The following is a 56,266-nucleotide window of genomic DNA, read 5'->3' on the forward strand; positions in this document are numbered from 1 at the left end:
GGGCTTGATAAATCAAGCCCCGCCGGCGATCGGTGAGACGGGTATTTCAAGCCCCTGCGGCGATTGAGCAGCGGGGTCCGGGGCGGAGCCCCGAGGCCGCAACGCCGGCGCCGGTCAAAGGATCACGCGGCCGACCGGAACTCCTCGCCCAGCCCGGCGAACACCCCGGTGTTCAAGGCGAACGCCGCCTTGCACTCGGCCACCACCCGCTGCTTCTCCAACTCGTCCACCGCGATGCCGTCGAGAAGCTCCCGGTAGTGCCGCTTGAAGGCCGCGGGGTTGGCCACCCCCTCGAAGACGTAGAACCGCACCCCGTCCCCCTTGCGCGCGAACCCCCACGTCTTCTCCGCCTTGTCGCGGATGATCTGCCCACCCGAGAGATCGCCGAGATAGCGCGTGTAGTGGTGCGCCACATACCCGCCCGGCCAGGACGCCGCGCACTCGGCGACCCGCTCCGCGTACTCCCGCGTCTGCGGCAGCGCGGACACGGTCTCCCGCCAGTCCGCACCCCGCAGATGCGCGAGGTCGCGCTCCAGCTCGGGTACGCGCGCCAGCTCCGGCTGGATGAAGGGCCCGGCCACCGGATCGTCGACGAGGCGCCGGGCGCCGTCCTCGAGGGCCCGGTACACGAACCACAGCTGCTCCGTGTACCGCGCGTAGGCGTCCACGCCGAGCCGCCCGCCGAGCAGGTCGCCCATGAACGTCGACGTCTCCGCCTCCGTGTGCTGCTCGTGCGAGGCGGTGCGGATCAACGTGGAGAACGGGGTGTCCATCGGGCGGCCTCCGGGTTTCCGACAAGCTGTCGGTAAAAGCGTACCCAGCGACACGATCAAGGGAACGTAAAAACAGAAAACCGGAAGCCCAGGACCGCGGGAGACCGCTACGGCAGCGTGAGGATCTCCGCGCCGCTCTCCGTGACCACCAGCGTGTGCTCGAACTGCGCGGTCCGCTTGCGGTCCTTCGTGACGACGGTCCAGCCGTCCTCCCACATGTCGTACTCGTACGTGCCGAGCGTGAGCATCGGCTCGATCGTGAACGTCATGCCCGTCTTGATCTCGGTCGTGGCCTGCGGGGAGTCGTAGTGCGGGACGATCAGGCCGCTGTGGAACGACGAGTTGATGCCGTGGCCCGTGAAGTCGCGCACCACTCCGTAGCCGAAGCGCTTGGCGTACGACTCGATGACCCGGCCGATGATGTTGATCTGGCGGCCCGGCTTGACGGCCTTGATGGCGCGGTTGAGGGACTCGCGGGTCCGCTCGACGAGCAGCCGCGACTCCTCGTCGACGTCGCCCACCAGGTACGTGGCGTTGTTGTCGCCGTGCACGCCGCCGATGTACGCGGTCACGTCGAGGTTGACGATGTCGCCGTCCTTGAGGACGGTCGAGTCCGGGATGCCGTGGCAGATGACCTCGTTGACGCTCGTGCACAGCGACTTCTGGAAGCCGCGGTAGCCGAGCGTGGACGGGTACGCGCCGTGGTCGCACATGTACTCGTGCGCGATCCGGTCCAGCTCGTCCGTGGTGACCCCCGGGGCGATCGCCTTCGCCGCCTCCGCCATCGCCCGCGCCGCGATCCGCCCGGCGATCCGCATCGCCTCGATGGTCTCCGGGGTCTGCACCTCGGGCCCCGTGTACGGAGTCGGCGCGGGCTTGCCGACGTACTCGGGGCGCCGGATGTTCCCGGGCACGGAGCGGACGGGGGAGATCTCCCCCGGAACGAGCAGGGCGGGCGACGCTTGCGACTGGCCAGACATGCCAGCGAGTGTAACGAGCGCACGTGGGGGAGCATGGCGGGGACGAGAGGAGCCGCCGTGGCGCTGTTCAAGAAGCGAACCGTCGGAAAGCCGGGCGAGTGGTACTACTGCCTGGAGCACAAGAAGGTCGAAGAGGGGCCGGAGTGCCCCAACAAGGACCGTTTCGGCCCCTACGCCTCCCGCGAGGAGGCCCAGCACGCGATGGACACCGCGAGGGAACGAAACCTGGAGTGGGAATCCGACCCCCGCTGGCACGACAAGCCGGAGGAGCCGGACCAGTGAGCATGTGGAGCCCCTGCGGCGATTGAGCAGCGGGGTCCGGGGCAGAGCCCCGCGCGGGGAGCCGCAAACCTCACCACCGCGCGGGCGGCGGCGCGGTCAAATGATCCGCAAGCCGCGACAACCGATCACGAAACCCCCGCCGCCCCCGCGGAGCGCTCGCCGCGTTCTCCCCCGCCGCCGCACTGACCAGGTGCTGCACCGTATCCAGATCCAGATCGGTGTCACCGGGCACGCTCAGCCCGTCATGGGCCATCGCATGCAGGTCACCCCCGCCGGCAGCCTCCGCGTCGAGCGCCAGGATCGTCGCCCCCGCGCGGCGCGCGTCCCGCACCCGCTCCAGCAGCGGAGCGCCCGGCTCCGTCGGCGTGACCACGAGCAGCGTCTCGCCGCGCCGGGCCGCCTCGAGCCGGCCGAGGCCGACGGCCAGGTGCGCGGGGTCGTCGGGCCGCGCCGCGTGCCGTACGAGGGTGGGCGCGAGCTCCGGCGTGCCGGACCAGGCCGCCTCGTCGACCAGGTGGGCCGCCAGATGCCAGGGCTCGTACGTCGGGGAGCCCACGAGCAGGAGCCCGCCGCCGTGCGCGCCGACCGAGGAGCGCAGCGCCCCCGCGAAGCGACGGGTGGCGGAGGGCCACTCCGTCCCGGCCAGTACCTCGCGCAACAGTGCTACTCGTACCGCGTCCATGGGGTCGCATGGTGCCTCAAGTCACCGGCCCGTTCGCCGCGTTCGGGGGAAGACCGCCCGTACGGGCCACATACCCTTGAGTAGGGTCGCTGCATGACCTCTACCGAAAGCAGCCCGAGCGGCCAGAAGGCCCCGGCCAAGGACCCCTGGGACCTCCCCGACGTCTCCGGACTCGTCGTCGGAGTGCTCGGCGGCACGGGCCCGCAGGGCAAGGGCCTCGCCTACCGCTTCGCCCGAGCGGGCCAGAAGGTGATCCTCGGATCCCGCGCCGCCGAACGCGCCAAGGCCGCCGCCGACGAGCTCGGCCTCGGCATCGAGGGCGCCGACAACGCCGAGTGCGCCCGCCGCAGCGACATCGTGATCGTCGCCGTCCCGTGGGACGGCCACGGCGCCACCCTCGAAGCCCTCCGCGAGGACCTCGCGGGCAAGCTCGTCGTCGACTGCGTCAACCCGCTCGGCTTCGACAAGAAGGGCGCCTACGCCCTGAAGCCGGAGGAGGGCAGCGCGGCCGAACAGGCCGCGGCACTGCTCCCGGACTCCCGGGTCGCGGCCGCCTTCCACCACCTGTCGGCCGTCCTGCTCATCGACCCGGAGATCGAGGAGATCGACACCGACGTCATGGTCCTCGGCGAGGAACGCGCCGACGTGGAACTGGTCCAGGCGCTCGCCGGGCGCGTCCCGGGCATGCGCGGCATCTTCTCCGGCCGCCTGCGCAACGCCCACCAGGTCGAATCGCTCGTCGCCAACCTCATCTCCGTGAACCGCCGCTACAAGGCGCACGCGGGGCTGCGCGTAACCGACGTATAGGCACGTACGGGGTGCCTTCCGGCCCCGGTGGGGCATGGGGGACACTGGACGGCGTACTACCTGCCGCGCCGCCGTCTGGAGCCGACCCCCATGCCCCGCATCGCACTGTTCTCCCTGGTCGTCTGCGCCCTGGCCGTCGTGGCGGCCGTGGTCTCGTTCGTCGAGGGCAGCTTCCTCGGGATCGTGTGGGTGCTGATCGCGGGCGTCACGTCGAACATGTCGTGGTTCTACCTGCGCCGGGCGAAGGCCGAGAAGCAGGCGGCGCAGGCCGGGACCGCGCCTACTGCGTGACCGTCGGGATCTCCGGGGTGCCCTGCCAGAACTGGTAGAACTGCCGCCCCCAGTACGTGTCCCACTCGTGCACGCCGAGCGCGCCGAGCACCCAGTCGACCGCGTCGAAGAACCACTGGTTGATCTCCGGGATCCACAGCACGGCGAACACGGCGAGCAGACCGAACGGCGCGAACGGCTCCACCTGCCGCCGGATCTTGTGCGACAGCCAGGGCTCGATCACCCCGTACCCGTCCAGGCCCGGCACCGGCAGGAAGTTCAGGATCGCCGCGGTCACCTGGAGCAGGGCGAGGAACCCGAGCGCGTAACGGAAGGTGTCCGGCACCCCGTCCAGCGCGTCCAGCCAGAACGGCGCCGTGCACACGATCGCGAACAGCACGTTCGTCAGCGGCCCCGCCGCCGAGATCAGGCTGTGCCGCCAGCGCCCCCGGATCCGCCCCCGCTCGATGAAGACGGCACCGCCGGGCAGGCCGATCCCGCCCATGATCACGAAGATCACCGGCAGCACGATGCTGAGCAGGGCGTGTGAATAAACGAGGGGATTGAGCGTCAGGTACCCCTTGGCCCCGACCGAGAGGTCCCCGCTGTGCAGGGCCGTGCGCGCGTGCGCGTACTCGTGCAGACAGAGCGAGACGACCCACGCCGCCGTCACGAACAGGAACACGGCGAAGCCCGGCGCGGACGCGAAGTCCGTCCACACCGCCCAGCCGGCCACCGCCGTGATCGCGGCGATGCCGAGGAAGACGGGGCTGATCCTGTTGTCGCCGCGGCGTGCGGTGGCGGTGGTCATGGGGTGGGACTCCCGGTGCAGTCTGGTCGGCTGGCTCACCGAACGTACTCGCTGTATGCGGGAAACGTGTCGCGGTACTGCGGGAGTTCCGGACAAGGTGGGGGCATGACGAGGTGCGGGCAGGTGCCCGGCGCGGTGGTGGAACGGCAGCGGGGACAATAGGTCCGTGCGCTACCGAATCCTCGGCACCACCCAGGCACTCCGCGACGACGGCACGGCCGTTCCGGTCGGCGGGGCGCGGTTGCGTGCGCTGCTCACGGTGTTCGCGCTGCGGCCCGGGCGGGCGGTGCCCGTCGCGGTCCTCGTCGATGAGGTGTGGGGCGAGGAACCGCCCGCGGACGCGGCGGGGGCGTTGCAGGCGCTGGTCGGGCGGCTGCGCAGGGCGCTGGGGGCCGGGGCGGTCACCTCGTCCGAGGGTGGCTACCGGCTCGCCGCCGCGGCGGACGACGTCGACCTGTTCCGCTTCGAGCGGCTGACCGCGGACGGGGTGCGGGCCCTCGCGGACGGGGACCCGGCGAAGGCGGTCGACCTGCTCGACGACGCGCTCGCGCTGTGGCGTGGGCCCGTTCTCGCCGATCTTCCGGACCGGTCGGCCGAGGCCATGAGGTGGGAGGCCCGGCGGCTGGACGCGCGGCGGACCCGCCTCGCCGCGTGTCTGGGGCTCGGCCGCGCGGACGAGGTCCTGCCGGAGCTGACCTCGCTGTGTGACGCGCATCCGTTGGACGAGCCGTTGCAGGTGCTACGGCTGCGGGCGTTGCGCTCCGCGGGGCGGGGAGCGGAGGCGTTGGCGGCGTACGAAGGGGTTCGGCGGGAGTTGGCGGACACGTTGGGCGCCGATCCCGGGCCGGAACTTCGGGCGCTGTACGGGGAGTTGTTGGCCCCGCCCGCTCCCACGCCACGGGGCTCCGCCCCGGACCCCGCGCCTCAAACGCCGGCGGGGCTTGATTTGCCTGGCAATCTCCGTGCCCGGCTGACCTCGTTCGTCGGGAGGGCGGGGGATCTCGATGCGATCCGGGCCGACCTGGGGCGCGTACGGCTGGTGACGCTGCTCGGGCCCGGTGGGGCCGGGAAGACGAGGCTGTCGCAGGAGGCCGCCGAGGGGCTCGGGACCGTGCCGGACGGGGTGTGGGTCGCCGAGCTGGCCCCGGTCAGTGACCCCGCCGCCGTGCCGGAGGCGGTCGTCAGCGCGCTCGGCGCCCGGGAGACGGTGCTGCGCGGCGCCGGCGCCGAAGAGCTCCGCGTCGCGGGCGAACGCCAGGGCGACGATCCGCTCGTGCGCCTCGTGGAGCACTGCGAGGACCGCCGGCTGCTGCTCATCCTCGACAACTGCGAGCACGTCATCGACGCTGCCGCCGCCCTCGCCGAGGACCTCCTCGCGCACTGCCCCGGCGTCACGATCCTCGCCACCAGCCGCGAACCCCTCGGCGTACCGGGCGAGTCGCTGTACCCGGTGGAACCGCTCCCGGAGCCGTACGCACTGCGCCTGTTCGGCGAGCGCGGCGCCGCCGTGCGCCCCGGCTTCACGGTGGCCGAGGCCCCGGAGGCCGTCGGCGAGATCTGCCGCCGCCTCGACGGGCTCCCGCTCGCCATCGAACTCGCCGCCGCGCGCCTGCGCATGCTGACGCCCCGCCAGATCGCCGACCGCCTCGACGACCGCTTCCGCCTCCTGACCTCCGGCGCCCGCACCGCCCTGCCCCGCCAGCAGACGCTCCGCGCGGTCGTCGACTGGTCGTGGGACCTGCTCGACGAGCCCGAACGCGCCACCCTCGCCCGCCTCTCCGTCTTCAGCGGCGGCTGCGACCTGCCCGCCGCCGAGGCCGTCTGCGGCCCGGACGCGCTCGACGCCCTGGCCTCCCTCGTCGACAAGTCGCTCGTGGTCGCCGCGCCGGAGGACGACGAGCACGGCGGCGGCATGCGCTACCGGCTCCTCGAAACCGTCTCCGAGTACGCCGGCGACCGCCTCGACGAGTCCGGGGAGCGCGCCACCGCCGAGCACGCCCACCTCACGTACTACCGCGAACTCGCCCGCACCACCGACCCGTTGCTCCGCGGCGGCGGCCAGCGCGCGGCCATCGCCTGCATCGAGCGGGACTACGAGAACCTGCGCACGGCCCTGCGGCACGCGGTCGCGGCCCGCGACGAGCAGGAGGCGTTCTGCCTCGTCCTGTCCCTGTCCTGGTTCTGGCAGATGCGCGACCTGCGCACCGACGCCCGTACGTGGACGGGGGAGGCCGCGGCGCTCGGCCCCGACCCGTTCGCCGGCCCCGTGCGCCCCGCCCCGCCGCTGCTCCAGCGCTGCACCGACACCCCGCCCCCGCTGACCGGCGAGCTGTTCGAAGAGGCGCGCCGCCAGGTCCACCTGTGCCGGCTCGGCTACATGGACATGGAGATGGACCACTGGCAGACGGAGGAGGGCCAGGCCCGGCTGCGCGCCGTCATCGAGACCTACCGCCCCGACCTCCCGCAGGCCTGCCGCCCGCCCGGCAACATCTGGTACTTCGCCGTCCTGATGACCGGCGACATGGACAAGCTGCAGGAACTCGCGGCGGTGTCCGCGCGGACCTGCCGCGAGCTCGGCTACGACTGGGAACTGGCGCTCGTCCTGCAGATGCGGGCCAACGTGTTCGCCAACCGCAGCGACTGGGCCGAGGAAGGGCTCGCGTACGCCGACGAGTCGCTGGAACTGTTCAGCCGGCTCGGCGACGAATGGGGCACCGCCGAGGCGCTGTCCGCGCGCGGCGAGGCGCGCGAGAAGCTCGGCGACTTCGAGGGCGCCGCCGCCGACTACACGCGTGCCCGCGAGGTCGCGCACAGCATGGGCGCCCACTCCCAGGCCGCGATCCTCCAGGTCAGGCTCGGGCAGGCGCGGATCGAGCAGGGGGACGCCGAGGAGGGCGAGGCCCTGCTGTGGGAGTCCCTCCAGGACGGCCGCCGGCACACCAACGAGTCGCGGCCCGCCGCCCGGCTCTTCCTCGTCTCGCATCTCGCGCTCACCGGCCGCACCGCCGTGGCCCGTGAACAACTCGCCCTGCTGCGCGCCGAGTTCAGGGTGGCGCAGATCGGCTTCTTCCACGGCATGACCGTCGGCATGGAGGCGATGATCGACGCCGTCGACGGGCACACCGAGGACGCCCTCGTGAACGTGCGGCGCTGCCTCGACATCGCGCGGGACCCGCTGTCCGCGCTCGTCATGCCGCAACTGGTGGGGCTGCACCTGTGCACCGCGGCCCGGGCCGTGGCGCAGCGCGGCGGGGACGGAGACGCGGTGGCCGCCGCGCGGCTCATGGGCGCGGCCGACGCGGCGACGCCCAAGGGGCACAAGCCGGGCCTCCTCGAACGCAATTGGCGCGCGGACGCCGAGGCGGCGGTCCGCGGGCTGCTCGACGAGGCGGCGTACGGACGGGCATACGCCGAGGGCGGCGGCCTCTCCGTGGAGGAGGCCGCCGCCCTGCTGGACGACTGACGACCGACGCGAATCGACCCGGTCGCCCGGACCCGTTCCGCGCGGGGTCAGCTCTTGGTGGTGAACTTACGGATCGCGATCGGCGCCATGACGGCCGTGATCACTGCCGTCCACCCGAGGGTCACCCACAGGTCGTGGGCGACCGGGCCGCCGACCATCATCCCGCGGCAGGCGTCCGCGAGGGACGAGATCGGGTTCCAGTCGGTGAAGGCCTGGAGCCAGCCCGGCATCGACTCGGTCGGCGCGAAGATCGACGAACCGAACTGCAGCGGCATCATCACCAGGAAGCCCATGGCCTGCACGGCCTGCGCGCTCTTCATGGTCACGCCGAGCGTCAGGAAGATCCACATGAGGGCGGAGCCGAACAGCGCGGTCAGGCCGATGGCACCGAGCAGACCGGCCCAGCTGGTGATGTCGAAGCCGACGAGCAGCGCGACGATCATCAGGACCGTGGTGGCGACGAGGAGCCGCAGCATCTCGACGACCACCTTGGCCATGAGCACCGAGCCGCGGCCGATGGGCAGGGACCGGAAGCGGTCCATGATGCCCTTCTGGAAGTCCTCGTTGAAGCCGGTGCCGACGCCCTGCGCGATGTTCATGCTCATCATCGCGACCATGCCGGGGATCACGTACTGCACGTACGCGTCCTGGCCGCCGCCCATCGCGGAGCCGATCGAGCCGCCGAAGACGAACACGAACAGGAGCGTGAAGACGATCGGCATCAGGATCGCGTCGAACATCGACTCCGGGTCGTTGCGGATCCACAGCAGGTTGCGGCGGATCAGCGCGCCCGTGTGACGCAGATGGCCGCTCAGGCCGATCTTGGGGTCGGCCTCGACGGTGATCGTGGGGACCGCGGTGGGGCTCAGGGTGGTGGCACTCATACGGCGGCCTCCTCGAGTTCGGGCCTCGCGTCCTCCGGGGCGGAGGCCTTGTGGCCGGTGATGGACAGGAACACCTCGTCCAGGCTGGGCAGTTCGGTGGTGATGGAGCCGACCGTGATGCCTCGCGCGGTGACCGCGCCCACCACGGCGGTGAGCTGCTCGTCGCTGAGTACGGGGACCAGGACGCACCCGGACCGGGTGTCCACGGTGGTGGTGGCGAGGCCCGTGAGCCCCATGTCGTCTATCGCGTGCGCCAGCGGGCGCAGCTCCAGCTCGTCGGCCGGGCGGATGCGCAGGGTGCGGCCGCCGACCTTCGCCTTGAGCTCCTCGATGCCGCCACGCGCGATGACCTTGCCGTGGTCGACGACGGTCAGCTCGGAGGCCAGCTGCTCGGCCTCCTCCATGTACTGGGTGGTGAGCAGGACGGTGACGCCGTCGCGCACCATGCTCTGCACCTCGTCCCACACCTCGTTACGTGTACGGGGGTCGAGGCCGGTCGTCGGCTCGTCCAGGTAGAGGACGTGCGGGCGGCCGATCATCGACGCCGCGAGGTCGAGGCGGCGGCGCATACCGCCGGAGTACGTCTTCGCGGGGCGGGTGGCGGCGTCGGTGAGGCTGAACCGCTCGAGCAGGGCGTCGGCCCGGGCCTTGGCGTCCTTCCGGGACAGGTCGAGGAGCCGCCCGATCATGTAGAGGTTCTCGCGGCCGGAGATCTTCTCGTCGACCGAGGCGTACTGGCCGGTGAGGCCGATCACGCGGCGGAGCTGGCGCGGCTGGCGCACGGCGTCGTAGCCCGCCACGATCGCCGTGCCGGAGTCCGGGGTGATCAGGGTGGACAGGCACCGTACGAGGGTCGTCTTGCCCGCGCCGTTCGGCCCGAGCACGCCCATCACGGTGCCCTCGTGCACGTCCAGGTCCACGCCGTCCAGGGCCTTGGTCTCGCCGTAGTGCTTGACCAGTCCCCGCACGGACACGGCGACCGGGCGGTCGCTGCCGGGGCGGTCGCTGCGCGGGCGGTCGCCGCCCGGGCTGGTGTCGGGGTTCTTGTCGATTCGCGTCATGCCCACCACGCTGCCAGCCCCCACCGACAACCCACCGACACGCGACCGACAGGTCTCCGACGGGGGAGCGGTGGGGGTTACGGGGGCCGGGGGCCGCGGGGGCGGGTTTTTGGCTGTGTGTGGGTGGCCGATGGCCGATGGTCGATGGCTGTGGGGGTGGGGGAGTGGGGGCGACGGTGTGGGGTGCGGGGCGCGCGGTGCCGGGGCAGGGCAGGGGGCGCTTGACGTCAGTGTTGCGGCGCGGTGTGGTTCCGGGCCCTGCCGGGGCGGGCGCCCATGACTCCGATACGCGGCACCGCACTTCTCCGGCTGCGCCTGCCCACCTCCCACTACCCGCCCCCTCCGGGGGCTTCGGCCTGTCCGGGGTCGGGCGCCCGTGCCGGGGTGGGTGTGCATGGTGCCGGTGCGCGGCACCGCTCTTCTGCGGCTGCGCCTGCTCACCTCCCACCGCCCGCCCCCTCCGGGGGCTCCGGCTCGTCCGGAGTCCCGCGTCGGGGCGGTACCCGTCGTGATGGGTGCGCGGCACCGGGGGCCGCCTTGCCCACCCTGCCGCCCCAGGCGGCAGATTGCCCAAGTCGGTGACGGCCACCCGCTCGCTACCGCGGCAGGCGGGTCAACCCGGCTCGGCGGAGGCTGGGCCAAATCGAGCCCCTGCGGCGATTGAGCAGCGGGGTCCGGGGCGGAGCCCCGAGGGCGGCGGATGGTGGGCCGGTGGAGGCGGCCCGGCAGAGCGGGCGGCACCCCGCGGGGCCGAAGCCCCCGGAGGGGGCGGGTGGGTGGGAGATGAGCGGCGGCAGTGGCCCGGGCGGAGTGCGGGCGATTGCCTGCGGGTGGGCGGGCCACTCAAGCCTCTGCGGCGCTTGAGCAGCGGGGTCCGGGGCGGAGCCCCGAGAGCGGCGGACGGTCGACCGGCAAGGACGGCCCCGAGAGCGGCGGACGGTCGACCGGTGAGGCCCGGTGGACGGGCTACCCGTGAGGCCGGGCGCCGCCACCCACCCCACCGCCCCACCCGCGGAGCGTGCCGCGGCCCGCCGACGGGGGAAGATCGGCGGGCCGCGGTCGTACCGAATTGGCTCAGCGGACGGGTCACCCCCGCCCGGTGTGGCGCTCAGCGGAAGGGGCACCCCGCCCCGGGTGCGTGCTCAACGGACGGTTCGGCCCCGCCCCGGGTGCGCGCTCGACGGACGGGTCGCCCCCGCCCAGGGCCCCGCTCAGTGGACCGCGTGTTCCTCCTGAGGGAACGTTCCGCCGACGACGTCCTCCGCAAACGCCTTCGCCGCGTCGGACATCACGCCCCGCAGATCCGCGTACTGCTTCACGAACCGCGGCATCTTCCCGCCGGTGAGGCCGAGCGCGTCCGTCCAGACCAGGACCTGCGCATCCGTACCGGCCCCGGCGCCGATGCCGACCGTCGGGATGTGCAGCGTCCGCGTGACCTCGGCCGCCAGCTCCGCCGGGACCAGTTCGAGGACGACCGCGAACGCGCCCGCGTCCTGGACCGCCTTCGCGTCGCGCAGCAACTGCTGCGCCGCCTCCTCGCCGCGCCCCTGCACCCGGTAGCCCTGCGTGTTGACCGACTGCGGGGTCAGCCCGATGTGCGCCATGACCGGGATGCCGGCGTCGACGAGCAGCTTGATCTGGGCGTGCGAGCGCTCGCCGCCCTCCAGCTTCACCGCTCCGACCCCGGCCTCCTTCACCAGCCGCATGGCGGACCGGAGCGCCTGCGTGGGCCCCTCCTGGTAGGACCCGAAGGGCAGGTCGCCGACGATCAGCGCGCGGGACGTGCCCCGCACCACCGCCGCCGACAGCATCACCATCTGGTCCAGGGTCACCGGCACCGTCGTGTCGTACCCGAGGTGGCAGTTGCCCGCCGAGTCGCCGACCAGCATCACGGGAATCCCGGCCTCGTCGAAGACCGACGCCGTCATCGCGTCGTACGCGGTGAGCATCGGCCACTTCTCGCCCCGCTCCTTGGCGAGGCCGATGTCCCGGACGGATACGCGGCGCGAGCCCTTGCCCCCGTAGAGCACGGTGGACTTCTGGGCGTTCTGGGCGTTCTGGGCAGCCGAAAGCTCTGTGGGTTGCGTCATCGCAACGGCTCCTTCATGTCGTCTCGAGGCGCCCTGACGGCGTCCCCGGATCCCTTCCATGGTGGCACCGCGTGCCGCTCCCGCGCCAGGCCTCCTCCCGAACCCGCACCCCGCCCCGCCCGTACCCCGCCCACGTAAAGCCTCGGCAAGGCTTTTCCCGGGACTTTCAATACGAGACGGTCCCGTATCGAAATGGGTCTAGGGTCCTTCCCATGACCACTCCTGCCGCCTCCGACGACGACCCCCAGGGCGCCCAGGGCGCCCAGGGCTCCCCGGGTACCCGCGTGCCCGAGTCCGTGCACCGCCGTCGCTGGGTGATCCTCGGCGTGCTCATGCTGAGCCTGCTGATCGTCGTCCTCGACAACTCGATCCTGAACGTCGCGATCAAGACGATCTCGGCCCCCGAGCCCGTCGGCATCGGCGCCTCGCAGAGCGAGCTCGAGTGGGCCATCAACGCGTACACGCTCGTCTTTGCGGGCCTGCTCTTCACCGCCGGTCTGCTCGGCGACCGCATCGGACGCAAGAAGGTCCTCATCGGCGGCCTCGTCGTCTTCGGCATCGGCTCCGCCCTAGCCGCCGAGTCCGGCACACCCGTCCAACTCATCGCGTTCCGCGCGGTGATGGGCCTCGGTGCCGCCTTCGTCATGCCGGCCACGCTCGCCGTCCTGATGAACGTCTTCGAGCGCGACGAGCAGCCGAAGGCCATCGGCATCTGGGCGGGCGGCGTCGGGCTCGCCATCGCCATCGGGCCGATCACCGGCGGGCTGCTCCTCGACCACTTCTGGTGGGGCTCGGTCTTCCTCGTGAACGTGCCGATCGTGATCATCGCCATCGCGCTGATGCTCGCGCTCGTGCCGGACTCCCGGGACCCGAAGCCCGGCCGGATCGACCTCGTCGGCGTCGCGCTGTCCGTCGTCGGCCTCGTGCTGCTCGTCTACGGGATCATCAAGGGCGGCGACGAGGGCGACTTCACCAGCGTCCAGGTGCTGGCCACCATCGCCGCCGGACTCGCCGTGCTGGTGGCCTTCGTGCTGTACGAGAAGCGCAGCGACCACCCGTCGTTCGACATCAACCACTTCAAGAACAAGGTGTTCTCGGCCGCCATGGCCGGCATCGCGCTCGTCTTCTTCGCGATGATGGGCGTCACGTTCTTCGCGTCCTTCTACATCCAGAGCGTGCGCGGCTACTCGCCGTTGCAGACCGGCGCGTTCCTGCTGCCGCTGGCCGCCGCCCAGCTGATCTTCGCGCCGCGCGCCCGGCTCGTCGTCGACCGGCTCGGGGTGCGCGTCACCACGACCGGGGGCCTGGTGCTGCTCGCGGCCATGCTCGCCGCGTTCACGCTGCTCGACGAGGACAGCCCGATGTGGGTCATGGAGGTCATCTTCTTCTTCATGGGCACGGGCATGGCGCACGTCATGACGCCGACCAGCGTCGTGATCATGCAGTCGCTGCCGCGCGAGAAGGCGGGCTCGGCCTCCGCGCTCAGCAATACGTTCCGCCAGGTCGGCGGCGCGCTCGGGATCGCCGTGCTCGGCTCGGTGCTGTCCACGGCGTACAAGAACGGGATCGCGGACCAGTTGCTGCCGCTGCCCGCCGGGCTCCGGGACGCCGCGGGCGCGTCCATCGAGGCCACGCTCGGCGTCGCCGAGAAGCTCGGGCCGCGCGGCGAGGCGCTGGCCGGGGCGGCGAACGACTCGTTCGTGCACGCCATGCACATCACCGCGCTGTGCGGGGCGGGCGTCGCGCTGCTCAGCGCCGTGCTCACCGGGCTCTTCCTGCCGCGCAAGCCCAAGGACCCGCCGGCCGAGCAGAGCGGCGAGCAGCCGGAGAAGGTCGGTGCGGGCCACTGAACCCGCCCTGAGCTGCTGATTGAGAGAATGCGCCGGGTGGCCCGCCGCGACGGCGGTCCCCGGGGCGTGGTGAAAGGCGGAGCGCGGTGGACGCGGGCACGGGCACGGAACGGGCCGAGGGCCGGACGCGGCGGCGAAGGCCCCCCGGGACCTCCGGGACCTCCGGAACCTCCGGAACCTCCGGGACCTCCGGGACCTCCGGGACCTCCGGGACCTCCGGGACCTCCGGGACCTCCGGGACCTCCGGGACCTCCGGAACTCCCCGGCCCTCGGAGCGGGCCGCCCCCGCCCGCGGCCGTCCCCGCAGCGAGGCGGTCGAGCAGGCGATCATCGAGGGCGTCATCCAGTTGCTGGAACAGGGCGTGCCGCTCACCGAGCTGTCCATCGAGCGCATCGCCCGCACCGCAGGCGTCGGCAAGGCCACCATCTACCGGCGCTGGAGCGGCAAGGAGGAACTCTTCGTCGACGTCGTCGCCACCATCGAGGAGCCCGATCCCGCCGACCTTCCGGGCACCTCGATGCGCGACGACCTCGTCCGGCTCCTGGAGCACATGCGCAGACGGGGCCTGAGCATGCGCACCTCCGCGCTGCTGCACAACGTCCTCGCGCAGATGAAGACGCTGCCGCGGCTCTGGGGCGCGTACCAGGAGCTCGTCGTGGAACCCAGGCGGCGCGTGACGCACGACGTCGTGCGGCGCGGGGTCGAGGACGGCGAGCTGCCCGCCGGCACGGACATCGAGTTCGCCGCGGACCTGTTCACCGGGCCGATGCTGCTGCGCACGGTCATGCGGTCCGACGCACCGCTCGCGGACGATCTGGCCGAGCGGATCGTCGACACGGTGCTGGCGGGATTGCGCGCGGTGTCGCGGGGGGCTTGATCGTGTGCGGGTTTCGTCACAAGGCGGGGTCCGGGGCCGCCACCCGGAACTCAGGACGCCGCCGCACACGTCCCCCAGACCGTAGAGGAACGGAAAGCCGCTGCTCATCCCCTACTGTTTCGGGCTAGGGCAGCGGGCACGGCAGAGTTGAGGCGACGACGGCATGGCGCAGGCGTACAAGGGTGGCGACGGCAGCGGGACGGGGACCGCGGGGCCGGGGGCCCGGCCGGGACGTCAGGGCGGCCGACCGCTGGGCGGCCGCGGGTACTGGCGGCGCGGCATCGTTCTCGCGGTGCTCGCGATCCTGCTGGCGCTGGTCATGCTGCTGCACGCGCAGATCCCCAACACGATCGGCAACCTCGGCTCGCTGACCGAGACGTTCCTGCCGTGGCTGGGCGCCTTCGTTCCGGTGCTGCTCGTCCTGGGTCTCGTACGGAGGTCGGCGACCGCGGTGGTCGCGGTGCTCGCCCCGGCGATCGTCTGGTTCAACCTCTTCGGCGGGCTGCTCACCGACAAGACGGGCAGCGGCGGCGATCTGACCGTCGTCACGCACAACGTCAACGCCGAGAACGCCGATCCGGCCGGTACCGCGAAGGACGTCGCCGCGTCCGGCGCGCAGGTCGTCGCCCTGGAGGAGGTGACGGCCCAGGCGCTGCCGGCGTACCGGGACGCGCTCGCGAGCGCCTACCCGTACCACGCGGTCAAGGGCACGGTCGGGCTGTGGAGCAAGTACCCGCTCTCCGACACCCGGCCCGTCGACATCAAGCTGGGCTGGACGCGGGCGCTGCGCACGACCGTCGAGGCGCCACAGGGCAAGGTCGCGGTGTACGTCGCCCACCTGCCGTCGGTGCGTGTGAAGCTCGACTCCGGGTTCACCGCCAGCCAGCGCGACAAGAGCGCGGACGCGCTCGGCGAGGCGATCGCCGACGAGCCGATCGAGAAGGTCGTGCTCCTCGGTGACCTGAACGGGACCATGAACGACCGCGCCCTGAACGGCGTCACCGCGCAGATGCGTTCCACGCAGGGCGCGGCGGGGAGCGGCTTCGGGTTCAGCTGGCCGGCCGCGTTCCCGATGGCGCGCATCGACCAGATCATGGTCAAGGGTGTGGAGCCGGTCACGTCGTGGACGCTGCCGCGGACCGGGAGCGACCATCTGCCGATCGCGGCGCGGGTCGACTTGTGACGTCGAGCGGTCGGCCGTTCGTCACGGCGCCTTAACCTCGCGGAATAGTCGATGGGCGAGACTTTGTTCCGTACGTAAACTTACGTACTCCGCAGGTACGCGTTCACATACGGACGCACGTACGCGTGTACGCACGTATCCCTCCCGCCGTCGCAACCGAAAGTTCCTCCATGCCCCTCGCCCTGCTCGCGCTCGCCGTGGGCGCCTTCGGCATCGGCACGACCGAGTTCGTCATCATGGGCCTGCTGCCCAACGTCGCCGACGACCTGGGCATCTCGATCCCGGACGCCGGACACCTCGTCTCCGCGTACGCGCTCGGGGTGGTCATCGGCGCGCCGCTGCTCGCCGCGGTCACCGCGCGGATGCCGCGGCGCCGGGTCCTCATCGGCCTGATGGCGCTGTTCGTCGTCGGCAACGCGGTGTCGGCGGCGGCTCCGGACTACCACTCGCTGATGCTCGCCCGCTTCGTCAGCGGACTGCCGCACGGAGCGTTCTTCGGCGTCGGCGCGGTCGTCGCCACCTCGCTGGTGGCCCCGGAACGCAAGGCCCGCTCGGTCTCCCTCATGTTCCTCGGACTGACCATCGCGAACGTCGTCGGTGTGCCCGCCGCGACGGCGATGGGCCAGCAGCTGGGCTGGCGCGCCACGTTCCTCGCGGTCAGCGCGATCGGCCTGGTCGCGATCGCGGCGCTGCTGGCGCTGGTCCCGGCGGACCACGGCCACGGCGAGACGGCCGCGGGCCTGCGGGGCGAACTGCGCGCCCTGAAGTCCCTTCCGGTCTGGCTCGCGCTCGGCACGACCGTCGCCGGCTTCGGCGCGCTCTTCGCGGCGTACAGCTACATCACGCCGATGCTGACGGACGCGGCGGGCTACGCGGAGGCGTCCGTGACCGTGCTGCTCGCGCTCTTCGGCGTCGGCGCCACGATCGGCAACCTCATGGGCGGCCGCCTCGCGGACCACTCCCTGCGCGGCACGCTCTTCGGCGGCCTCACGTCCCTGGCCGTGGTCCTGGCCTTCTTCCCCCTCCTCATGCGTACGGAGTGGAGCGCGGCCCTGGCCGTCTTCCTCCTCGGCATGGCGGCGTTCACGACGGGCTCCCCGCTCCAGCTGATCGTGATGGAGAAGGCCTCCGCGGCCCCCTCCCTCGCCTCGTCCGCCAACCAGGCGGCCTTCAACCTGGCCAACGCCGGCGGCGCCTGGATCGGCGGCCTCACCCTCGCCGCGGGCTTCGCAGTCACCTCCCCGGCCATCGCGGGCGCGGCCCTGGCGGTCCTGGGCGTGGGCGTCGCATTGGTCGCGTACGCGGTGGACCGGGGCCGCGGCACGGCGACACCGGGACGCTTGGTGGCCTCGCACGTCCCGGTGGAACAGGACGCGGTGCGGCGCTGACAGGCGGGGAAGTTGGGCCCTACACGTAAGGCCTTTCTGCCTGCTTTCTGCGCGATTCTCCGGGATTACGGTTACGTGTCCCTTGTGAAGCCGTAGAAAGTCGACTCACCATGACCACGCCCGAGTACGCCGCTCCGTCCCCGCAGGACCCCAAGAAGAAGACCTGGGTCCGGCGCCACAAGTTCGTGACCGGAGTGGCCGGTCTCGCCATCGTCGGCGGCACGATCGCCGCGACGAGCGGTGGCGAGCAGGCCGAGGCGGAGGCGAAGGCGTCGTCGTCCTCGGCCGCCAAGAGCTCCGAGAGCGAATCCAAGAAGGACGAGCCGCTGTCGGTGTCGTCGAACAAGCTCAACGCGCCCAAGGATGATGTTGAGTTGGGTGACGTCACGGTCGACGATCTGGGCACGCCCCAGGTGGATCTGACCATCACCAACCACTCGTCGAAGACGTCGGACTACATGATCGACGTCGAGTTCCTGGACGCCAACGGCAAGCGCATCGACACCGGCACTGCCGTCGAGAACGCCGTCGCCGCCGACCAGGAGGTCGACACTCAGGCCGGAGGGCTGGAGCAGGCTCCCAGCGGCACCGTCACCGCCAAGGTCCTCACCGTCGACCGGTTCGCCACGGCCGGTTCCTGAGGGTCTGCAGGAAAGAGGGCGGGGTACGCGCGCGTGCCCCGCCCTCGGGGTGTCAGGCCCGGTAGCCCAGGACCGTCATCATGCCTGCCTCCGAGTGGTAGACGTTGTGGCAGTGGAGCATCCACAGGCCGGGGTTGTCCGCGTCGAAGTCGGCCGTGACGGTGGCGTTCGGGAGGACGATCGCCGTGTCCTTGCGGGGGCCGTTCGGCAGGGTGAAGGTGTGGCCGTGCAGGTGGACCGGGTGCCACATGGACGTCGTGTTGGTGAAGAGCAGACGGACGCGTTCGCCCGCGCGCAGCGGGTAGCGCTGGTCCGGGTCGTACGGCTTCTTGTTGAACGCCCAGTCGTACTTGGCCATCCCGCCCGTGAGGCGGAGCTTGATCGTGCGGTCCGGCTTGCGGGAGGGCAGGGTCACTGAGTCGTCCGCGCGGAGCTTGTCCGCCGTCAGGAGGCGGCCGTTCAGCTCCTTGGGGTGGACAGCCGCCTTCGGTGTCGAGCCCGAGGCCGTGCGCAGTACCGCGAGGGCCGACGCCTTCTTGCCCTCCGCGAGCGCCGTCAGCGGGAACACCCCGTCGCCCGCCGTCACCAGCACGTCGTACCGCTCGCCCATCCCGAGCAGCAGCGCGTCCGTCTTCGCGTGCCGCACCGGGAAGCCGTCCGTGTGCGTCACGGTCATCTCGTGGCCGCCGAGCGCGACGCGGAACGCCGTGTCGCCGCCCGCGTTGACGAACCGGATCCGGATGCGGTCGCCGGGGCGGGCCTCGAAGGATGAAGGGGCTTGTGGGGTACGGCCGTTGACCAGGTAGTGGGGGTATTTCACGTCGCCCGCGTCGCCGCCCAGCAGGTCGCTCTTCGCGCCCATCATCATGCGGGACGGGCCGGCCGGCTTCTTCTTCTCCTTCTTCTCCTCCTCCGTACGCATCGACATGCCTTCCATTCCCGGCATGTCGTGGCCCGAGTGGCCGCCGCCGGATGAGCCGGACGAGCCGTCTCCGTGGTCCATCCCCGCACGAAGCTCCTTGAGCACCGCGTCCGGCGTCGAGCCGGCCACCCCGTCGACCCAGTCGTCGAGGACGACCACCCACTCCTTGTCGTAGGAGAGCGGCTCCTTCGGGTCCTCCACGATCAGCGGCGCGTACAGCCCGCGGTCCTGCTGCGTGCCGGAGTGCGGGTGGAACCAGTACGTGCCGGGGTGCGCCACCTTGAAGCGGTACGTGAAGTCGGCGCCCGGCGCGATCGGCTTCTGGGTGAGGCCCGGTACGCCGTCCATGTCGTTGCGCAGCGCGAGGCCGTGCCAGTGCATCGACGTGGGTTCGGGCAGGTGGTTGGCGAGGGTGAGGGCGAGTGTGTCGCCGGCGGTGACGCGCACCTCCTTGCCGGGGAGGTCGCCGCCGTACGACCAGGACTTGACGGTGCGGTCGCCGAGGTCGAGCCGGGTCTCGGCCGCCGTGAGCCTGACCTCGCGGACCCGGCCGCCGGAGCCGCGCTTCTTCTCGGCCGCGGCGACCTCCTTGCCCGCCGGGTCGAGGTAACCCTGGGGCGCGGCGCCGTTCGCCGCGTGGCCTCCGTGGCCGGACGACGAACCGGAACAGGCCGCCAGGGCGCCCGTCCCGGCCACGGCGACCGCTGCGCCGAGCAGGGTGCGTCGAGTGGGGGTGCGCGGAGTCTCCTTGCGCATGCGTGTGTACCTCGCTGTCGATGAAGCTGTCGGTGAAGGTGGATTCAGGCGTGCGAGATCGCGCGCAGGCCTAAATGCGCAGTACCGACAGCCGGGACAGGAGACTTCGCGGCGGGGGAGGGTTCGGGCGCGGGGCGAGGGCGAGGCCGCGGGACCGCGGCCCCGGCGCCACCGCCGCGAGCAGCGGCCGCAGCACCCACACCGTCAGCAACAGCAGCGTGAACGAACCGAGCACGGCAAGGCACACGTTCAGCGGATCCATGCCGCCGTGGCCGGGGGAGTCGGGGCGCTCGTGCACCGTGGTGGCGGAGGGGTCGGCGGTGGCGGCGTACGGGGCGCCGTGCTCGGCCCCCGCGCCGTGCTCCGCCGCTACACCGTGCTCCGCCGCAGCACCGTGTTCCACTGCCACACCGTGCTCCGCCGCCGCGACGTGCGCACCGCCCATCGGCATCGCCCCGTCGTGCCCCGCCCCGTGCCCCGACGGATGCCCCAGCGTATGCATCCCGACGACCCCGAAGAGCAGCGCGGCGAACAGCAGCAACCGCTGCCACCGCCCGGTGCCGCTCCGTGTCCTCGCCATGCCCCGCACCTTACCCCCACCCGGTATCCCGCGACGTGCGGCCTCCCCCTCCCGCCCCGATCATGAGCCCATGACGACTGCGGACAACCCAGGACAAAGTGACCGGATCGCGGACGACGGCAACCGCCGCCAGTTCATCTCCTGGGTCACTCTCGGCCTGATGACCACGGCCTCCGTCGCCAGCCTGCGGCCCTCGCCCTCCATGGCCCTGTACGGACTCGCCGCGATCTTCCTCTACCTCCTGCCCGCCGTCGTCTTCCTGCTGCCCACGGCTCTCGTCGGCGCCGAACTGGCCTCCGGCTGGACGGGCGGCATCTACCGCTGGGTCAGCGAGGCGCTCGGCAAACCGCTCGGGTTCATCGCCGTGTGGTGCCAGTTCGCGATGACCATCGCGTACTACCCGAGCCTGCTCGCCTACGTGGCGTCCACCTTCGCGTACGTCATCCACCCGAGCCTCGCCGAGAACGGCCTGTACGTCGCGATCTGCATCGTCGTCCTCTACTGGGCGGGCGTGTACGTGAGTTCGCGCGGCACGAAGACCATCGCGGGGCTGTCCTCCCTCGGGCTCATCATCGGCACGCTCATCCCGGGCGTCGTGCTCGTCGTCCTCGGGATCGTCTTCCTCGGACAGGGCAATCCGTCCGCCGCCCCGATGACCGCCGACCACTGGCTGCCGCCGTGGACGGGCCTGGCCAGCCTCGTCCTCATCGTCAACAACTTCCTGTCGTACGCGGGCATGGAGATGAACGGCGTGCACGTGTCCTCGCTGCGCAGCCCGCGCGCCGAGTACCCGCGCTCGATCTTCCTCGCGACCGGCCTCGTACTCCTGATCTTCATCCTGCCCGCCCTCGCGATCAGCTGGGTGATGCCCGCGAAGCAACTCAGCCTGACCGCGGGGCTCATGCAGGCGTTCCAGGCGTTCTTCGACCACTTCGGGGTCGGCTGGATGACGCGGATCGTCGGCGTGATGCTGGTGTGCGCGGCGCTCGGCGGCATGCTGACGTGGCTCGCCGGACCCGCGAAGGGGCTCGTGCTGCTGTCCCGGCAGGAGGGCTATCTGCCGCCGTTCCTGCAGAAGTTCAACAAGTACGGCGTTCCGCAGAACGTGATGGTCGCGCAGGGGGTTCTCACCACCCTCATCGGCGTGCTCTACGCCTTCAGCGACAACGTCTCCAGCCAGTACTGGATGTTCTCCGTCATCACGATCCAGATCTATCTGGTCGCGTATCTGCTGATGTTCGTGGCCGTCGTGCGGCTGCGGCGCTCGCAGCCGGACGTGCCGCGCGGCTTCGTCGTCCCGGCCGTCACCGCCGTCGCGGGCGTCGGCTTCGTGGCCTCCGTGCTCGCGCTCGTGATCGGCTTCGTACCGCCGGACCAGTACGACACCGGGCCGCTGTGGCGGTATCTGCTGATCGTCGGCGGCGGGCTGCTGCTCCTCGGCATCGCGGCGCCGGTCGCGTTCCTCAAGTTCCGCAAGCCGAGCTGGATCCACCCCGACCACCGGGACCCGGTCGTCGGCGAACAGGGCTGAGCCCCGGTGGTCCGGGCGAGCGCCCGCCCGGACCACCGGGGCCGTCGTGACGTCAGCGGCGGTACGAGTTCACGTAACCCGGGGCCGGCGAGCCGACCCCCGTCACGTCGTCGTAGCCCCTGACGGCCTTCAGGGAGGCGTCCTTGCCGAGGCCGCGCACCGAGGTGAGCAGGCCCTCCGACGCGTCGTAGCTGTTGGCGTAGTCGACGCGGACCACGGCGAGGTCCTTGCCGGTCGGCTTGTCGACCACGTCGTGGTACTTCGCCGTGCCGTACCGCTCGTAGAGCGCCGGGTTCGCGAAGCCGAGCGCCTTGCCGCCGCCCGTCTGCTGCGCGAGCGCCTGCACGCCCGCGATGACCGGCGCGGCGAGGGAGGTGCCGCCGATGCGGTACTCGTCGTAGCCGAGCGAGCCGTCGGGCAGGGTCTGCGTCTGCCCCACCAGGAAGCCGGTGTTCGGGTCGGCGATGGCGGAGATGTCCGGGACGACGCGGTTCGCGCCGCCGTTGGCCTTCGCGAGCGCGTCCGGCACGACGCCCTTCTGGTAGCCGGGCTGCGCGACCGTCCTGCTGGTGCCGCCGCCCGCCCCCGAGGTGTACGCGCCGGGGAAGTCGGTCCAGCTCTTGCCGTCCGCCGCCAGGTCGGACTTCAGCGTGCCCCAGCCGGTCTCCCACTGGTACGTGTCGCCCTTGCCGACGGCGAGGGAGGTGCCGCCGACCGCCGTGACCCACGCCGAGTTGGCGGGCGTGTCGACCTGCTTGGTGCCCGTCGACGCGACGTTGTCGCCGTTGTCACCGGACGAGAAGTAGAAGCCGATGCCTTCGACGGCGCCCAGCTGGAACACCTGGTCGTACGCGGCGGCCAGCTCGGGCGTCTGGTTGGCCTCGATGTCGCCCCAGGAGTTGGAGACGATGTCGGCGAGGTGGTGGTCGACGACCTTGCCGAGCGAGTCGAGCAGATCGTCGTCGTAGCAGGAGGCGGCGCCCACGTACGTGATGTCGGCGGCCGGGGCCGTCGCGTGCACGGCCTCGACGTCGAGGGTCTCCTCGCCGTACCAGCCGGCCGCGTCGCACTCCTTGGTCCTCGTGTACTTCTTCGGCAGCACCTGCTTGAGCTGCCCGGTGCTGTAGCCCGCGTCGCCGTGCTTCTTCGCGTACGTCGCCGCGTCCTTGGCGATGGTCGGCGAGGCGTACGCGTCGGTGATCGCGACCTGCACGCCCTTGCCGGTCGCCTTCCCGGCGCCGTACGCGGCACGCAGCTGCTTGCCGGTGTAGCCCTTCGGGGCGTACGGGACCTTGCCGCCGTACGCGTCCGGGAGGGTGCTCGCGGTGTTCGATCCGTAGTACGTGGAGAACGGGCCCGCGTTGCGGAACACGGCGCTGGGCGGCGGCAGTTGGTTCTTCTTCGTCGCCTTGTGCGGGGCGCTGTCGAGGCCGGTGACGGTGAGCACGGCGCCGTCGAGGGACGCGGGCACGGAGGCGGCGCCGGACGGGGCGCGGTAGGTGTGGCCGCCCTTCGTGTAGTCGTGCAGCTGCGTGCCGAAGGCCTTCTCGGTGGCGGCCACGTCGCCCGACACGGAGAGGTAGCGCGCGGTGGATCCGGTCACGGTCAGGCCCGCGGACTTCAGCCAGGCCGTGACCCCGGCTATCTGCTCCTTCGTCGCCCCGAAGCGGCCGCGCGCCTCCTTGGCGCTCAGATACTTCTGGTAGCTGTCCGACTTCGGTTCGGACACGTCCTTCGCGTACCGGGCGAGGCCCTTCGCGTCCCGGCCCGCGAGGTAGACGCGCGCGGTGACGTTGCCGCCGTCCGCGGTGTCGCCCTTGTCGGCGGCGCCGGTGGCCCACAGCGGCCGGGTGCCGGAAAGGGTGTCGCGGCCGTCCGGCTGGGCGTGGGCGGGCGCGGCGAGGGCGAGGGCGCCGGCCAGCAGCGGAAGGGTGGCCGCGAGGCTCAGGCCCGCCCGGGTGCGGCGTGCGCCGCGATTGGATCTATTGGATCTCATGTGGAACCCCCTGGATAGCCCCTGGACAGAGGTACCTGGACAGAGGTGCTGGAGCTGCGAAGGTGAATGTGTAATGCACACGCGGACGGCCCCACTCTCGCCAGCAAGCGTTCACGCGGGGGAAATGGAACAATCAAGAAGGCGTCAAGTCGGCTCAACTACGGTCGGGATAAGCCGATTTGGCCGCATCGCGGGATGCGCCACGGGGTGCATCAGGGGGTGCGTCACGAGGTGCGGCGGGCCGGTCGCGCGGGCCCGCGACGGCCGCCCGACGGCACGGCCCGGAAGGCGGGCACTATGACGCCGAGGGCTTCGGCAGGCACTATGAACACATCACCGGCCGATCAGCGACGATCAAGGTCGGCAACGCGCCGGAAACGGGCGTGTGGTGGGATGTGACCAGGCCCTCCAAACGGCGTGGGAGCAGTAGGCCTGACCAGCAAGGATGGGTGGAAGCGAAAGATGGACAAGCAGCAGGAGTTCGTGCTCCGCACCCTGGAGGAGCGCGACATCCGGTTCGTACGTCTGTGGTTCACGGACGTGCTGGGCTTCCTCAAGTCGGTGGCCGTGGCCCCGGCCGAGCTGGAACAGGCGTTCGACGAGGGGATCGGCTTCGACGGCTCCGCCATCGAGGGCTTCGCCCGCGTATACGAGTCCGACATGATCGCCAAGCCGGACCCGGGCACCTTCCAGGTCCTGCCGTGGCGCGCGGAGGCCCCCGGCACGGCCCGCATGTTCTGCGACATCCTGATGCCCGACGGCTCGCCGTCCTTCGCCGACCCGCGCTACGTCCTGAAGCGGGCCCTCGCCAAGACCTCCGACCTCGGCTTCACCTTCTACACGCACCCCGAGATCGAGTTCTTCCTGCTCAAGGACAAGCCGCTGGACGGCACCCGCCCGGTGCCCGCCGACACCTCCGGCTACTTCGACCACACCCCGCAGAACGTGGGCATGGACTTCCGCCGCCAGGCGATCACGATGCTCGAGTCGATGGGCATCTCGGTCGAGTTCAGCCACCACGAGGGCGCGCCGGGCCAGCAGGAGATCGACCTGCGCTACGCCGACGCGCTCTCCACGGCGGACAACATCATGACGTTCCGCCTGGTCATGAAGCAGGTGGCGCTGGAACAGGGCGTCCAGGCGACGTTCATGCCGAAGCCCTTCTCCGAACACCCCGGCTCCGGCATGCACACGCACCTGTCCCTCTTCGAGGGTGACAGGAACGCCTTCTACGAGTCGGGCGCCGAGTACCAGCTCTCCAAGGTCGGCCGCTCCTTCATCGCGGGCCTGCTGCGCCACGCGGCGGAGATCTCGGCCGTCACCAACCAGTGGGTGAACTCCTACAAGCGCATCTGGGGCGGCTCCGAGCGCACGGCGGGCGCCGGCGGTGAGGCCCCGTCCTACATCTGCTGGGGCCACAACAACCGCTCGGCCCTCATCCGCGTCCCGATGTACAAGCCCGGCAAGACGGGCTCGGCCCGCGTCGAGGTCCGCTCCATCGACTCGGGCGCCAACCCGTACCTCACGTACGCCGTCCTCCTCGCGGCCGGCCTCAAGGGCATCGAAGAGGGCTACGAACTCCCGCCGGGCGCCGACGACGACGTCTGGGCCCTCTCCGACGCGGAACGCCGCGCCATGGGCATCGAGCCCCTCCCCCAGAACCTCGGCGAGGCCATCGCCCTGATGGAACGCTCCGAACTGGTCGCGGAGACGCTGGGCGAGCACGTCTACGACTTCTTCCTCCGCAACAAGAAGCAGGAGTGGGAGGAGTACCGCTCGGAGGTCACGGCGTTCGAGCTGCGGAAGAACTTGCCGGTGCTGTAAGGGCAGGTCAGAGCGGTTTCGCACCGCATCAGGCTTTCGGGGCCGCCGGTCTGTGACCGGCGGCCCTGCCGTGTGTGGTGGGAGCGGCAGGGGATCGGCGGCGTCGAGCGAGCAGGCCGCTGCTGCGGGGCGGGCGCACGGGAGGGCTGTGCTGGCCGAATGGCACTGCTCTCTGTAATCGCATCCTTACGTCATGTCGGTGGTGCGTGCTGTCATATGACTGGAGCGGGGTTGCGCCAACGCATTTGGTCTGAGGGGGAGTTCGTTCATGGGGGCACGGGGTGAGGACTGTGTGATCGGCGGAGAAGGGCTGCGGCCACCGCGTGCGTCCCGTTGAGCGGCCGTCGCCCGGCGCGGCGCACGGCCCGCCGTCGGCTGTCCGGGCGATCCAGTGCAAGCACCGCCACCACGGCGACCGACGGCACGGTCCTGATCAGAAGGGGAGGTGGGCCACGTGATCCTGACGCTCAACGTCGCGGTCCTGCTGGCCGTGATCATCTACTTCCGCATAGGTCGGAAGGGCCAGTTCCAGAGCAAGGCCAACCAGTGGACGACCGTGTTCATCGTGCTGGTGTTCGGCGTGCTGATCGCGCCGACCGGGTTCGGGCAGGGGATTCTCGCCGTCCTGGGCAACGTCGTGCAGAGCATCTCGGCCGCCGGCAGCCCGTGAGGGACTGGTCTGCCGAGGCAGGGGCGAACGTTGCGGGACCCGCCCGGTCTACAACGCGTCCCGCAACGGCACAGCGGAGCGCTTTCGGTATTCCTGGATGGACCAGCCGTTGCCGTCCGGGTCGGTGAAGTGCATGAAGGTGCCGCCGTCGTCGGGGGCGTACTGGACCGGTTCCGAGACGTCGAGGCCGCGGGCGCGGAGTTCCTCGTAGGCCGCCTTGATGTCGGCGACGCACAGTTGCAGGCCGTGGTACGTGCCCGGGGTCGCGGTGCCCGTCGGGGACGGGACGCCGGCGGCGAGGGTGACCGAGCAGCCGGAGCCGGGCGGCGTGAGCTGGACGATGCGGGCGCCCGGCATCACCTCGCGGTCGACGTCGCAGCGGAAGCCGACCTTGTCGACGTAGAAGGCTTTGGACCGGTCGATGTCCGACACCGGCAGGCCGATTACCTCAAGGGTCATTTCCATGGGGACAAGGTAGGGGCGAATCGCCGGTTCCGGGCCCCCGTGGACACCGGTGCTCAGCGTTCCGACAGGGGGGCCGGTGCCTCCTGGACCGTCCAGCCGTTGCCGTCCGGGTCCGTGAAGAACATGAACGAGTTCCACACCTCGCCGGGGCCCTCCTGCCACCCCTGCGGCCCCGCGTGCTGCACCGGGCTCACGTCGACGCCGCGCGACAGCAGTTCCTCGCGCGCCGCCGCGATGTCGGTGACGCAGACCTGGAGGCCGGTGAGCGAGCCGGGGGCCAGGGGCTGCTGGCCGGGCGCCCCGGGCAGGCCCTCCGCCAGGGAGACCGAGCAGCGCGAGCCCGGCGGCGTCAGCTGCACGATGCGGATGCCGGGGGCCACCTGGCTGTCCAGGTCGACCTTGAAGCCCACCTTGTTCGCGTAGAAGTCCTTGGCGCGGTCCACGTCGGAGACGGGGACGACGATCACCTCAAGGGTCCACTCCATGGCCTGTCCTCTCATCGGGTGCGCGGCGGTCACTCGAACCGCCAGCGGGTCTGCGTGAACTGGTCGCCCTTGCCGAAGCCGAAGACCGTGCGCGGCGTCACCGCGTAGACCAGGGAGGGTCCTTCCTGGCCCTGGAACGCGCCGTCGGCACGGACCTCGAAGTGCCAAGCCGGACCGTACTTCGCCTCCCACGCCTTGGCGAGGGAACGCAGCCGTTCCGTTTCGGTGATCCGCACCGCCCGCCCCTCGACCACCACGTCGAAGCCCGCGGCCCAGGCGTTCGTGCCGGTGGTGAGGACGACCTCGGGGTTCTCCGCGACGTTGAGCGACTTGCGCTCGCGCTCGCCGGAGGTGAAGTGCAGGGCGCCGTCCAGCCAGACGGCGATGAGCGGCGTGACATGGGGGCGTCCGTCGGGGCGCACCGTGGAGATCCAGAACAGTTCGGCGCCGGTCAGCAGCCGTTCGGCCGTCGCCCATGGGGTGGGTTCGGCGCCGGGGGAGCTGTAGCGCGGGTCGATCGACGTGTGCGGCGGGCCGGCGTCGGTGTGGGCGTCGTACTCCATCGTGGGCGGTCCTTTCCTTGTACGTGGCCACTCGTACACAAGTGGGGACCTGCCACGCCGCCACAACTCATCGGTGCGGCTCGCAGCGCAGTAGGCTCAAGGCCACCGTTGATCGAACAGGAGGCCGGGCGATGATGTCGGTGCCGCACGAAGGGGGACGGTGGACGGGCGGCCGCAGAAGCAGCACCTTCACCCGGCTGCTGCGACTCGGCTTCACCGATCCGTCCACCGCCGAGCGGCTGCTCGACGCCCCCGCCCTGTCCGCCGTGCGCGCCGACCCGCTGCTCCTGGACGCGCTCGGCGGCGCCGCCGACCCGGACCTGGCGCTGCTCGGACTCGTCAGGCTGGTCGAGGCGCAGGACGACGAGACGGCGCGGCGCGAACTGCTCGACACGCTCGTCGCGGCGAAACCGCTGCGCGACCGGCTGCTCGGCGTGCTCGGTTCCTCCGAGGCGCTGGCCGACCACCTGGCCCGGCACTCGAAGGACTGGCGGGCCCTGGTCACGTACGAGTCGAACGATCTGCACCCCGGTGTGGAGGAGTTCGAGCAGGGGCTCGCCGAGGCCACCGACGAGGTGTCGCTGCGCGTCGCCTACCGGCGCTGCCTGCTGTCCATCGCCGCCCGCGACGTGTGCGGCACGACCGACATCACCCAGACCGCCGCCGAACTCGCCGACCTGGCGACGGCCACCCTGCGCGCGGCCCTCGCCATCGCCCGCACGGCGTCCCCCGCCGACGCCGCGCTGTGCCGGCTCTCCGTCATCGCGATGGGCAAGTGCGGCGGCCACGAGCTGAATTACGTGTCCGACGTCGACGTCATCTTCGTCGGGGAGCCCGCCGACGGGTCCGCCGACGAGGGCAAGGCGATCCAGGCCGCCACCCGGCTCGCCTCGCACATGATGCGGATCTGCTCCGACACCACCGTCGAGGGCACCATCTGGCCGGTCGACGCCAACCTGCGCCCCGAGGGGCGCAACGGGCCGCTCGTACGCACCCTCTCCTCGCACCTCGCCTACTACCAGCGCTGGGCCAAGACCTGGGAGTTCCAGGCGCTGCTCAAGGCCCGCCCGGTCGCCGGCGACCTCGACCTCGGCGAGGAGTACGTCGCGGCCGTCTCGCCGATGGTGTGGCAGGTGTCCGAGCGGGAGAACTTCGTGCCCGACGTGCAGAAGATGCGCAAGCGGGTCGTCGCGAACATCCCGGTCGGCGACGTGGACCGCGAGCTGAAGCTCGGCCCCGGAGGCCTGCGCGACGTCGAATTCGCCGTGCAGCTCCTCCAGTTGGTGCACGGGCGCGCGGACTCCGCGCTGCGCAGCGGCACGACTCTGAACGCGCTCGCCGCGCTCGCCGACGGCGGCTACGTGGGCCGGGTCGACGCCGTGCAGCTCGACGACGCGTACCGGTTCCTGCGCACGCTCGAACACCGCATCCAGCTCTACAAGTTGCGCCGCACCCACCTGGTGCCCGAGGACGATGCCGACCTGCGCCGCATCGGCCGCTCGATGGGCATGCGCACGGAACCCATCACGGACCTCAAGCGGGCCTGGAAGCGGCACACGTCCGTCGTCCGCCGCCTGCACGAGAAGCTGTTCTACCGGCCGCTGCTCGACGCCGTCGCCCAACTCGCCCCCGGTGAGACCCGGTTGCGTGCCGATGCCGCCCGCGAGCGCCTCGTCGCGCTCGGGTACGCCGACCCGAGCGCCGCCATGCGCCACCTGGAGGCGCTGGCCTCCGGCGTCAGCCGCAAGGCCGCCATCCAGCGGACGCTGCTCCCGGTGCTGCTCGGCTGGTTCGCGGACTCCGCCGACCCGGACGCGGGACTCCTCAACTTCCGCAACGTCTCGGACGCGCTCGGCAAGACGCCCTGGTACCTGCGGCTGCTGCGCGACGAGGGCGCCGCCGCCGAGAACCTCGCGCGGATCCTGTCCGCCGGACGCCTCGCCCCCGACCTCCTCATGCGCGCCCCCGAAGCGGTGGCGCTGCTCGGCGACGAGCGGGGCCTGGAGCCGCGCGGGCACGCCCAGTTGGAGCAGGAAGTGCTCGCGGCGGTGCGGCGCGCGGACGGCGGCGAGCAGGCGGTCACCTCGGCGCGCGCGGTGCGCCGCCGGGAGCTGCTGCGGACGGCCGCCGCCGACATCATCGCCTCGTACGGCACCGAGGACACCCCCGCCGTCGCCGACCAGGGCGCTCTGGTGGACCAAGTGGGCGCCGCCGTATCGGACTTGACCGCCGCGACCATCGGCGGGACGCTGCGCGCCGTGGTCCGGGACGGCTGGGGCGACACGCTGCCCACCCGGTTCGCCGTCATCGCCATGGGCCGCTTCGGCGGGCACGAGCTGAGCTACGGCTCCGACGCCGACGTGCTGTTCGTGCACGAGCCGCGCGAGGGCGTCGACGACCACGAGGCCGCGCAGGCCGCCAACAAGGTCGTTTCCGAGATGCGCCGGCTGCTCGCCCTGCCGAGCGCCGATCCGCCGCTGCTCATCGACGCGGACCTGCGCCCCGAGGGCAAGTCGGGACCGCTCGTGCGCACTCTCAAGTCCTACGAGGCGTACTACCGGCGCTGGTCGCTTGTCTGGGAGTCGCAGGCGCTGCTGCGGGCCCAACCCGTCGCAGGTGACGAGGAGTTGAGCCGCGCGTTCATCGACCTGGTCGACCCGCTGCGCTATCCCGCCGAGGGGCTGGGCGACGATGCCGTGCTTGAGATCCGCCGCCTCAAGGCCCGCATGGAATCGGAGCGGCTGCCGCGCGGCGCCGACCCCACGCTCCACACGAAGCTGGGGCGTGGTGGGCTGTCCGACGTCGAGTGGACGGTGCAGCTGATGCAGCTGCGGCACGGCTGGGCGGAACCGGGTCTGCGCACCACCCGCACGCGCGAGGCCCTCGCCGCCGCGTGTGCCGCCGGGCTGATCCCGGCGGAGGAGGCGGCGATCCTCGACGAGGCGTGGGTCCTCGCCGCGCGTGTGCGCAACGCCGTGATGCTGGTGCGCGGCAGGCCCGGTGACACGTTTCCGTCGGACGGGCGTGAACTCGGCGCGGTGGGGCGGTACTTGGGGTACGACCCCGGGCACGTCGGGGACATGCTGGACGACTACCGGCGCACGACGCGGCGCGCGCGGGCCGTTATGGAGCAGCGGTTCTACGACGGGTGAGCGGGGCTGCGCGGGCGTCGGGTGTTCCGGTTGCGCGGCGCCGGGGTTGGCGGCCGTGCCGGGGTCGGCGCCCGTTGTTCCGTTGCGCGGCACCGGGGGCCGCCTTGCCCACCCTGCCTTCCCCAAGCTCTCCGACAAGCTCCGAGCAGGGGAGACCCCATTAGGCGGCAGATTGCCCAAGGCGGGGCGGCACCTATTGAGCCCCGCCGGCGGGTGGGCAAATCAAGCCCCGCCGGCGTTTGAGGCGCGGGGCCGGGGCGGAGCTCCGTGGCGTGGGGGCGGTGCCGGTGTCAGGCGATCTTCGCCGACGTCGTCGCCGACAGCCACGGCAGCCCGGAAGGCCCCCGGTGGGCGTGGGCGGTCGCCAGGGCTGTCCGCTCGTCCGCGGGCGCGTGCTTACGCTGGAGCGCGCCGAAGGGGTGGGACGCGTCGCCCGGCGCCGCCACCCTCGCGCTCGTCGTGTCCTTGCGCACCGATTCCGTCGCCGTGGCCATGAGACCGGCCCTCCGTCCGTACCGTCGAGGTCTGGACCTCCGACGATCCTCCCGGCCGGGCCCCCGCGGCAGATGCCATCGGTCGTGAACGCGCGGGACGAAGGTCCCGGAACCCTACGGCGCCCTTATGCGTCCAGCAGCACCCGGCAGTGCGTGACGAACCCGGCGAGCGCCAGCTCGAACGCCGCGTCCGTGCGGCCCTCGGGCCCGGCGGCGAGGGCCCGTTCGAGCATCGGGGTCAGACCCTCCTCCGTCGGCTCCCACATCGTGTCGGGCGCCGCCATGTCGAGCGCCGAACCGAGCACCATGTTGTCGAGTGCGATGATCACCGGCATCACGTCCGGCAGCGCGAACCCCGCGTCGAGCAGCAGCGCCACCCCCAGCTCGTACTGCGCGAGCACCCGCGGCGCCCGCACCGGGTGGGTCGTCAGGAGCGGGATCGCCTTGGGGTGCGCGGCGAACGCGGCGCGGTAGGAGCGGGCCCACCCGGCGATCGCCTCGTCCCACGGGAGGTCGGAGGTCAGCGGCGTCTCGTCGATCGCGGAGCAGATCCGCTCGCGCAGCAGCTCGACGATGCCGTCGCGGCCGTCGACGTGGTGGTAGAGCGAGCCCGTCTGCACGCCGAGCCTGCGCGCCACCTGCGGGACGCTGAACTCGCCCTTCTCATCGACGACGGCGAGCGCCGCCGTGGTGATCCGCTCCCGGTCGAGGAGGGGTGTGCGCGGCCGCCCCATCCAGCTCCCTCCTCAGTGGCTCCACAAAATCGGGTCTTCCCGTATGCCCAACGGGAGGTTACATTGCGAAAACCAAAAGCCTTTAGATTTACGCCCGTCCGCAGTCCGGGCCGTCCGCCAGAGGGGCTTCCTGCCGCATGACCGTGACTTCCCCGAAGACCGAGAACGCCCCGCCGAGCGCACAGCCCGGCCTCCGCACAGGCAGCCTCGGCACGTCCGACATCGCGTTCTTCGTCGTCTCCGCCGCCGCCCCGCTCACCGTCATGGCGGGCGTCGCGCCCATCGCCATCTCCCTCGGTGGCGTCGGAGCGCCCGCCGGATACCTGCTCGCCGGCATCACCCTCGCCGTCTTCGCCGTCGGCTTCACCGCGATGAGCCGCCACGTCACCGGCGGCGGCGCCTTCTACTCGTACATCGCGCAGGGCCTCGGCAAACCGGCGGGCATCGGGGCGGCGCTGCTCGCCATGGTCGGCTACAACGGCATGGAGATCGGCGTCTACGGACTCCTCGGCTCCGCCACCCAGGACACCGTGCACTCCCTGTTCGGCGCGGACGTGCCCTGGCTGCCGGTCTCCCTCGTGGGCCTGGCCCTGATCTGGTACGGCGGCTTCCGCTCGATCGACTTCGGCGCCAAGGTGCTCGGCGTCCTGCTCGTCGCGGAGACCGGCATCCTGATCCTGCTCGCGGGCGGCGTGCTCCTCAAGGGCGGCGCGCACGGCCTCTCCCTGGCCTCCTTCGCGCCCGGCAACGTCCTCGTGCCCGGCACCGCGGCCGTCCTCGCCTTCGCGTTCGCCGCGTTCACCGGCTTCGAGTCGACCGTCATCTACCGGCGCGAGGCCCGCGACCCGGACCGCACCGTGCCCCGCGCCACGTACATCGCGGTCGCCTTCCTCGGCCTCTTCTACGCCTTCACCGTCTGGATCGCCATCCAGTCCTTCGGCGACGCGCAGGTGGTGAAGGCGGCGGGCGACGACCCGGCGAACCTCTTCTTCACCGCGATCACCGCCTTCGTCGGCGGCTGGGCGGCGGACCTGATGCACGTCTTCATCGTCACCAGCGTCATCGCCTCCCTCCTCGCCTTCCACAACGCCATCAACCGGTACGCCCTCGCGCTCGCCGACGAGGGCGTGCTGCCGCGCGCGCTCGCCCGCATCCACCCCAAGCACCGGTCCCCGTACGTCGCCGGGCTGGCGCAGACGGTCCTCGGCGGGGTCGTCGTGCTCGGGTTCTGGGCGGCGGGCGCGGACCCGTACGACCAGCTGCTGCTGTGGGTCAACACCCCGGGAATGCTGGGTCTGATGGCCCTCCAGCTCCTCGCGGCGCTCGCCGTCCCGTTCTTCTTCCGCCGGATCACGCACCAGGAGGGTGTGCTGCGGACGGTCGTCGCGCCGGTCGTGGCGACGGTCCTCCTGGCCGTCGCGATCGGGCTGGTGGCCACGCACATCGACCTCTTCACGGGGGCGTCCCCGCTGGTCAACTGGATCCTGTTGGCGGTGGCACCGGCGGTGTTCGTGCTGGGGCTGGCGCTGGCTTGGCGGCTGAAGCGGTCCCGTCCGGAGACGTACGAACGGTTCGGCCGGTAACGGGGCCGACGTCACGGGGCTCTGCCCCGGACCCCGCCGGCTCTCGTCCGAGAGCGGGGCTTGAAAGATCTACTCGTCGCCACAGCGGCTGACATGGCCGCCCGGGCGCAAGGATCTGCTTTTCAGGGGCGCGGGGCTGTGTCCTTGTGCGGCTCCGCCGCGGGGCGCAAACCCAGCCACGAACAGAACCGCATCCGCCGACGCAACACCGTTGTCCAGAAACGGAGCGAACCGCACCATGGCATCCGCCGACCTCCTCCTCACCGACACCCACATCCGCACCCTCGACCCGGCCCAGCCGGAGGCAACCGCCCTGGCCGTGGCCGGAGGCCGCATCGTGGCTGTGGGCGACACGGACGATCTCGTACGCGCCTGGCAAGGCCCCCGCACCGAACGGCTGAACCTCGCCGGCGCCCACGTCCTCCCCGGGTTCGTCGACTCCCACAGCCACCCCGTCTGGGGCCTGGAGCTGGCCACCGGCGTCGACCTCAGCGGCGTACAGGACCTCGACGCGCTCCGGGCGGCCCTGCGCACAGCAGCCCGGCTCGACGGGTGGGTCGTCGGGTGGGGGCTCGACCACAACGCCTTCGAGGGGCGGCCCATCCACCGCGAGCTCATCGAGGACGTGCTCGGCGGCGCGCCCGCCTTCCTGCGGCTGTACGACGGCCACTCCGCGCTGGTCAGCGGCGCCGCCCTGGACGCCGCGCGGATCACGGGGCCGCGGGAGTTCGCCCAGCGGGCCGAGATCGTCTGCGACGGCGACGGGCGGCCCACCGGGTACCTCGTCGAGCACGCCGCCATGGACCTGGTGTACGAGGTCGCGCCCCGGGCCTCGGAGCAGGACCGCCGCGCCGGACTCGTCGAACTGCTCGGCACCATGGCCGCCACCGGTCTCACCGGGGCCCACGTCATGGACGGCTCGGGGCTCGACCTGCTGGCCGCCGTGGAGGAGGAGGCCGAGCTGCCGCTGCGGCTCACCGTCTCGCCCTGGTGCATGCCGGGCGTGGACCGGGCCGGGCTCGACGAGCTGGTCGCGCTGCAGAAGCTCGGCGGGCGGCGCTGGCGGGTCGGCGGGGTCAAGTTCTTCATGGACGGCACCGTCGAGGGCGGCACCGCCTGGCTGGAGCACGCCGACTGCCACGGGCAGGGCACCGACGCGTTCTGGCCGGACCCGGCCGCGTACAGCGACGCCGTACGGCACCTGCACGCCGCCGGGGTGCGGACCGCGACGCACGCCATCGGGGACGCCGCCGTCCGGCACGCCCTCGACACCATCGAGGCGCTCGGGGCGAGCGGCCGGAACGCGCACCGCATCGAGCACATCGAGTCCGTGCCCGACGACACGGTCCCGCGGTTCGCCGCGCTCGGCGTCGCCGCGTCGATGCAGCCCCCGCACACCGCGTACACGAAGGGCGACCACAGCGACGAGTGGTCCAAGCGGCTCGGTGACGCGCGGGCCGCCCGCGCCTGGCGCACCCGCGACCTGCGGGACGCCGGCGCCGTGCTCGCCCTCGGCTCCGACTGGCCGATCGCCCACTACGACGCCCGCAACGTGCTCGCCACGGCGCGGGTGCCCGAGGGTGCGGCGGGCCCCGCGCAGGGGCTCACCGGGCTCGAAGCGCTGGAGGGCGTCACCTCGCACGCGGCGAGCGCCGCAGGTCAGGCGGCGGAGGGCGGCCGGATCGCGGTCGGCCTGCGCGCGGACCTCACCGTCCTCGGCCCCGACCCGGTCGCGGCCCCCGCGGACGAGGTCGCCGAGGCCCCCGTCGTCCTCACGGTGACGGACGGCCGGATCACGCACCGGGGCGCCTGAGACACGGGGGAGGGGCGGCACCGTGCGGCGCCGCACCTCCTCGCGACAGGCTTCAAGCCTTGACCGGCAATAGTGGTGGGGTCACAAGGCGCGGCAGCGCGTACGGCAGCGCCCCGTACCAGGCCCGCGCCACCGCGAACCCGAACGCCAGGCACAGCAGGCCGCCCACCGCGTCGAGCCAGAAGTGGTTCGCGGTCGCCACGATGACCACCAGGGTCAGCGCCGGGTACACGAGCCCGAGGACCCGCACCCACGGGACCGAGGCGAGCGCGAAGATGGTCATGCCGCACCACAGCGACCAGCCGATGTGCATCGACGGCATCGCCGCGTACTGGTTCGACATGTTCTTCAGGTTGCCCGAGGCCATCGAGCCCCAGGTCTGGTGCACCGCGACCGTGTCGACGAAACCGCCGCCGCTCATCAGGCGCGGTGGCGCCAGCGGATAGAAGTAGTAACCGACGAGAGCGACCGCCGTCGTCGCGAACAGCACGAGACGGGTCGCCGCGTAGCGGCCGGGATGGCAGCGGAACAGCCACACCAGGACGCCCAACGTGATGACGAAGTGCAGTGTCGCGTAGTAGTAGTTCATGCCGACGATGAGCCAACTCACCGAATTCGCGGCATGGTTGATTGCCTGCTCGACGGCGATGCCGAGGTGGTGCTCGGCCCGCCAGATCCAGTCGGCATTGCGCAGCGCCTGTGCCTTCTGCTCCGGGACCGCGTTGCGGATCAGCGAGTACGTGTAGTAACTCACCGCGATCAGCAGGATCTCGAACCAGAGCCGCGGACGCCGCGGCACCCGAAGGCGACGCCCCGCGCGGTCTTCCGCGATGGGTGATGAAGTGGCCCCTTTGCGGCCTTCACGTGTCGTCACGGTCGTTTCACCCATAGGCACAGAGTCTGCCAGATTGCGACCCCACGTCCGATCATCCCTTGGGCGGGTCACGGGCGCACCCGCTACGCCCTACGGACGATGCCGAACCCCTACGGACACCGCTGCCGACGCGGCCGTGGAGCCCCGCACCACCAGCTCCGGCATGAACACGAATTCGCTCGGGGGCGCGGGCGTGCCGCCGACCTCCTCGAGGAGCGTGTGCACCGCCGCCTGACCCATCGCGTGCACCGGCTTGCGGATCGTGGTCAGCGGCGGATCGGTGAACGCGATCAGCGGGGAGTCGTCGAAACCCACCACGGACACGTCCTTCGGCACGTCCATGCCGCGCTCCCGCACCGCCCTGATCGCACCGAGCGCCATCATGTCGCTCGCGCAGACCACCGCCGTGCACCCGCGGTCGAGCAGCGCCGCCGTCGCGGCCTGCCCGCCCTCCAGGGTGTAGAGGGAGTGCTGCACGAGTTCGTGCTCGATCTCGTCCCCCGGCAGGTCGAGCCGCTCCGCCATCGAGCGTACGAAGCCCTCGATCTTTCGCTGTACGGGGACGAAGCGGCGCGGACCGACGGCCAGGCCGATCCGGGTGTGGCCGAGCGAGTGCAGATGCGTCACCGCGAGCCGGGCCGCGGCCCGGTCGTCCGGCGAGATGAAGGGCGCCGCGACCCCCGGCGCGTACCCGTCGACGAGCACGAAGGGGACGCCCTGGCCGCGCAGGCGTTCGTAGCGCTGCGTGTCGGCGGTGGTGTCGGCGTGCAGCCCGGAGACGTAGATGATGCCGCTGACGTCGCGGTCTACGAGCATCTCCGTCAGCTCGTCCTCGGTGGAGCCGCCGGGCGTCTGGGTGGCCAGGACCGGGGTGTAGCCCTGCCTGGTCAGGGCCTGCACCACGACCTGGGCGAGCGCCGGGAAGATCGGGTTCTCCAGCTCCGGGGTGATCAGGCCGACCAGGCCCGCGCTGCGCTGCTTGAGGCGCACGGGGCGCTCGTAGCCGAGCACGTCGAGGGCGGCGAGGACGGACTGGCGGGTGGCCGCGGCGACCCCCGCCTTCCCGTTGAGCACGCGGCTGACGGTCGCTTCGCTGACCCCCGCTTGGCTTGCGATGTCGGCTAGGCGTGCGGTCACGGGACGCGACCTTACCCGTCACTCGCCGCATTGCCCACCGAACGGGAAGTGCCGGGCGGGCAAGCCGGGTTGGGCCGCCGCCACCCGGAACGGTGAACCGGACGAAGGGCGGGCCGCCGCACGGGTGTCCGGCGGTAGTTTGGTGCGTTGCAGGCCGAGGGGGCCGGCAACGCTCCGCTCCTGAGGGGCCTTCTCGTGAACGTCATGGTTCAGCAACCCGGGACAGACGTCGGCTGCACCGTCCTGGTGGTCGACGACAGCGCCGCCAATCGGTACGCCCTGGGCGCCGTCCTGAGGCGGGCGGGCCACGTCGTCGTCCCCGTCGGCTCCGCGGGCGAGGCACTCGTCGAGCTCGATGTGCGGCTGCGTGCGGGGGCGCTGCCCGATGTGGCGCTCGTGGACGTCGGCCTTCCCGACCTCAGCGGGTTCGAGCTGTGCCGCAGGGTGAAGGCGCTGCCCTCGCTCGCCGGGATCCCCGTCGTGCACTTCTCCGCCCGCCCCTCGGTCCCGGCGGACCGCTGCCGGGCGCTCGACGCGGGCGGCGAGGCCTATCTGACGGTGCCCGCCGAACCCGAGGAGATCCGCGCCGTGGTGCGCGCCGCGCTCCGCGGAGCCCGGGAACTCACCGACACCCAGGCCCAGTTCGACCACCTCACCCTGCTGTCCCGGGCCGTCGTCGACGTACAGGGCGCCCGCGACCTCGCGGAACTCGCCCGGACGGCGGCCGCCGCGACGGCCCGGCTCACCGGGGGCGACGCCGCCGTCTTCGTCCTCGGCGACCACGGCGCGGTGCACACGGGCCTGTCCCGGAGCGCCCCGGCAGCCGAGGGGCCGGACGCCGCCGCGCGCGAGCGGGCCGTCGAGCAGGTGCGGAAGATCCGCTGCCGGCCCGGCGGCGTGCGCACCACGCTGCGCCCCGGAGCCGCGTGGCCGCAGGCCTACTTCGGGCCCGGCGGCGCCCGGCTCACCCTCTCCCGCACCCGCGACGGCCGGTTCCCCGTCTGCCTCGCCACGCCCGACTTCGACGACCCGGACGGCAGGCGGGGGCCACTCGTCGCCCAGCTCGCCCGCGCCATCGCGCTCGCCGCGGAACCCCTCGTCCTGTACGAGCAGGAACGCCATGTCGCCCACACGCTGCAACACAACTTCCTGCCGTCCCAGTTGCCCGCCTTCGCGGGCCTGGACGTCGACTTCCGCTACGAGCCCGCCTCCCAGGAGGCCGAGATGGGCGGCGACTTCTACGCGGCGCTGCCCACGCCCGAGGGGGTGCTCGTCGGCGTCGGCGACGTCGTGGGGCACTCCCTCGACGCGGCGACCGTGATGGTCGAGCTGCGGCACGCGCTGCGCGCCTACTGCCTGGAGGACCCGCGCCCCGCCCACCTGGTGACCCGGCTCGACCGGCTGCTCCAGCACTACCACCCGCAGCTCACCGCCACGCTGTGCCTCGCCCTCGTCGACCCCGCGACGGGCCGTACGCGGGTCGCCAACGCGGGGCACATTCCGCCGCTCGTCGTGCCGGTCGGCGGCGCGGCCCACTACGCGCGGGCGGCGGGGCCGCTGCTCGGGCTCGGGCTGCCGCATCCCGAACCCACCGTGCTCGACCTCGGGCCCGGCGCCCGCCTCCTCATGGTCACCGACGGCCTCGTCGAGACCCGCGGCATCGACCTGTCCGTCTCCCTGGAGCAACTGAGCCTCGCCGCCTCGGCCGCGCCCGAGGACCCCGGTGAGCTGTGCGACGCGCTCCTCGCCCGGTTCGGCCGCGACCGTGCCGACGACATCGCGCTCCTCGCCCTGCGGCGCGCTCCGGGGTGACCGGGTGTCCGGCCGGGCGTCCGCTGGGCGGGACGTGATTGTGCGGGCGGGCGCTCACGGGTGAAGGTTGGCGCCGACACGCGTGCGGGTACGCGCGCACGCACCACGACACCTCGGAGGGCAGCCATGCCGCAGATCACCGTCGACCACTCCGCGGACCTCGACGACCGGCTCGACCGGGCGGGGCTCGCCGGGGCCGTGCACCAGGCCGCCGTCGACATCGTGGCGGCGCGGACCCCCGCGTGCAAGACGCGGTTCCGCGAGGTCGGGACCACGGTGGTCGGGGAGGGGCCCGCGTCCCTCGTGCACGTGGAGATCGCGTTGCTCGCGGGGCGGACGGAGGAGGCGAAGACGGCGCTCGCGGAGGCGGTTCTCGCGGCGCTGCCGGCCCACATCAAGGAGCCGGCGGGGGTGCACCTCTCCGCGGAGGTCCGCGACCTGGACCCGACGTACCGCTCCGCGGTCGGGGCCTGACACCTGGGCGCGCGGCACCGTCGTCGCGGTCGCGGGGCTCTGCCCCGGTCCCCGCGCCTCAATCGCCGGCGGGGCTTGATCGGCCCACCCGCCGCGCGGGCCTGATTGATTCACCTGCCACACGGGCCTGAATGGCCCACCCGCGACACGGGCCTGAGTGACCCACCCGCGACACGGGCCTGAGTGACCCACCCGCGACACGGGCCTGAGTGACCCACCCGCGACACGGGCTTGAGTTTGCCCACGCACCCGCAGGCCAGGGCCCCTGCCCGCTCCCCGCCCATCTCCCACCCACCCGCCCCCTCCGGGGGCGTCGGCCCCACGGGGTGCCGCACCGCCTTGGGCGAGCCGCCGCCGGCCCGGTTCCCCGCCCGTCGCGATCGGTTGTCACCGCCTTGGGGCAACCCGCCTCCGGCCCGTCTCCCCACACGTCGCGGTCGGCCGTACCCGCCTCGGGCCACCCGCCCCCAGCCCGCCTCCCCACCCGCCGCGGTCGGCCGCAACCGCCTTGGGCAATCTGCCGCCTGGGGCGGCAGGGTGGGCAAGGCGGCGCCCCGGTGCCGCGCAAAGGGGGATCGGGGCTCAGGTCGTCGCGGCGTCAAGCGGGGATCGGGGCCCAGACCCGTCCCGGCGCCGAGCGGGAAGCGAGGCTCAGGCCGTCGCGGTGCCAAGCGGGACGCGGGGCTCAGACCGTCCCGGCGCCAAGCGGGACGCGGGGCTCAGACCGCCCCGGTGCCGCGCAAAGGGGGATCGGGGCTCAGGCCGTCCCGGCGCCAACCAGGAAGTGGGGCTCAGACCGTCGCCGCGGGGACCCCGGAAGACGGGGAAAGTGTCGTGAGGCGGGTGATCAGGGACGCGAACGGGCCGTCCGGTGGCTCGTCCGTGAGGAGGTGGCGGAGGAGGGCCGCCATCTCCTCGTCGTACGCGGCGCTCACCGCCGCCAGCGCCGCGAAGTCGTGGACCAGCTGCAGCTGGAGCTCCTCGCGGGGGATGCGCCGGCCGTCCAACCAGATCAGCGCCGTCGACTCGGCGAGCGAGATCCAGGAGCGGACGACGAGTTCGAGCCGCGCCGAGGGGGCCGCGACCCGCAGATGCGCGAGGATCTGGACGTACGCCGCCTGCCGGACGGAGTCGATCAGCGCGTTGGTGGCGGACGAGCCGACCGCCGGGCCTCCGCGCATCAGCGCCGAGAACCCCGGCCCGTGCTCGTCGACGAAGTCGAAGAAGCGGCCCATGACCCGCAGCAGGCGCGCGCCGAGCGGGCCGTCCTGCGGCTCCTCGAACCGTTCGGCCAGGTCCTGTGCCGCCCGCCTCAACGCCGCCTCGTACAGGCTGAGTTTGCCCGGGAAGTAGTGGTAGACCAGCGGCCGCGAGATGCCCGCGGCGGCCGCTATCTCGTCGATGGAGACCTCGTCGGGGGAGCGGTGGCTGAACAGTTCGAGTGCGACCCCGATCAACTGTCGCCGCCGCTCCTCGACTCCCATCCTGCGCCGCACCCCGGTAGTCATGCCGAACACTCTACCGAGCGATTCCGGCCTGCCAACCGGCCCCCGCGCACCGCCCCCGCCCGGCTCCACTAAAGGTCGAGAACCAGACGCTCGCCACGGGCCCGCGAAACGCAGATCAGCATCGAGTCGGCGCGCTCGGCATCCGTGAGCAACTCGTCGCGATGCTCGATCTCCCCTTCCACGACGCGCTGTTGGCACGTTCCGCAGAAGCCCTGTTCGCAGGAGTACGCGATGCCGGGGACCTCCGAGCGGATCGCCGCGAGCGCCGTCGTGTCGGCGGGGACGTTCACGATTCTGCCGCTGCGGCGCAGCTCGATCTCGAACGGGCCGTTGCCCTCGGTCGAATTGCGTGGCGTGAACCGTTCGGTGTGCAGCGTGCAGTGCTCGGGCAGCGCCGCCTCCACGGCCGCCATCAGGCCCTCGGGCCCGCAGCAGTACACGGCCGTGCCGGGCGCGGTGTCCGCGAGTGCGGCGGTGAGGTCGGGCCGACCCGCCTCGTCCTCCGCCGTGACCGTGACCCTGCCCCCGGCCTCGCCGCCCAGCTTCGCCACGTCCTCCACGAACGGCATCGAGGCCCGCGACCTGCCCCCGTACAGCAGCTTCCAGTCGGCGCCCCGCGCCGCGGCCTCCCGCAGCATCGGCAGGATCGGGGTGATGCCGATGCCGCCGGCGACGAACACGTACGCGGGTGCCTGCGGGTCGAGCGCGAAGCGGTTGCGCGGGCCGCGCACCTCGACCTCCATGCCCTCCCGCACCAGTTCGTGGACCTCGCGCGACCCGCCGCGCCCGCCCTCGTCCGCCGGGATCAGCCGGGTGGCGACGGTGTACGACGACGTGTCCTCGGGGTCGCCGCACAGCGAGTACTGCCGCACGACCCCCGAGGGGAGCACGAGGTCGAGGTGCGCGCCGGGCTGCCAGGCGGGCAAGTCGGGGCCCTCCAGGCGGAGTTGGACCACGCCCTCGGCGACCTGCTCGTGCCGTGTGACGAGCAGGCGCAGCGCGCGGGCCCGCGGCCGCCCCGACGTCGGCTCCTCCAGCGCGGGCAGCGGCCACAGCGGCGAGCTCCGCACCCGCCGCCGCATGGCGCGCCGCACCACGAACGCGGCACCGGCGACGACCGCGGCCCCCCGCAGCGTACGAGCGTTCATCGGGCGGCTCCGGTACGGGCTTCGGCGGCCGTGGCCGCGGGGGACGAGGCGAGGTAGGCGACGGCCTGCGCCGTGTCGCCCTCCTGGTCGGGGTGGTAACTCCGGCTCAGATAGCGGGGGATGGACCGCGCCATGGCCCCGGTCGTCGGCAGCACGCCCCGCTTGCCGCCCTGGTAGAAGTCCTTCCACGTGGCCTTGCCGTCGAGCAGCGTCGGGTCGTTCTCCATGAAGAACCGCGCGCCGCGCTGCCACAGGAAGACCAGCGCGGTGAAGGCGGTGGCCCAGGTGCGCACGCGACGCCGGTAGCTGCCGTCGAGGTGCTCGAACAGCTCGAAGGCGACGGCTCGGTGCTCGACCTCCTCGGCGCCGTGCCAGCGCAGCAGGTCCAGCATCACGGGGTCGGCGCCGCTGCGGTCCAACTCCTCGGCGTTGAGCACCCAGTTGCCGAGGAACGCGGTGTAGTGCTCGATCGCCGCGATCAGCGCGACCCGCTCCATCAGCCACCACTGCCGCGCCTTGCCCGGCGGCAGCGTCCGGTCGCCCAGCAGCTTCTCGAAGAACCAGTCGACCTGCGCCGTGTACGGCGTCGGGTCCAGGCCCTGCTCGCGCAGATGCGGCAGCACCTCGTCGTGGGCCTGCGAGTGCATGGCCTCCTGGCCGATGAACCCGATGACGTCCTCGCGCAGCCGCTCGTCCGTGATGTGCGGCAGCACCTGCTTGTAGACGTGCACGAACCAGCGCTCGCCCGCCGGGAGCAGGAGGTGCAGGACGTTGATGGTGTGCGTGCTGAACGGATCGTCCGGCAGCCAGTGCAGGGGCGTCTTGTCCCAGGCGAACGAGACCTGGCGTGCCTTCAACGGGACGCGCGTATTAGACATGGCGTCAATGTACTGACGGGTAGCCTCCTTGGGCACCCCTCGTGCATCACTTTTGTCATCCAGCCCTGCGCGCGGGGTGCCCCATGCGGCCCCGTGCGCCGGGTGAGCCGATCAAGCCCCGCCGGCGATTGAGGCGCGGGGACCGGGGCAGAGCCCCGCGACCGGGCTCACCTCAAGGGCTGAACTGCGGCTCCCCGAGCCGTCCGCCCGGTCAGCGAAACCTTCGTGCCCCGCGCCAGCGGCACCGCAAGCACATTCCCCTCGGCCGACCGGCCCGACGCACTCACCGAGTTCACCCCCCGGCTGCCCGCGGCCACGAGATACCACGCCCCCTCCCGCGACTTCCACCGCACACCCGCCAACACCTGCGCCTCGCGCGAGCCGCACGCGGGCGAGGACTGCGACTTCGCCGCCACGACCGCGGAGTCCGCCCCCGGCGCCCGGAACAGCGCGAGGGTGCGCGGCCCGGTGCCCCGCCAGGTGTCGGCGCGGGTGCACAGCCACTCGGCCGTCCCGCTCGCCTCCGGCAGTGCCTGGCGCGCGTACGCCCAGGAGTTCACGGACCGCACTCCGTGCGAGCGGGCCGCCGCGAGCGAGCACGCGGTCGTCGCCCAGTCCGCGGGCCGCGCCTCGCGGGGCGCGGCGGGGCTGCCGGACGTGAGGTGCGCGGGGACGAGCTCGCCGAGGTCGGTGGTGAGCCGGGTGCCGGTCGAGTCGGTCAGTGCGAGCGCGTTCCACGACGTGCAGGACGTCGCGAGCGCCGGGCTCGGGAACGGTGCCGTCACCCCGTCCTTCGTACGCGCGAGGGCCCGCGTCCCCGCCGACGGTTTCAGGAGGTCGCGGGTGCCGGCCTTGGCCACCCAAGGGGCCGTCAGATAGCGGACGTTGCCGTCGGCCCGGTCCATCACCACGGCGCCCGACTGCGCGCCCGCCGCCCCGTCGACCCGCGCGAAGTCCAGCGCGGCGCCGCTCGTGCCGCTCTTCGGCTCGGCGTAGCGCACGACCCGCAACCCGTCGAAGAGCAGCACGACGCGGGCCTGGTCGAGCTCGCCCGCGTACAGCAGCTGTGGCGGTCCGGGCGGAGCGCCCGCGGGGGTGCCCGGTGTCGCCGAGACCTTCACGGAGCCGCCGGGCCGCGCCCACACGGCGAGCGCCCTGCGCAGCAGCTCCTTGTCGCCGGTGAGCGAGCCGCGCGCGGGCCACACCGAGAAGTCCGTGCGCGCCGAGTTCTTCCACGCGGTCGGCGACACCTTGCGCAGCTTGCCCGGGTTCAGGGCCGCCTGCCCGGCCGGGTTCTTCGCGTACGGCGGTGCCGCCGCGCCGTCCGGCGCCCAGCCCTCGCCGGGAAGTCCGAGGAGCGCGCCGCACACGAGCGTCGCCGCGACCGCGGCGATGGCCGCCTTCAGGTGCTGGCGGCGCCGCATCAGGTCGGTGGGCCGCGCGTGCAGGGAGCAGGGGTCGAACTCGGGGGACTCCAGGAGCTCCGTGCAGGACCCGGCGTCGGCCGCCATGCCGCGCGCCTCCGTGAGGGCCGCGGCCGCGTCGTCCTCGGCGCAGCCCGCATCGAGGAGGGCAGCGTGGACGGCGGCGTCGTCGAGCCGCTCCAGGCCGCGCAGCACGTACGCGGCGCGGGCCGGTCCGCTCAGCGCGGAGAGCTGCTGGTCCAGGGCGAGTTCATCGGCGCCGCCGGACTTCGGGAACAGCCTCAGCCCCCACACCTGCGGCAGCAGCGGCGGCAGCTGCGCCCGCTTGGGCCAGGCCAGGCGGCGCAGCGGCAGCCCCGCCTCCAGGGCGCTGCGCAGCACCTTCAGGCGTACGTAGGCGAAGCCGGGGTCGCCGGTGCGGCCCGCGGAGTCGCGCTGGGCCGGGACCGGGGCGGGCGCGTCCGCGGTGCGGCCGCGGGGGAGCGCCCGCTGGACGACCGAATGGGCGGTCAGCACGCGGCGGTTGCGGCCGAGGCCCGGCGGCAGGACGAGGTAGGCGAGCCGTACCAGTCGTGGGTAGTGCTCGACCAGGGCGGCCTCGGCCTGCTCGACGTCGATGACGGCGGCCGGCGCTGCGGACGGGGGCGTGGTTTGCTGCTGCACCTTTGACTGCACGTTCAGCTGAACGAGCGAATCGTGCGATGGTCACAGCCGCCCGTCGTCATTCGGTCATGACGTCGGTTTCGGGTCCGTCGAGACCAGTGCCTTCGCGTAGTTCGCCATCGACCGCTGGTATCGGGGCAGATGGGGCGCCAGTGCGCCGAGCACCAGGGCGAGGCCTTCCCTGTCGCGGCCGAGGCTCGACAGGCACAGCGCCAGGCACGCCCGCACCGCGTCGTCCAACTCGTCGCTGGGAGCGGTCAATTCCGGTTCGAGCAGCGCGACGCCTTCCTGCGCGCGCCCCGTGTTCCGTAGTGAGCTGGCCAGTTGGATCTTCGTGCGGCGGGCCCGGTAGCCGGACAGGCCGAGTCGCAGCGCCTCCTGGTACAGCGGGACCGCCTTGTCGGAGTGGCCGGTCGAGTCGAAGGCCGAGGCCCGCTCGAACGGGGCGACGGGGTTGTCGGCGGGCAGCTCGGCGGCGAGCCCGTCGATCAGCGCCCGGAACTCGCCCGCGCCCGCCTCTGTGTCGTCGGCATAGTCGTCGATCGTCGCCCACGCGGCCGCGATCCGCTCTTCCCAGTCACTGTTCTCGGTGCTCACCGGGGCACTCTCACACAGCGGTGCCCCGGTGTCACCGGAGTTGTGGGGACCGGGTCAGCTCAGCTTCCACCCGCTGAACTCCACCGTGCCCCGCGTCCCGTTCCCGCCGTTCGTCGCGCTCATGAACATGCCCACGCCCTGCGCCGAGGCGAGCCGCGGCGACGGCACGGTCGCGACGGTCCGCCAGGTGGCGCCGTCGTCCGTCGAGCACTCCCCGGTGTACGAGTCGCCCGCCCGGGAAAGCCGCAGCAGCACCGGCGCCTTGATCCCGGTGATCCGCTTGTACGTGTCGAGGGTGCCGTCCCCGGTGGAGTCGTAGGAGAGGACGACGCCGTTGGCGGGCGTGACCGCCAGGTTCGCGAAGCCCAGGGAACCCGAGCCGCCGATGGAGTTGCTCACCATGATCCCGGCGCGCGCCCACGGGCCCGTCGCCGCCTGCGCGTCCACCCGCACCACCGCCACCGAACCGTCCCGGAACGCGTTCGCCCGGTACAGCGCCCCGAACTCGGCGGTGCCCCTCCACAGGTCGGCGCCGCCGCCGTCGATCGCGAACCGCTCGTCGAGCTGCCCGAAGACCGCCGCGTTGTTGCTGTAGGTCCGCCAGCCCTCGGCCACCGGACCGGCCTCGAACAGGGTGCCCTTATGGACGTACGTGATCCGCTCCTCGCCGGCCGGACCGTACTGGACGTCGATCGTGTACGGGAGCGGGCGCAGCGGCTTGTCCAGCGGGGTGCCCGGCGCGCTCGCCCGCCACGTGACCGCGCCCTCGCCGGCCGGCGGCACACTCGGCAGTGCGGTGGCGCCCTCGGGCTCGGCGGTGATGCCCTTGAGGTCGAAGTCGACGCGGCCCGTCGCGCGCAGCCCGTTGACGTTGCGGAACGTGGCCGTCACGCGCGCGTGCCCGCCCGGCGGGAAGGCGGGCGGCTCCGCGGTGACCTTCACCGAGCCCTGGTAGGGGGCGCGTGCGAGGACGTCGCGCGCCTTCGACGCCGTCCGGTACGGGTCGCCGTACGCCCGCAGCGGGTAGTCCTTGCGCTCGCGCGTCCAGGGTTCCTCGAAGGCGAACCAGTCGACCTTCGCGGGCTCGCGGCCCGCGGCGAGCGCGTCGGACAGCTCGTCGAGCCACTTCTGCCAGCGCGGCAGGTAGAAGTCGGCGATCAGGCCGTGCCAGTCGCGGTTGGCGTACTCGTGGAGATTGCCCGGGTCGGACGTCGCCCGGTCGCCCCACACAGTGATCAGCGCCTTCGCGCAGCGCTCGAACTCGGCGCGCTCGGCGTCGTTCGTGGCGAGCTCGCGGGCGTCCTGGATCCACGGGCCGAGCAGGAACGCCGCGTTGGTGCCCGTCACGTCGTCCGACAGCCGCATCAGCCGCAGCCACAGCGTCGACAGCGCCTTGAACGTGGCTTGATCCTTGTCGTTGTACGCCGCCTTCAGCTGCGGCAGGAGCTGGCGGCTGCGGTGCGCGAGGGCCTGCCGCGCCACGTCCACCAGGTCGTACTTGTAGGCAGCGCTGCGCCTCAGCTTCCCGTCCACGTTCAGGAGCCCGGCGAGCGCCGCGTCGAAGCGGGCCGGGTCGTAGGTGAGGGCGCGCGGCCCGTAGTAGGAGGCGCGGTCGGCCGACAGGTCGGGGCGGGCCGCGAAGAGCGAGTCGTGCGGGTCCGAGCGTTCCGTCGCCCTGTGCTGGTAGGCCGTCTCCTGCAACGCCTGCCAGGCGGCGCGGGCGTCCTTGTCGCGGCGCCCGTAGCGGAAGTCGGCGTATGAGGTGAACCAGGCGGAGCGGTCCAACGTGCCGTCCATCCACGCGAGTTCGGACCACAGCTCGAACGCCGCCGGGTCCCGGTCGGTGCCCTCCGGCAGATACGCCGTCCCGGCGAGCGCGCTGTCCGGCTTGTCGCGCCACGCGAAGAACTTCTGCTCCCAGATGTGCGCGCGGGCCCCGATCGTCGTACGCCCGCCGAAGTTGGGGATCGTCCCGAACGCGTACGGGGTGCCGCCCCAGTCCCGCTCGCGGTCCGTGACCGAGGTGAACCGGTCGGACACCCCGTCCACGATCAGCATCTTCTTCTTGTCGATCGCGTCGATCAGCTCGGGCAGCGGGTTCGCCTCCCAGCCGAGGATCACCCACGTCGCCCCTGGCCGGTTCTTCTGGAGCGCCGCCTCGACGCCGCGCGCCGCGTCCGGGACCGGCACGTCACCGGCCGTGCCGCCCTCGTGCAGCAGGTCCATCTTGAAGGCGCCGATCTCGCCGAACAGGTCCTTCTGGTGCCCGTAGAACGCCTTCGCGACCTGCGCGAAGGAGTCGGTGCGCGGGTCGAGCCAGTCGGGGCGCTCGAAGCCGTGCCAGATGCCCTGCGGCACGACGTGCGCGTCCCCGCCGTTGCGCGCCACGAACCCCTTCGGCACGTGCCCGTAATAGCCGGGCATGACCGGCCGCATGCCGAGCGCACGCAGCCGGTCGGCGATTCTTCGACCCAACTCCGCGCGTCTTCCGATGAGTTCGGTCGACAGCGGGCCCCCGTACGAGGAGAGGTTCTGCAGCAGCCACCACGGCTGGTGGGACGGGGCGGGCAGCCAGGCCCTGGACTCCTCGTCGCTGTAGCCGAAGTCCTTCAGGAGGCGGTGGTAGACGGCCTCCATGCCCGCGATGACGAGGACCTCGTTGCAGCCGTGCAGCGCGAGGATGTCGATCTCGCGCTCCCAGTAAGACCAGTCGGCGAAGGGTGCCGTATAGCCGTCGTTCGTGTCGTTGAGCGCGAAGCGGTGGGGGAGCGGGGTGCTGCGCTCCAGGGTCTTCGAGGGGGCCGGGAGGCGCTCGGGCAGGTCCAGCTGGGAGCCGTTCCAGGCGATGTGCGCCCCGCACTCGTACTTCAGATAGCAGTGGACCCCGGCGAGCAGCGTCGCCGGGGTCGTCGCGTACACCGTGATGCGGCCCTGCGTCCCGGTCACCCGGAAACGGTCCTCCGTGCCGCTCGCGGCCTGCAGTCTGAGCCGGAACTGGTCCGCGTGGTGCGGCAGTTGACGGTTGAGCGCCGCGCGCGCCTCAGCCGTATCAAGAACGGGCACTTCCCTCGCGGCGATCGACGGCGGGGCCGCCTGAGCGGCCGGGGCGCCGGTCCCCAGGGCCGTGCCGAGACCGATGGCGGCCGTCGTGCCGAGAACAGTGCGTCGCGATGGTGCGGACATACGTGTACCCCCCTTGCGTCGCGGTTGGTGCGGCGCACGGTAGCAACGGAACGTACGGGACAGGAGAGCGCAATGCGGAAAAAGCTGGTGGTGGCGGCCGTACTGCTCGCGGCGGCGACCGGATGCGGCCCGGACGGCCCCGACGGGGCGCGGAAGGACGACACGCCGAAGATCCCCCGTACGGCCTCCGGGAGCCTGGAGCACCTCGCGAAGGAGGCGGGCTGCCGCCCCGACATCCAGACCGACGCGGCCGACATCCGCCAGGCCAACTGCGGTGAGGGCGGCGGGCGTTACATCCTCGCCACCTTCAGTACCGACAAGGGCCAGGCCGCGTGGTTCGACCAGGCCAACGACTACGGCGGCGCCTACCTCGTCGGACCCAGGTGGATCGCGGTCGGCGGCGCCGCACAGCTCACGAAGCTGCGCGGCCGGCTCGGCGGAACCCTGGAGAGGCCCGCCCCGCACCACTCGGGGAGCAGTGGTGGTGGGGGTCACGAGGCGAGGTAGCTCTCCGGGCACGAAGGTCTCCGCCGAGCCGGCCGCGCAGCGGCCGGGAAGGGGCGATCGCTCAGGTGCAGCGATCGCCCTTGTTGATGCAGTCCACGACCTTCCGCATGGTCTGGTCGTCGAAGACGTTGATGAAGTCGTCATGATCCGTGATCGGCTTGTGCAGCTGCTCGGGGAAGCCGTCCACCGCGAACGGGTTCTGTACCTGACCGTTCTCGATCGTCGGCGTCTGCACGTCGTACACCAGGCGCATCTTCAGCTGCGGGATGGCCTTGAAATTCTGCGGGCAGTTGCCGGCCTGGTCGGCGAATGCCACGTGTGTGCGATGGTTTGCGCTGTCGATGTTCTGCCCGTCCCAGCAACTCTGGAACGCGAAGCTGCGCACGACCTTCGAACCGTCGGGGCACAACGGGTACTTGTCCGTCAACTGCCGGTCCTCGAAGCCGGTGCAGCTCCAGTGCGCGTTGGCGTTCGCCGTGCCGTTGGTGAAGGCCTTGGCGTCGCCGGTGATGATGCGCAGGAACCTCGGCATCGCGACGACGTCGCTCTGCGGGCTCCCGACGAACTTGATGCTCGCCTTCTCGGCCCGGAGGATCTTGCCCACGTTGCCCTCCTTGCCGCCGCCGTCCTTGTCGGCGTCGAAGTCCTCCGAGCCGTCCTGCACGCGCAGCACCGGCCAGTAGTACGTCGACCTGTCGCCCTGGTTCTGGCAGGTGGTGTCGGCGTTCGCGAGGTCGTCGTTGCTGGAGAAGGCGTCGTTGTCCTGGTTGCCCACGTAGTCGTGCAGGTGGTGCGCGCCGTTGCTGACGCCGGGCGCCACGATGATGTTGTCGGTGTTGAACTTCTTGTTGTCGTTCACGCCGCAGCGGGAGGTGAAGGTGCCGGTGGAGGCGTTGTCGCCGTTCTCGGGCTTCTGGACGTTGGGCTGGACCTTGGTGATGTCGGCGAAGTCCGCGGCGACGGGGCCGTTGCCGGCCTGCCCGCCGTTGCCCTGCTGCTGATCGCCGCCGCCCTGGTCGCCGCCGTCCTGGTCGCCACCGCCGTCCTGGTTTCCGTCCGACTCGGGGGGCTGCTGCTCGCCCGCCTGCTCGCCCTCCTTCGGCTGGGCGGTGCACTCGGCCATGTCGTTCATGCCGTCGGGGGCCTGGCCGCCGCGGCGCTCCATCTCCAGGCGGATGCGCTCGAGGATGGCGCCCCGGTTCTTCTTCAGCGGGTCCATGATGCTGTTCTCCACGAACTGCGGATCCCGCGCGGCCGCGTCCCGCGTCGAGGCGAGCCGCTTGTAGGCCTGAGTGATCTGGCTGTCCAGGGTGGCGAGTTCACCGTCGACCTCGTCGCGAGCGCCGTCCGGAACGTCGGACAGTTCGGTGCCGACGTCCGGGCAGTCGATGGTGGCCACTTGTTGCGTCTGCTGTGTCTGTTGCGTCCCGCTGCCCGCGGCCTGCCCGTCGGCGGAGTCCTCGTGGGCCGACGCGTACACGTTGACCGCGACCAGCCCACCTCCGCCCAGGAGCAGTGCGGCCGACGCGATGGTCATGCGCGTCGCCAGCGATGAGCGCCGTTTCCGTGAGGTGCGTCCCATGGGACTACGTACGCAACGGGGGCCGACCCTGTTCAATCGGCCCCCGGATTTCACCTCAACCGGTGGTGGGCGGCGTGTACTTGTAGCCGACGCGGCGCACCGTACGGATGGTGTCCCGGTGCTCGGCGCCGAGCTTCCTGCGCAGCCGGGCGACGTGCACGTCGACGGTGCGGCCGTCGCCCACGTGCCCGTATCCCCACACGGTGTGGACGAGGGCGTCGCGGGTGTGCACCCGGTGCGGGTGCCCCACGAGATGGGCGAGCAGCTCGAACTCCAGGTACGTGAGGTCGAGTTGGCGGCCCGCGACGTGCACCGTGCGGCAGGCGGTGTCGACGGAGATGAGCGGGTCGGTCAGCAGGGCAGAGGTCATGGTCGGCTCTTTCGCGCGAGGGAACGTCGGGGAGGAGGACGTAGGTCGTGCGCGCGGACCGAAGGCCGTGACGGTCGGGTCGACGGCTTTAGAGGGCCCGCGCGTTCCTCACGCGGCGACACTCACGGTCGAAGTCGTGGTGCTGCCGGGACGGCCAGAACGGCTCGAGGTCGTGTCGACGACCCCACGAGCTGCTGTTCCGGTCAAGGCTGGCCATGCCTTCATTGAAACAGATGCGTCACGCAAACGAGAGGGCGCCCACACAATGTGGACACCCTCCCGAAGCGGTTGGCCGGATCAGGACCCGGCCGGCGCCGTCAGACCTGGCCGGCCTTCTCCAGGGCGGAGCAGCAGGTGTCGACGAGCAGCCGCGTCACGACGTACGGGTCGACGTTGGCGTTCGGGCGGCGGTCCTCGATGTAGCCCTTGCGGTCCCGCTCGACCTGCCACGGGATGCGGACCGAGGCGCCGCGGTCGGAGACGCCGTACTTGTACTCGTCCCACGGGGCGGTCTCGTGCAGACCGGTGAGGCGGTCGTCGATGCCGGCGCCGTAGTTCTTCACGTGGTCGAGCGGCTTCGAGCCCTCGCCGAGCGACTCGCACGCGGTGATGATCGCGTCGTAGCCCTCGCGCATCGCCTTCGTGGAGAAGTTGGTGTGCGCGCCCGCGCCGTTCCAGTCGCCCTTGACCGGCTTCGGGTCGAGGGTCGCGGAGATGTTGAAGTCCTCGGCGGTGCGGTAGAGCAGCCAGCGGGCGATCCACAGCTGGTCGGAGACGGCCAGCGGGCCCACGGGGCCGACCTGGAACTCCCACTGGCCGGGCATGACCTCGGCGTTGATGCCGGAGATGGCGAGGCCCGCCTTCAGGCAGTTGTCCAGGTGGGCCTCGACGACGTCACGGCCGTGGATCTCGTCGGTGCCGACGCCGCAGTAGTAGCCGCCCTGGGCGGCGGGGAAGCCGCCGACCGGGAAGCCGAGCGGGCGGTCGCCCTCGAAGAAGGTGTACTCCTGCTCGATGCCGAAGATCGGCTCCTGCGCGCCGAACTTCTCCTCGGCCTCGGCGAGCGCGGCACGCGTGTTGGAGTGGTGCGGCGTCATGTCGATGTTCAGGACCTCGCACATGACGAGGATGTCGTCACCGCCGCGGATCGGGTCCGGGTACTGGGCGACCGGCTTGAGCACGAGGTCGGAGGCGTGGCCCTCGGCCTGGTTGGTGGACGAGCCGTCGAAGCCCCAGAGGGGGAGCGTGTCCAGGCCCTGCGGGGAGCCCGCCATGACCTTCGTCTTCGAACGCAGCTTGGCCGTCGGCTGGGTGCCGTCGATCCATATGTACTCAGCCTTGAAGGTCACGGGGCCACATCCTCATTCACGCGGGTCTCGAACTACCGGGAGCCTGTCACCAGGGGATTTCCCGGCCGTTGCCCGTTTGTGAACCCCGTGTTACCTGCGTGGCGCGGGGCGGGATGTGGCCCGTGGGCCGTATGCGATCCGGCCTCGTCCGCTAGTCGGCCTGCTCGACGCGGGCGTTGCGGATCAGGAACTTGCCGGGTTCCCTCACCTGCTCGAACGCGGCGTTGTTGAGCAGCACGCAGGAACCGGACGTGGAGGTGACCTCGACGGTCGTGGACTTGTCGTTGTCGAGATTGGTCACCTTCAGCTTCGTGCCCGCCGGGAACTGGTCACTGGACGCGGCCGGGGCCCCGCCCTCCCCGGAGAGCGTCACCTGCTGCCCGGCACAGACCTGCTCACCGGAGGCGTCGGAGGCAGGGGCGGATGCGGAGGCCTGGCCGGAGGTGGCCGGTGCGGAGGCGTCGGCCGGCGGGGTGCTCGCGTCCGCGGCGGACCCGGCCCCCGCCCCCGTATCGCACCCGGAGGCCGCCTGTTTCCGTTTGATCTCCGCGATCACCGCTTCGCGGTTGGCGATCCGGGCCTCGGACTGGGCGTCGGGGTTCGCCTGCTGCCCGTCGATGAACTTCTGGTTGTTGGCGAGCGCGGTGGTCAGCCCGTCGCACACGGCCGAGCCCTGCCCGCCGCCCTGGTCGACCTGCGCCGCGTTGCCCGACGCCGCCAGGGCGAACGCCCCGCCGCCCGCGACCACCGCCGCGGCCGCCGTGAGGGCGAGCCGCTTCCCCGGGCCAAGAGTTCTCCTGCGTGACATGCGCGCCTCCTGTCGTGAGATGCACGTTGTTGCGCACGCCGTTACGTACGAGCGCCCGAACCGGAACACTCAACGACCGCTTCGGATGCTCAAGTAACGTGTCTCACACGGGAGTTGGTGACGCGAAGCGAGGGGGCGCGGCGACGATGGCACCGGAACGGGCGTTCTTCGAGGCGTACGACAAGGTCATGGCCAAGTGGCCAGAGTCGACCGCGCACCTGGACGTCCCCACCCCGTACGGCTCCACGCACGTCCACGCCCTGGGCCCGGCCGACGCCCCGCCCCTGCTGCTGCTCCCGGGCGGCGGCGCGAGCAGCGCAGGCTGGTACGCGAACGTGGCGGCGCTCGCGCAGTCGCGCCGGGTGTACGCGCCCGACCTCATCGGCGAGCCGGGCCGCAGTGTCGCAGCCCCCGGCCGCCCGGTCCGTACGGTCGCCGATCTGTCCGGCTGGCTGGACGCGCTGCTGGCCGGTCTCGATGTCACCGCGCCCGTCGACCTGTGCGGCCACTCGTACGGCGCCTGGATCGCGCTCCACTGTGCGCTGCGGGATCCGGGGCGCGTCGGAGCGCTCACCCTGCTCGACCCCACCCGCTGCTACGCCGGGCTGCGGGCCGGATACCTGGCGCACGCCCTGCCGACGCTGCTGCGGCCCGCCCCGCACCGGACCCGGCGGTTCCTCGTGTGGGAGGCGGGCGGGGCCGCGCTCGACGGCGACTGGCTCGCGCTGCAGGAGGCCGCCGCGGGCTTCCCCTCGGCGCGGCCCGTGACCGGGCGGATCCCGGAACGGGGCGCGCTGCGGACGCTGGGCGAGACGGTGCGGGTACGGGTCGTGCTCGCGGGGGAGAGCCGGGCGCACGGCGTGCGGCGCGTGGCGGAGCGGGCCGGCCCGGGAACGGTCACCGTCCCGGGCCTCTCGCACCACGCGATGCCGCTCCAACTCGGCGCCGGGCTGGCCGAGTTGGTGGCATAGGGGCCTATTTGCGGCCGATGGCGTCCCGTACCGCTTCCTCGCTGCGGCCCACGACCGCCGTGCCGTCCTCGGCCGTGATGATCGGGCGCTGGATCAGCTTCGGGTGGGCGGCGAGCGCCTCGATCCACTGCTCGCGGCTGTCCGCGTCGCGCGCCCAGTCCTTCAGGCCGAGCTCCTTCGCGTCGGCCTCCTGGGTGCGGGTGATGTCCCACGGTTCGAGGCCGAGCCGGCCGAGCACGGCGCGGATCTCGTCGGGCGCGGGCACGTCCTCCAGGTAGCGGCGCACCGTGTAGTCGGCGCCCTCCGCGTCGAGCAGGGTGAGCGCGCTGCGGCACTTCGAGCAGGCCGGGTTGATCCAGATCTCCATGGGGTCAACGGTACGCGAGTGAAGCCGTGCGGCGGCCCTCAAGTCGGCTCTGGCCAGCGGCTTTTGTCAGTGGTCGGCAGTAGAATAGAAGCAGTGTTCGAGGGCTACGGGGGCCCTTGGACGTCCGCGACAGGAGGATGCCTGTGCCCGCTGCCGCCGCTCCGATGCTGATCGATCTGCCGTACACGCCACTCGCCAAGAGGCCGCTCCCCCCGGGGCGCCCCCGCGACTGGTACATCACCCACAACCGCCGCCTGAAGGCCATGCGCCTGGCGATAGCCCTGCTCGACTCCGGCGTCTACCTCCCCACTCAGGCCCACAACCGCAGGATCCGCGCGACCGCCGACCTCGTCGGCATCCATCCGCCGTCCGACACGACGTGTCACATGGTGCGGGCGCTGATGCGGTACAGCCGGTAGTCAGCGCGCAGCTGCCAGCTCCTTCTCCAGGGGCGTGCGGAAACGGGGCGTGACCCGGGTGCCGTCCAGCCAGGACGACAGCCGGGCCGCCTCCGCGGCGACCGCCCGTTCCGCCTTCCGGCCGCCGGACCCGTCCAGAAACCGCCACACCACCTCGCCACCCGCCCCCTGCCCCCACCCACCCACGATCCGCCCGCCCCACCACACCGTCGGGCCGATGTTCCCGCTGCGGTCGAAGAGCGCGGGGCGCAGGTCCGGCGGGAAGTACCAGTCCCGCTCCTGCCAGCCCATCGACGTAGGGTCGAGGCCCGGAAGGAGCGCCGCCCACGGCTCCAAGTCGCCCTCCGGCGGCTCCACTTGGTCCGGTGTCACGTACCCCGTGCCGCCGCCGTCCAGCGACACCGCCACCGCCCCCACCGCGGCGAGCGCCCTGCGCACGTCCGTGACCTTCCACCCCGTCCACCACTTGAGGTCCGCCTCCGTGGCCGGGCCGCACGCCCCCAGCCACCGCCCGAGCAGCTCCGCCTGCGCCCCGGCGACCGGCAGCTCCGGATGCGGCGGCGCCACCGCCCACCGGAACTGCG

48 protein-coding genes and 1 pseudogene (1 of these 49 cut by a window edge) are annotated in these 56,266 nt (G+C 72.0%); 20 read left to right on the top strand and 29 right to left on the bottom strand.

The window, feature by feature from the left end; translation table 11 throughout:
• Positions 1-122: 122 nt before the first annotated feature.
• Both ACFV9W_RS32615 and map read right to left on the bottom strand, forming a co-directional pair.
• Complete coding sequence (locus tag ACFV9W_RS32615; RefSeq protein ID WP_385768391.1) at positions 123-773, bottom strand: heme oxygenase (biliverdin-producing); 651 nt, start codon at positions 771-773, stop codon at positions 123-125.
• Between the two features lie 107 nt (positions 774-880).
• A complete protein-coding gene (map, locus tag ACFV9W_RS32620; protein ID WP_385768394.1) occupies positions 881-1,753 on the bottom strand; it encodes a type I methionyl aminopeptidase in 873 nt (290 codons plus the stop codon).
• 57 nt (positions 1,754-1,810) lie between these two features.
• On the opposite strand from map, the gene ACFV9W_RS32625 reads away from it, so the two are divergent.
• Positions 1,811-2,035: a hypothetical protein gene (locus ACFV9W_RS32625; protein ID WP_385768397.1), complete on the top strand. Its 225-nt coding sequence runs from the start codon at positions 1,811-1,813 to the stop codon at positions 2,033-2,035.
• 70 nt (positions 2,036-2,105) lie between these two features.
• Here the strand turns inward: ACFV9W_RS32625 and ACFV9W_RS32630 are convergent, their stop codons facing one another.
• On the bottom strand, positions 2,106-2,717 hold the full coding sequence (locus ACFV9W_RS32630; protein WP_385768400.1) for a hypothetical protein: 612 nt from the start codon (positions 2,715-2,717) through the stop codon (positions 2,106-2,108).
• 93 nt (positions 2,718-2,810) lie between these two features.
• Between ACFV9W_RS32630 and npdG the strand changes: the two genes are divergently transcribed.
• Together npdG and ACFV9W_RS32640 are read left to right on the top strand one after the other, a co-directional pair.
• On the top strand, positions 2,811-3,524 hold the full coding sequence (npdG, locus tag ACFV9W_RS32635; RefSeq protein ID WP_385768403.1) for an NADPH-dependent F420 reductase: 714 nt from the start codon (positions 2,811-2,813) through the stop codon (positions 3,522-3,524).
• A gap of 90 nt (positions 3,525-3,614) precedes the next feature.
• Positions 3,615-3,815: a hypothetical protein gene (locus ACFV9W_RS32640; RefSeq protein WP_385768406.1), complete on the top strand. Its 201-nt coding sequence runs from the start codon at positions 3,615-3,617 to the stop codon at positions 3,813-3,815.
• Here ACFV9W_RS32640 and ACFV9W_RS32645 read toward each other — a convergent pair.
• The gene (locus ACFV9W_RS32645; protein ID WP_385768409.1) at positions 3,805-4,605 is read right to left on the bottom strand and encodes a site-2 protease family protein; all 801 of its coding nucleotides are present in this window, start codon (positions 4,603-4,605) and stop codon (positions 3,805-3,807) included. The two genes, ACFV9W_RS32640 and ACFV9W_RS32645, sit on opposite strands and share 11 nt — an antisense overlap.
• A gap of 166 nt (positions 4,606-4,771) precedes the next feature.
• On the opposite strand from ACFV9W_RS32645, the gene ACFV9W_RS32650 reads away from it, so the two are divergent.
• Positions 4,772-8,068, top strand: coding sequence for a BTAD domain-containing putative transcriptional regulator (locus tag ACFV9W_RS32650; protein ID WP_385768412.1), 3,297 nt, complete (start codon positions 4,772-4,774; stop codon positions 8,066-8,068).
• A 47-nt stretch (positions 8,069-8,115) separates the two neighbouring features.
• Here ACFV9W_RS32650 and ACFV9W_RS32655 read toward each other — a convergent pair whose 3' ends face one another.
• The 3 genes from ACFV9W_RS32655 to panB all read right to left on the bottom strand — a co-directional run bounded on the left by ACFV9W_RS32655 (position 8,116) and on the right by panB (position 12,103).
• On the bottom strand, positions 8,116-8,952 hold the full coding sequence (locus tag ACFV9W_RS32655) for an ABC transporter permease (RefSeq protein WP_385768415.1): 837 nt from the start codon (positions 8,950-8,952) through the stop codon (positions 8,116-8,118).
• Positions 8,949-10,013 carry an ATP-binding cassette domain-containing protein gene (locus tag ACFV9W_RS32660; RefSeq protein ID WP_385768418.1) on the bottom strand — a complete coding sequence of 355 codons (1,065 nt, stop codon included), beginning with the start codon at positions 10,011-10,013 and terminating at the stop codon, positions 8,949-8,951. The genes ACFV9W_RS32655 and ACFV9W_RS32660 overlap by 4 nt, the downstream gene beginning before the upstream one ends.
• A gap of 1,211 nt (positions 10,014-11,224) precedes the next feature.
• Positions 11,225-12,103: a 3-methyl-2-oxobutanoate hydroxymethyltransferase gene (gene panB, locus ACFV9W_RS32665; protein ID WP_385768421.1), complete on the bottom strand. Its 879-nt coding sequence runs from the start codon at positions 12,101-12,103 to the stop codon at positions 11,225-11,227.
• A gap of 212 nt (positions 12,104-12,315) precedes the next feature.
• Here panB and ACFV9W_RS32670 point away from each other — a divergent pair, with 212 nt between their 5' ends.
• The 5 genes from ACFV9W_RS32670 (at position 12,316) to ACFV9W_RS32690 (ending at position 18,043) form a co-directional block, all read left to right on the top strand.
• Positions 12,316-13,953 (top strand): MFS transporter, encoded by a 1,638-nt coding sequence (locus tag ACFV9W_RS32670; RefSeq protein ID WP_385768424.1) that lies wholly within the window; start codon positions 12,316-12,318, stop codon positions 13,951-13,953.
• An 86-nt stretch (positions 13,954-14,039) separates the two neighbouring features.
• The gene (locus tag ACFV9W_RS32675; RefSeq protein WP_385768427.1) at positions 14,040-14,831 is read left to right on the top strand and encodes a TetR/AcrR family transcriptional regulator; all 792 of its coding nucleotides are present in this window, start codon (positions 14,040-14,042) and stop codon (positions 14,829-14,831) included.
• 163 nt (positions 14,832-14,994) lie between these two features.
• Positions 14,995-16,014 (top strand): endonuclease/exonuclease/phosphatase family protein, encoded by a 1,020-nt coding sequence (locus ACFV9W_RS32680; RefSeq protein ID WP_385768430.1) that lies wholly within the window; start codon positions 14,995-14,997, stop codon positions 16,012-16,014.
• A 170-nt stretch (positions 16,015-16,184) separates the two neighbouring features.
• Positions 16,185-17,402, top strand: coding sequence for an MFS transporter (locus tag ACFV9W_RS32685; RefSeq protein ID WP_385768433.1), 1,218 nt, complete (start codon positions 16,185-16,187; stop codon positions 17,400-17,402).
• Between the two features lie 110 nt (positions 17,403-17,512).
• Positions 17,513-18,043, top strand: coding sequence for an FxLYD domain-containing protein (locus ACFV9W_RS32690; RefSeq protein WP_385768436.1), 531 nt, complete (start codon positions 17,513-17,515; stop codon positions 18,041-18,043).
• Positions 18,044-18,095: 52 nt separating this feature from the next.
• Here ACFV9W_RS32690 and ACFV9W_RS32695 read toward each other — a convergent pair whose 3' ends face one another.
• Both ACFV9W_RS32695 and ACFV9W_RS32700 read right to left on the bottom strand, forming a co-directional pair.
• The gene (locus ACFV9W_RS32695) at positions 18,096-19,721 is read right to left on the bottom strand and encodes a multicopper oxidase family protein (protein ID WP_385768438.1); all 1,626 of its coding nucleotides are present in this window, start codon (positions 19,719-19,721) and stop codon (positions 18,096-18,098) included.
• A gap of 70 nt (positions 19,722-19,791) precedes the next feature.
• Positions 19,792-20,301 (bottom strand): hypothetical protein, encoded by a 510-nt coding sequence (locus tag ACFV9W_RS32700; protein WP_385768441.1) that lies wholly within the window; start codon positions 20,299-20,301, stop codon positions 19,792-19,794.
• Positions 20,302-20,371: 70 nt separating this feature from the next.
• Between ACFV9W_RS32700 and ACFV9W_RS32705 the strand changes: the two genes are divergently transcribed.
• The gene (locus ACFV9W_RS32705; RefSeq protein WP_385768444.1) at positions 20,372-21,832 is read left to right on the top strand and encodes an APC family permease; all 1,461 of its coding nucleotides are present in this window, start codon (positions 20,372-20,374) and stop codon (positions 21,830-21,832) included.
• Between the two features lie 52 nt (positions 21,833-21,884).
• On the opposite strand, the gene ACFV9W_RS32710 is transcribed toward ACFV9W_RS32705, so the two are convergent.
• Positions 21,885-23,828 carry a protease pro-enzyme activation domain-containing protein gene (locus ACFV9W_RS32710; protein WP_385768447.1) on the bottom strand — a complete coding sequence of 648 codons (1,944 nt, stop codon included), beginning with the start codon at positions 23,826-23,828 and terminating at the stop codon, positions 21,885-21,887.
• 462 nt (positions 23,829-24,290) lie between these two features.
• Here ACFV9W_RS32710 and ACFV9W_RS32715 point away from each other — a divergent pair, with 462 nt between their 5' ends.
• The gene (locus tag ACFV9W_RS32715; RefSeq protein ID WP_385768450.1) at positions 24,291-25,652 is read left to right on the top strand and encodes a glutamine synthetase family protein; all 1,362 of its coding nucleotides are present in this window, start codon (positions 24,291-24,293) and stop codon (positions 25,650-25,652) included.
• Positions 25,653-26,106: 454 nt separating this feature from the next.
• Entirely contained in the window at positions 26,107-26,322 is a 216-nt protein-coding gene (locus tag ACFV9W_RS32720; protein ID WP_326022277.1) for a hypothetical protein, read from the top strand.
• A 48-nt stretch (positions 26,323-26,370) separates the two neighbouring features.
• Here ACFV9W_RS32720 and ACFV9W_RS32725 read toward each other — a convergent pair whose 3' ends face one another.
• The 3 genes from ACFV9W_RS32725 to ACFV9W_RS32735 are packed head-to-tail and all read right to left on the bottom strand — an operon-like array spanning position 26,371 to position 27,835.
• Positions 26,371-26,787 carry a VOC family protein gene (locus ACFV9W_RS32725; RefSeq protein ID WP_385768454.1) on the bottom strand — a complete coding sequence of 139 codons (417 nt, stop codon included), beginning with the start codon at positions 26,785-26,787 and terminating at the stop codon, positions 26,371-26,373.
• A 53-nt stretch (positions 26,788-26,840) separates the two neighbouring features.
• Positions 26,841-27,272, bottom strand: coding sequence for a VOC family protein (locus ACFV9W_RS32730; protein ID WP_385768457.1), 432 nt, complete (start codon positions 27,270-27,272; stop codon positions 26,841-26,843).
• Between the two features lie 29 nt (positions 27,273-27,301).
• The gene (locus tag ACFV9W_RS32735) at positions 27,302-27,835 is read right to left on the bottom strand and encodes a pyridoxamine 5'-phosphate oxidase family protein (protein WP_385768460.1); all 534 of its coding nucleotides are present in this window, start codon (positions 27,833-27,835) and stop codon (positions 27,302-27,304) included.
• Positions 27,836-27,969: 134 nt separating this feature from the next.
• Here ACFV9W_RS32735 and ACFV9W_RS32740 point away from each other — a divergent pair, with 134 nt between their 5' ends.
• Entirely contained in the window at positions 27,970-30,987 is a 3,018-nt protein-coding gene (locus ACFV9W_RS32740) for a bifunctional [glutamine synthetase] adenylyltransferase/[glutamine synthetase]-adenylyl-L-tyrosine phosphorylase (RefSeq protein WP_385768463.1), read from the top strand.
• 290 nt (positions 30,988-31,277) lie between these two features.
• Here ACFV9W_RS32740 and ACFV9W_RS32745 read toward each other — a convergent pair whose 3' ends face one another.
• Positions 31,278-31,481 carry a hypothetical protein gene (locus ACFV9W_RS32745; protein WP_385768466.1) on the bottom strand — a complete coding sequence of 68 codons (204 nt, stop codon included), beginning with the start codon at positions 31,479-31,481 and terminating at the stop codon, positions 31,278-31,280.
• A gap of 125 nt (positions 31,482-31,606) precedes the next feature.
• Positions 31,607-32,215 (bottom strand): TetR/AcrR family transcriptional regulator, encoded by a 609-nt coding sequence (locus tag ACFV9W_RS32750; protein ID WP_385768469.1) that lies wholly within the window; start codon positions 32,213-32,215, stop codon positions 31,607-31,609.
• Positions 32,216-32,352: 137 nt separating this feature from the next.
• Here ACFV9W_RS32750 and ACFV9W_RS32755 point away from each other — a divergent pair, with 137 nt between their 5' ends.
• Together ACFV9W_RS32755 and ACFV9W_RS32760 are read left to right on the top strand one after the other, a co-directional pair.
• On the top strand, positions 32,353-33,798 hold the full coding sequence (locus ACFV9W_RS32755) for an APC family permease (RefSeq protein ID WP_385768472.1): 1,446 nt from the start codon (positions 32,353-32,355) through the stop codon (positions 33,796-33,798).
• A 238-nt stretch (positions 33,799-34,036) separates the two neighbouring features.
• Positions 34,037-35,611, top strand: a complete 1,575-nt coding sequence (locus ACFV9W_RS32760; RefSeq protein WP_385768475.1) for an amidohydrolase — start codon at positions 34,037-34,039, stop codon at positions 35,609-35,611.
• Between the two features lie 52 nt (positions 35,612-35,663).
• Here ACFV9W_RS32760 and ACFV9W_RS32765 read toward each other — a convergent pair whose 3' ends face one another.
• Both ACFV9W_RS32765 and ACFV9W_RS32770 read right to left on the bottom strand, forming a co-directional pair.
• On the bottom strand, positions 35,664-36,500 hold the full coding sequence (locus ACFV9W_RS32765; RefSeq protein WP_385768477.1) for a phosphatase PAP2 family protein: 837 nt from the start codon (positions 36,498-36,500) through the stop codon (positions 35,664-35,666).
• Between the two features lie 75 nt (positions 36,501-36,575).
• A complete protein-coding gene (locus tag ACFV9W_RS32770) occupies positions 36,576-37,622 on the bottom strand; it encodes a LacI family DNA-binding transcriptional regulator (protein ID WP_385768480.1) in 1,047 nt (348 codons plus the stop codon).
• A 204-nt stretch (positions 37,623-37,826) separates the two neighbouring features.
• Here ACFV9W_RS32770 and ACFV9W_RS32775 point away from each other — a divergent pair, with 204 nt between their 5' ends.
• Both ACFV9W_RS32775 and ACFV9W_RS32780 read left to right on the top strand, forming a co-directional pair.
• Positions 37,827-39,434, top strand: coding sequence for a SpoIIE family protein phosphatase (locus tag ACFV9W_RS32775; protein ID WP_385768482.1), 1,608 nt, complete (start codon positions 37,827-37,829; stop codon positions 39,432-39,434).
• Positions 39,435-39,560: 126 nt separating this feature from the next.
• Positions 39,561-39,908 (top strand): 5-carboxymethyl-2-hydroxymuconate Delta-isomerase, encoded by a 348-nt coding sequence (locus tag ACFV9W_RS32780; RefSeq protein WP_385768484.1) that lies wholly within the window; start codon positions 39,561-39,563, stop codon positions 39,906-39,908.
• Positions 39,909-40,699: 791 nt separating this feature from the next.
• On the opposite strand, the gene ACFV9W_RS32785 is transcribed toward ACFV9W_RS32780, so the two are convergent.
• From ACFV9W_RS32785 to ACFV9W_RS32810, 6 genes are all read right to left on the bottom strand, one after another.
• Positions 40,700-41,416: a TetR/AcrR family transcriptional regulator gene (locus ACFV9W_RS32785; RefSeq protein WP_385768487.1), complete on the bottom strand. Its 717-nt coding sequence runs from the start codon at positions 41,414-41,416 to the stop codon at positions 40,700-40,702.
• Between the two features lie 68 nt (positions 41,417-41,484).
• Positions 41,485-42,564 (bottom strand): PDR/VanB family oxidoreductase, encoded by a 1,080-nt coding sequence (locus ACFV9W_RS32790; protein WP_385768490.1) that lies wholly within the window; start codon positions 42,562-42,564, stop codon positions 41,485-41,487.
• On the bottom strand, positions 42,561-43,442 hold the full coding sequence (locus tag ACFV9W_RS32795) for a metal-dependent hydrolase (RefSeq protein ID WP_385768493.1): 882 nt from the start codon (positions 43,440-43,442) through the stop codon (positions 42,561-42,563). The genes ACFV9W_RS32790 and ACFV9W_RS32795 overlap by 4 nt, the downstream gene beginning before the upstream one ends.
• Before the next feature lie 167 nt (positions 43,443-43,609).
• Positions 43,610-45,529: a hypothetical protein gene (locus ACFV9W_RS32800; protein ID WP_385768495.1), complete on the bottom strand. Its 1,920-nt coding sequence runs from the start codon at positions 45,527-45,529 to the stop codon at positions 43,610-43,612.
• Between the two features lie 66 nt (positions 45,530-45,595).
• A complete protein-coding gene (locus ACFV9W_RS32805; protein ID WP_385768549.1) occupies positions 45,596-46,144 on the bottom strand; it encodes a tetratricopeptide repeat protein in 549 nt (182 codons plus the stop codon).
• A 36-nt stretch (positions 46,145-46,180) separates the two neighbouring features.
• On the bottom strand, positions 46,181-49,309 hold the full coding sequence (locus ACFV9W_RS32810) for an alpha-N-acetylglucosaminidase (protein WP_385768498.1): 3,129 nt from the start codon (positions 49,307-49,309) through the stop codon (positions 46,181-46,183).
• A gap of 72 nt (positions 49,310-49,381) precedes the next feature.
• Between ACFV9W_RS32810 and ACFV9W_RS32815 the strand changes: the two genes are divergently transcribed.
• The gene (locus tag ACFV9W_RS32815) at positions 49,382-49,816 is read left to right on the top strand and encodes a hypothetical protein (RefSeq protein ID WP_385768501.1); all 435 of its coding nucleotides are present in this window, start codon (positions 49,382-49,384) and stop codon (positions 49,814-49,816) included.
• Positions 49,817-49,877: 61 nt separating this feature from the next.
• Here the strand turns inward: ACFV9W_RS32815 and ACFV9W_RS32820 are convergent, their stop codons facing one another.
• The 4 genes and pseudogenes from ACFV9W_RS32820 to ACFV9W_RS32835 form a co-directional block, all read right to left on the bottom strand.
• Positions 49,878-51,398, bottom strand: a complete 1,521-nt coding sequence (locus tag ACFV9W_RS32820) for a DUF1996 domain-containing protein (RefSeq protein ID WP_385768504.1) — start codon at positions 51,396-51,398, stop codon at positions 49,878-49,880.
• A gap of 55 nt (positions 51,399-51,453) precedes the next feature.
• Positions 51,454-51,747: pseudogene (locus ACFV9W_RS32825) on the bottom strand (winged helix-turn-helix domain-containing protein); the annotation flags it as partial.
• Between the two features lie 338 nt (positions 51,748-52,085).
• Positions 52,086-53,117, bottom strand: a complete 1,032-nt coding sequence (glnII, locus tag ACFV9W_RS32830) for a glutamine synthetase (RefSeq protein WP_385768507.1) — start codon at positions 53,115-53,117, stop codon at positions 52,086-52,088.
• Positions 53,118-53,268: 151 nt separating this feature from the next.
• Positions 53,269-53,925 (bottom strand): hypothetical protein, encoded by a 657-nt coding sequence (locus ACFV9W_RS32835; RefSeq protein ID WP_385768510.1) that lies wholly within the window; start codon positions 53,923-53,925, stop codon positions 53,269-53,271.
• A 146-nt stretch (positions 53,926-54,071) separates the two neighbouring features.
• On the opposite strand from ACFV9W_RS32835, the gene ACFV9W_RS32840 reads away from it, so the two are divergent.
• Entirely contained in the window at positions 54,072-54,896 is an 825-nt protein-coding gene (locus ACFV9W_RS32840; RefSeq protein WP_385768513.1) for an alpha/beta fold hydrolase, read from the top strand.
• Between the two features lie 4 nt (positions 54,897-54,900).
• On the opposite strand, the gene ACFV9W_RS32845 is transcribed toward ACFV9W_RS32840, so the two are convergent.
• Complete coding sequence (locus ACFV9W_RS32845) at positions 54,901-55,263, bottom strand: arsenate reductase family protein (RefSeq protein ID WP_385768515.1); 363 nt, start codon at positions 55,261-55,263, stop codon at positions 54,901-54,903.
• Positions 55,264-55,400: 137 nt separating this feature from the next.
• Here ACFV9W_RS32845 and ACFV9W_RS32850 point away from each other — a divergent pair, with 137 nt between their 5' ends.
• The gene (locus ACFV9W_RS32850; RefSeq protein WP_385768518.1) at positions 55,401-55,682 is read left to right on the top strand and encodes a hypothetical protein; all 282 of its coding nucleotides are present in this window, start codon (positions 55,401-55,403) and stop codon (positions 55,680-55,682) included.
• Here the strand turns inward: ACFV9W_RS32850 and ACFV9W_RS32855 are convergent, their stop codons facing one another.
• Positions 55,683-56,266: the 3' end of a winged helix DNA-binding domain-containing protein gene (locus ACFV9W_RS32855; RefSeq protein WP_385768521.1), read on the bottom strand. Its footprint extends 625 nt past the window's final position; the window shows 584 of its 1,209 coding nt (coding positions 626-1,209); its start codon lies off the right edge, out of view; it ends in the stop codon at positions 55,683-55,685. It lies immediately after the preceding gene.

It is taken from the genome of Streptomyces sp. NPDC059897, from assembly GCF_042730865.1.
GTDB lineage: Bacteria > Actinomycetota > Actinomycetes > Streptomycetales > Streptomycetaceae > Streptomyces.

Coding starts and splice junctions, on each gene's coding strand:
- ACFV9W_RS32740 (WP_385768463.1), top strand. CDS start 27,970: ATGTCGGTGCCGCACGAAGGGGGACGGTGGACGGGCGGCCGCAGAAGC.
- ACFV9W_RS32820 (WP_385768504.1), bottom strand. CDS start 51,398: ATGGGACGCACCTCACGGAAACGGCGCTCATCGCTGGCGACGCGCATG.
- npdG (WP_385768403.1), top strand. CDS start 2,811: ATGACCTCTACCGAAAGCAGCCCGAGCGGCCAGAAGGCCCCGGCCAAG.
- ACFV9W_RS32725 (WP_385768454.1), bottom strand. CDS start 26,787: ATGGAAATGACCCTTGAGGTAATCGGCCTGCCGGTGTCGGACATCGAC.
- panB (WP_385768421.1), bottom strand. CDS start 12,103: ATGACGCAACCCACAGAGCTTTCGGCTGCCCAGAACGCCCAGAACGCC.
- ACFV9W_RS32680 (WP_385768430.1), top strand. CDS start 14,995: ATGGCGCAGGCGTACAAGGGTGGCGACGGCAGCGGGACGGGGACCGCG.
- ACFV9W_RS32705 (WP_385768444.1), top strand. CDS start 20,372: ATGACGACTGCGGACAACCCAGGACAAAGTGACCGGATCGCGGACGAC.
- ACFV9W_RS32695 (WP_385768438.1), bottom strand. CDS start 19,721: ATGCGCAAGGAGACTCCGCGCACCCCCACTCGACGCACCCTGCTCGGC.
- ACFV9W_RS32790 (WP_385768490.1), bottom strand. CDS start 42,564: ATGAACGCTCGTACGCTGCGGGGGGCCGCGGTCGTCGCCGGTGCCGCG.
- ACFV9W_RS32745 (WP_385768466.1), bottom strand. CDS start 31,481: ATGGCCACGGCGACGGAATCGGTGCGCAAGGACACGACGAGCGCGAGG.
- ACFV9W_RS32755 (WP_385768472.1), top strand. CDS start 32,353: ATGACCGTGACTTCCCCGAAGACCGAGAACGCCCCGCCGAGCGCACAG.
- ACFV9W_RS32660 (WP_385768418.1), bottom strand. CDS start 10,013: ATGACGCGAATCGACAAGAACCCCGACACCAGCCCGGGCGGCGACCGC.
- map (WP_385768394.1), bottom strand. CDS start 1,753: ATGTCTGGCCAGTCGCAAGCGTCGCCCGCCCTGCTCGTTCCGGGGGAG.
- ACFV9W_RS32640 (WP_385768406.1), top strand. CDS start 3,615: ATGCCCCGCATCGCACTGTTCTCCCTGGTCGTCTGCGCCCTGGCCGTC.
- ACFV9W_RS32760 (WP_385768475.1), top strand. CDS start 34,037: ATGGCATCCGCCGACCTCCTCCTCACCGACACCCACATCCGCACCCTC.
- ACFV9W_RS32710 (WP_385768447.1), bottom strand. CDS start 23,828: ATGAGATCCAATAGATCCAATCGCGGCGCACGCCGCACCCGGGCGGGC.
- ACFV9W_RS32795 (WP_385768493.1), bottom strand. CDS start 43,442: ATGTCTAATACGCGCGTCCCGTTGAAGGCACGCCAGGTCTCGTTCGCC.
- ACFV9W_RS32850 (WP_385768518.1), top strand. CDS start 55,401: ATGCCTGTGCCCGCTGCCGCCGCTCCGATGCTGATCGATCTGCCGTAC.
- ACFV9W_RS32735 (WP_385768460.1), bottom strand. CDS start 27,835: ATGGAGTACGACGCCCACACCGACGCCGGCCCGCCGCACACGTCGATC.
- ACFV9W_RS32835 (WP_385768510.1), bottom strand. CDS start 53,925: ATGTCACGCAGGAGAACTCTTGGCCCGGGGAAGCGGCTCGCCCTCACG.
- ACFV9W_RS32785 (WP_385768487.1), bottom strand. CDS start 41,416: ATGACTACCGGGGTGCGGCGCAGGATGGGAGTCGAGGAGCGGCGGCGA.
- ACFV9W_RS32685 (WP_385768433.1), top strand. CDS start 16,185: ATGCCCCTCGCCCTGCTCGCGCTCGCCGTGGGCGCCTTCGGCATCGGC.
- ACFV9W_RS32655 (WP_385768415.1), bottom strand. CDS start 8,952: ATGAGTGCCACCACCCTGAGCCCCACCGCGGTCCCCACGATCACCGTC.
- ACFV9W_RS32750 (WP_385768469.1), bottom strand. CDS start 32,215: ATGGGGCGGCCGCGCACACCCCTCCTCGACCGGGAGCGGATCACCACG.
- ACFV9W_RS32645 (WP_385768409.1), bottom strand. CDS start 4,605: ATGACCACCGCCACCGCACGCCGCGGCGACAACAGGATCAGCCCCGTC.
- ACFV9W_RS32700 (WP_385768441.1), bottom strand. CDS start 20,301: ATGGCGAGGACACGGAGCGGCACCGGGCGGTGGCAGCGGTTGCTGCTG.
- ACFV9W_RS32715 (WP_385768450.1), top strand. CDS start 24,291: ATGGACAAGCAGCAGGAGTTCGTGCTCCGCACCCTGGAGGAGCGCGAC.
- ACFV9W_RS32670 (WP_385768424.1), top strand. CDS start 12,316: ATGACCACTCCTGCCGCCTCCGACGACGACCCCCAGGGCGCCCAGGGC.
- ACFV9W_RS32845 (WP_385768515.1), bottom strand. CDS start 55,263: ATGGAGATCTGGATCAACCCGGCCTGCTCGAAGTGCCGCAGCGCGCTC.
- ACFV9W_RS32730 (WP_385768457.1), bottom strand. CDS start 27,272: ATGGAGTGGACCCTTGAGGTGATCGTCGTCCCCGTCTCCGACGTGGAC.
- ACFV9W_RS32690 (WP_385768436.1), top strand. CDS start 17,513: ATGACCACGCCCGAGTACGCCGCTCCGTCCCCGCAGGACCCCAAGAAG.
- ACFV9W_RS32615 (WP_385768391.1), bottom strand. CDS start 773: ATGGACACCCCGTTCTCCACGTTGATCCGCACCGCCTCGCACGAGCAG.
- ACFV9W_RS32780 (WP_385768484.1), top strand. CDS start 39,561: ATGCCGCAGATCACCGTCGACCACTCCGCGGACCTCGACGACCGGCTC.
- ACFV9W_RS32765 (WP_385768477.1), bottom strand. CDS start 36,500: ATGGGTGAAACGACCGTGACGACACGTGAAGGCCGCAAAGGGGCCACT.
- ACFV9W_RS32630 (WP_385768400.1), bottom strand. CDS start 2,717: ATGGACGCGGTACGAGTAGCACTGTTGCGCGAGGTACTGGCCGGGACG.
- ACFV9W_RS32775 (WP_385768482.1), top strand. CDS start 37,827: ATGGTTCAGCAACCCGGGACAGACGTCGGCTGCACCGTCCTGGTGGTC.
- ACFV9W_RS32810 (WP_385768498.1), bottom strand. CDS start 49,309: ATGTCCGCACCATCGCGACGCACTGTTCTCGGCACGACGGCCGCCATC.
- ACFV9W_RS32815 (WP_385768501.1), top strand. CDS start 49,382: ATGCGGAAAAAGCTGGTGGTGGCGGCCGTACTGCTCGCGGCGGCGACC.
- ACFV9W_RS32840 (WP_385768513.1), top strand. CDS start 54,072: ATGGCACCGGAACGGGCGTTCTTCGAGGCGTACGACAAGGTCATGGCC.